At 38.3% G+C, this 57,671-nt stretch carries 60 protein-coding genes and 1 riboswitch (1 of these 61 running past the window's edge); of the genes, 17 read left to right on the top strand and 43 right to left on the bottom strand.

The genetic code is table 11. The features are described from left to right. The 16 genes from J2Y67_RS15015 to J2Y67_RS14940 all read right to left on the bottom strand — a co-directional run. Positions 1 to 45: the 5' end (the start) of a glycosyltransferase family 1 protein gene (locus J2Y67_RS15015; RefSeq protein WP_310175452.1), read on the bottom strand. 1,047 nt of this gene lie to the left of the window's left edge; the window shows 45 of its 1,092 coding nt (coding positions 1-45); it begins with the start codon at positions 43 to 45; the stop codon falls past the left edge of the window. A gap of 47 nt (positions 46 to 92) precedes the next feature. Next, a complete protein-coding gene (locus tag J2Y67_RS15010; protein ID WP_310175379.1) occupies positions 93 to 1,172 on the bottom strand; it encodes an EpsG family protein in 1,080 nt (359 codons plus the stop codon). 35 nt (positions 1,173 to 1,207) lie between these two features. Then, positions 1,208 to 2,101, bottom strand: a complete 894-nt coding sequence (locus J2Y67_RS15005) for a glycosyltransferase family 2 protein (RefSeq protein ID WP_310175378.1) — start codon at positions 2,099 to 2,101, stop codon at positions 1,208 to 1,210. Between the two features lie 6 nt (positions 2,102 to 2,107). After that, complete coding sequence (locus J2Y67_RS15000; protein WP_310175376.1) at positions 2,108 to 3,208, bottom strand: glycosyltransferase family 1 protein; 1,101 nt, start codon at positions 3,206 to 3,208, stop codon at positions 2,108 to 2,110. Beyond that, the gene (locus J2Y67_RS14995) at positions 3,193 to 4,344 is read right to left on the bottom strand and encodes a glycosyltransferase family 4 protein (protein ID WP_310175374.1); all 1,152 of its coding nucleotides are present in this window, start codon (positions 4,342 to 4,344) and stop codon (positions 3,193 to 3,195) included. Before J2Y67_RS14995 ends, J2Y67_RS15000 begins: the two co-directional genes overlap by 16 nt. A gap of 42 nt (positions 4,345 to 4,386) precedes the next feature. After that, positions 4,387 to 6,213 (bottom strand): polysaccharide biosynthesis protein, encoded by a 1,827-nt coding sequence (locus J2Y67_RS14990; protein ID WP_310175372.1) that lies wholly within the window; start codon positions 6,211 to 6,213, stop codon positions 4,387 to 4,389. A 35-nt stretch (positions 6,214 to 6,248) separates the two neighbouring features. Next, on the bottom strand, positions 6,249 to 6,389 hold the full coding sequence (locus J2Y67_RS14985; protein WP_310175370.1) for a hypothetical protein: 141 nt from the start codon (positions 6,387 to 6,389) through the stop codon (positions 6,249 to 6,251). A 265-nt stretch (positions 6,390 to 6,654) separates the two neighbouring features. After that, positions 6,655 to 7,308: a CpsD/CapB family tyrosine-protein kinase gene (locus J2Y67_RS14980; protein ID WP_310175368.1), complete on the bottom strand. Its 654-nt coding sequence runs from the start codon at positions 7,306 to 7,308 to the stop codon at positions 6,655 to 6,657. Then, positions 7,295 to 8,035, bottom strand: coding sequence for a YveK family protein (locus J2Y67_RS14975; RefSeq protein WP_310175366.1), 741 nt, complete (start codon positions 8,033 to 8,035; stop codon positions 7,295 to 7,297). The genes J2Y67_RS14980 and J2Y67_RS14975 overlap by 14 nt, the downstream gene beginning before the upstream one ends. 186 nt (positions 8,036 to 8,221) lie before the next feature. Further along, on the bottom strand, positions 8,222 to 10,021 hold the full coding sequence (locus J2Y67_RS14970) for an ABC transporter ATP-binding protein (RefSeq protein WP_310175363.1): 1,800 nt from the start codon (positions 10,019 to 10,021) through the stop codon (positions 8,222 to 8,224). A 2-nt stretch (positions 10,022 to 10,023) separates the two neighbouring features. Further along, on the bottom strand, positions 10,024 to 11,220 hold the full coding sequence (locus J2Y67_RS14965; RefSeq protein WP_310175361.1) for a nucleotidyltransferase domain-containing protein: 1,197 nt from the start codon (positions 11,218 to 11,220) through the stop codon (positions 10,024 to 10,026). A gap of 1 nt (position 11,221) precedes the next feature. Then, the gene (locus J2Y67_RS14960; protein WP_310175360.1) at positions 11,222 to 11,683 is read right to left on the bottom strand and encodes a lasso peptide biosynthesis B2 protein; all 462 of its coding nucleotides are present in this window, start codon (positions 11,681 to 11,683) and stop codon (positions 11,222 to 11,224) included. Positions 11,684 to 11,719: 36 nt separating this feature from the next. Beyond that, positions 11,720 to 12,013, bottom strand: coding sequence for a lasso peptide biosynthesis PqqD family chaperone (locus J2Y67_RS14955; protein WP_310175358.1), 294 nt, complete (start codon positions 12,011 to 12,013; stop codon positions 11,720 to 11,722). A gap of 12 nt (positions 12,014 to 12,025) precedes the next feature. Next, the gene (locus J2Y67_RS14950) at positions 12,026 to 12,922 is read right to left on the bottom strand and encodes a phosphoenolpyruvate carboxykinase (ATP) (RefSeq protein ID WP_310175450.1); all 897 of its coding nucleotides are present in this window, start codon (positions 12,920 to 12,922) and stop codon (positions 12,026 to 12,028) included. A 122-nt stretch (positions 12,923 to 13,044) separates the two neighbouring features. Next, positions 13,045 to 13,173, bottom strand: coding sequence for a paeninodin family lasso peptide (locus J2Y67_RS14945; RefSeq protein ID WP_396954080.1), 129 nt, complete (start codon positions 13,171 to 13,173; stop codon positions 13,045 to 13,047). Positions 13,174 to 13,184: 11 nt separating this feature from the next. After that, the gene (locus J2Y67_RS14940) at positions 13,185 to 15,122 is read right to left on the bottom strand and encodes a lasso peptide isopeptide bond-forming cyclase (protein WP_310175354.1); all 1,938 of its coding nucleotides are present in this window, start codon (positions 15,120 to 15,122) and stop codon (positions 13,185 to 13,187) included. Positions 15,123 to 15,514: 392 nt separating this feature from the next. Continuing rightward, positions 15,515 to 15,633: riboswitch (SAM riboswitch) on the top strand. Between the two features lie 84 nt (positions 15,634 to 15,717). On the opposite strand from J2Y67_RS14940, the gene J2Y67_RS14935 reads away from it, so the two are divergent. The 8 genes from J2Y67_RS14935 to J2Y67_RS14900 all read left to right on the top strand — a co-directional run bounded on the left by J2Y67_RS14935 (position 15,718) and on the right by J2Y67_RS14900 (position 27,232). Next, on the top strand, positions 15,718 to 16,839 hold the full coding sequence (locus J2Y67_RS14935; protein WP_310175352.1) for a methionine biosynthesis PLP-dependent protein: 1,122 nt from the start codon (positions 15,718 to 15,720) through the stop codon (positions 16,837 to 16,839). Beyond that, the gene (gene metC, locus J2Y67_RS14930) at positions 16,829 to 18,016 is read left to right on the top strand and encodes a cystathionine beta-lyase (RefSeq protein WP_310175350.1); all 1,188 of its coding nucleotides are present in this window, start codon (positions 16,829 to 16,831) and stop codon (positions 18,014 to 18,016) included. The genes J2Y67_RS14935 and metC overlap by 11 nt, the downstream gene beginning before the upstream one ends. Positions 18,017 to 18,018: 2 nt before the next feature. Beyond that, a complete protein-coding gene (locus J2Y67_RS14925; RefSeq protein ID WP_310175348.1) occupies positions 18,019 to 19,881 on the top strand; it encodes a bifunctional homocysteine S-methyltransferase/methylenetetrahydrofolate reductase in 1,863 nt (620 codons plus the stop codon). Beyond that, positions 19,859 to 23,311, top strand: coding sequence for a methionine synthase (metH, locus tag J2Y67_RS14920; RefSeq protein ID WP_310175346.1), 3,453 nt, complete (start codon positions 19,859 to 19,861; stop codon positions 23,309 to 23,311). Before J2Y67_RS14925 ends, metH begins: the two co-directional genes overlap by 23 nt. 1,333 nt (positions 23,312 to 24,644) lie before the next feature. Next, the gene (locus tag J2Y67_RS14915; protein ID WP_310175344.1) at positions 24,645 to 25,064 is read left to right on the top strand and encodes a MarR family winged helix-turn-helix transcriptional regulator; all 420 of its coding nucleotides are present in this window, start codon (positions 24,645 to 24,647) and stop codon (positions 25,062 to 25,064) included. Between the two features lie 7 nt (positions 25,065 to 25,071). Next, entirely contained in the window at positions 25,072 to 26,271 is a 1,200-nt protein-coding gene (locus tag J2Y67_RS14910; RefSeq protein ID WP_310175342.1) for an MFS transporter, read from the top strand. Between the two features lie 64 nt (positions 26,272 to 26,335). After that, the gene (locus J2Y67_RS14905) at positions 26,336 to 26,554 is read left to right on the top strand and encodes a hypothetical protein (protein WP_310175339.1); all 219 of its coding nucleotides are present in this window, start codon (positions 26,336 to 26,338) and stop codon (positions 26,552 to 26,554) included. A gap of 111 nt (positions 26,555 to 26,665) precedes the next feature. Further along, entirely contained in the window at positions 26,666 to 27,232 is a 567-nt protein-coding gene (locus J2Y67_RS14900; RefSeq protein WP_310175337.1) for an FAD-dependent oxidoreductase, read from the top strand. A 26-nt stretch (positions 27,233 to 27,258) separates the two neighbouring features. On the opposite strand, the gene J2Y67_RS14895 is transcribed toward J2Y67_RS14900, so the two are convergent. Then, positions 27,259 to 27,729: a MarR family winged helix-turn-helix transcriptional regulator gene (locus J2Y67_RS14895; RefSeq protein WP_310175448.1), complete on the bottom strand. Its 471-nt coding sequence runs from the start codon at positions 27,727 to 27,729 to the stop codon at positions 27,259 to 27,261. A gap of 142 nt (positions 27,730 to 27,871) precedes the next feature. On the opposite strand from J2Y67_RS14895, the gene J2Y67_RS14890 reads away from it, so the two are divergent. Further along, positions 27,872 to 29,389, top strand: coding sequence for an MDR family MFS transporter (locus tag J2Y67_RS14890; RefSeq protein WP_310175335.1), 1,518 nt, complete (start codon positions 27,872 to 27,874; stop codon positions 29,387 to 29,389). A 130-nt stretch (positions 29,390 to 29,519) separates the two neighbouring features. Continuing rightward, positions 29,520 to 29,762 (top strand): PLC family EF-hand domain-containing protein, encoded by a 243-nt coding sequence (locus J2Y67_RS14885; protein WP_310175333.1) that lies wholly within the window; start codon positions 29,520 to 29,522, stop codon positions 29,760 to 29,762. Positions 29,763 to 29,932: 170 nt separating this feature from the next. On the opposite strand, the gene J2Y67_RS14880 is transcribed toward J2Y67_RS14885, so the two are convergent. After that, positions 29,933 to 30,763 (bottom strand): pirin family protein, encoded by an 831-nt coding sequence (locus tag J2Y67_RS14880; RefSeq protein ID WP_310175331.1) that lies wholly within the window; start codon positions 30,761 to 30,763, stop codon positions 29,933 to 29,935. Positions 30,764 to 31,057: 294 nt separating this feature from the next. Between J2Y67_RS14880 and J2Y67_RS14875 the strand changes: the two genes are divergently transcribed. Then, on the top strand, positions 31,058 to 32,029 hold the full coding sequence (locus J2Y67_RS14875; RefSeq protein WP_310175329.1) for a nuclease-related domain-containing protein: 972 nt from the start codon (positions 31,058 to 31,060) through the stop codon (positions 32,027 to 32,029). Positions 32,030 to 32,311: 282 nt separating this feature from the next. Here the strand turns inward: J2Y67_RS14875 and J2Y67_RS14870 are convergent, their stop codons facing one another. From J2Y67_RS14870 to J2Y67_RS14835, 8 genes are all read right to left on the bottom strand, one after another. Beyond that, positions 32,312 to 32,707: a cytosolic protein gene (locus J2Y67_RS14870; RefSeq protein ID WP_310175327.1), complete on the bottom strand. Its 396-nt coding sequence runs from the start codon at positions 32,705 to 32,707 to the stop codon at positions 32,312 to 32,314. 66 nt (positions 32,708 to 32,773) lie between these two features. After that, positions 32,774 to 33,163: a hypothetical protein gene (locus J2Y67_RS14865; RefSeq protein WP_310175325.1), complete on the bottom strand. Its 390-nt coding sequence runs from the start codon at positions 33,161 to 33,163 to the stop codon at positions 32,774 to 32,776. Between the two features lie 123 nt (positions 33,164 to 33,286). Then, positions 33,287 to 34,771, bottom strand: coding sequence for an aldehyde dehydrogenase family protein (locus tag J2Y67_RS14860; protein ID WP_310175323.1), 1,485 nt, complete (start codon positions 34,769 to 34,771; stop codon positions 33,287 to 33,289). Between the two features lie 210 nt (positions 34,772 to 34,981). After that, the gene (locus J2Y67_RS14855; RefSeq protein ID WP_310175322.1) at positions 34,982 to 35,146 is read right to left on the bottom strand and encodes a hypothetical protein; all 165 of its coding nucleotides are present in this window, start codon (positions 35,144 to 35,146) and stop codon (positions 34,982 to 34,984) included. A gap of 52 nt (positions 35,147 to 35,198) precedes the next feature. Then, positions 35,199 to 36,467, bottom strand: coding sequence for a S8 family peptidase (locus J2Y67_RS14850; protein WP_310175320.1), 1,269 nt, complete (start codon positions 36,465 to 36,467; stop codon positions 35,199 to 35,201). 135 nt (positions 36,468 to 36,602) lie between these two features. Next, positions 36,603 to 37,541 carry a magnesium transporter CorA family protein gene (locus J2Y67_RS14845; RefSeq protein ID WP_310175318.1) on the bottom strand — a complete coding sequence of 313 codons (939 nt, stop codon included), beginning with the start codon at positions 37,539 to 37,541 and terminating at the stop codon, positions 36,603 to 36,605. Between the two features lie 225 nt (positions 37,542 to 37,766). Continuing rightward, entirely contained in the window at positions 37,767 to 38,663 is an 897-nt protein-coding gene (locus tag J2Y67_RS14840; protein ID WP_310175317.1) for a cation diffusion facilitator family transporter, read from the bottom strand. A gap of 107 nt (positions 38,664 to 38,770) precedes the next feature. Beyond that, positions 38,771 to 38,911: a hypothetical protein gene (locus J2Y67_RS14835; protein ID WP_310175315.1), complete on the bottom strand. Its 141-nt coding sequence runs from the start codon at positions 38,909 to 38,911 to the stop codon at positions 38,771 to 38,773. A gap of 90 nt (positions 38,912 to 39,001) precedes the next feature. On the opposite strand from J2Y67_RS14835, the gene J2Y67_RS14830 reads away from it, so the two are divergent. Further along, on the top strand, positions 39,002 to 39,175 hold the full coding sequence (locus J2Y67_RS14830; RefSeq protein ID WP_310175313.1) for a YozQ family protein: 174 nt from the start codon (positions 39,002 to 39,004) through the stop codon (positions 39,173 to 39,175). 156 nt (positions 39,176 to 39,331) lie between these two features. Here J2Y67_RS14830 and J2Y67_RS14825 read toward each other — a convergent pair whose 3' ends face one another. Beyond that, positions 39,332 to 40,105 carry a yteA family sporulation protein gene (locus J2Y67_RS14825; RefSeq protein WP_310175311.1) on the bottom strand — a complete coding sequence of 258 codons (774 nt, stop codon included), beginning with the start codon at positions 40,103 to 40,105 and terminating at the stop codon, positions 39,332 to 39,334. Positions 40,106 to 40,290: 185 nt separating this feature from the next. Between J2Y67_RS14825 and J2Y67_RS14820 the strand changes: the two genes are divergently transcribed. Then, positions 40,291 to 40,452, top strand: coding sequence for a hypothetical protein (locus tag J2Y67_RS14820; protein WP_310175309.1), 162 nt, complete (start codon positions 40,291 to 40,293; stop codon positions 40,450 to 40,452). Positions 40,453 to 40,516: 64 nt separating this feature from the next. Here J2Y67_RS14820 and J2Y67_RS14815 read toward each other — a convergent pair whose 3' ends face one another. The 4 genes from J2Y67_RS14815 to J2Y67_RS14800 form a co-directional block, all read right to left on the bottom strand. Beyond that, positions 40,517 to 41,140 (bottom strand): LysE family transporter, encoded by a 624-nt coding sequence (locus J2Y67_RS14815; RefSeq protein WP_310175308.1) that lies wholly within the window; start codon positions 41,138 to 41,140, stop codon positions 40,517 to 40,519. Positions 41,141 to 41,252: 112 nt separating this feature from the next. Continuing rightward, entirely contained in the window at positions 41,253 to 42,290 is a 1,038-nt protein-coding gene (locus tag J2Y67_RS14810; RefSeq protein WP_310175306.1) for a glycosyltransferase family 2 protein, read from the bottom strand. After that, entirely contained in the window at positions 42,287 to 44,026 is a 1,740-nt protein-coding gene (locus J2Y67_RS14805; RefSeq protein WP_310175304.1) for a DUF6044 family protein, read from the bottom strand. Before J2Y67_RS14805 ends, J2Y67_RS14810 begins: the two co-directional genes overlap by 4 nt. A 93-nt stretch (positions 44,027 to 44,119) precedes the next feature. Next, positions 44,120 to 44,284 carry an aspartyl-phosphate phosphatase Spo0E family protein gene (locus J2Y67_RS14800; RefSeq protein ID WP_310175303.1) on the bottom strand — a complete coding sequence of 55 codons (165 nt, stop codon included), beginning with the start codon at positions 44,282 to 44,284 and terminating at the stop codon, positions 44,120 to 44,122. Positions 44,285 to 44,488: 204 nt separating this feature from the next. On the opposite strand from J2Y67_RS14800, the gene J2Y67_RS14795 reads away from it, so the two are divergent. Then, on the top strand, positions 44,489 to 45,475 hold the full coding sequence (locus tag J2Y67_RS14795) for a potassium channel family protein (protein WP_310175301.1): 987 nt from the start codon (positions 44,489 to 44,491) through the stop codon (positions 45,473 to 45,475). 3 nt (positions 45,476 to 45,478) lie between these two features. Here the strand turns inward: J2Y67_RS14795 and J2Y67_RS14790 are convergent, their stop codons facing one another. The 3 genes from J2Y67_RS14790 to J2Y67_RS14780 form a co-directional block, all read right to left on the bottom strand. Continuing rightward, positions 45,479 to 45,877, bottom strand: a complete 399-nt coding sequence (locus J2Y67_RS14790; protein WP_310175299.1) for a YugN-like family protein — start codon at positions 45,875 to 45,877, stop codon at positions 45,479 to 45,481. Positions 45,878 to 45,975: 98 nt separating this feature from the next. Beyond that, a complete protein-coding gene (locus J2Y67_RS14785; RefSeq protein WP_310175297.1) occupies positions 45,976 to 47,325 on the bottom strand; it encodes a glucose-6-phosphate isomerase in 1,350 nt (449 codons plus the stop codon). 144 nt (positions 47,326 to 47,469) lie between these two features. Next, a complete protein-coding gene (locus tag J2Y67_RS14780; RefSeq protein WP_310175295.1) occupies positions 47,470 to 48,633 on the bottom strand; it encodes an iron-containing alcohol dehydrogenase in 1,164 nt (387 codons plus the stop codon). Positions 48,634 to 48,785: 152 nt separating this feature from the next. On the opposite strand from J2Y67_RS14780, the gene J2Y67_RS14775 reads away from it, so the two are divergent. Continuing rightward, positions 48,786 to 49,016 (top strand): DUF378 domain-containing protein, encoded by a 231-nt coding sequence (locus J2Y67_RS14775; RefSeq protein WP_310175294.1) that lies wholly within the window; start codon positions 48,786 to 48,788, stop codon positions 49,014 to 49,016. A gap of 99 nt (positions 49,017 to 49,115) precedes the next feature. On the opposite strand, the gene J2Y67_RS14770 is transcribed toward J2Y67_RS14775, so the two are convergent. Continuing rightward, positions 49,116 to 50,312 carry an ornithine--oxo-acid transaminase gene (locus tag J2Y67_RS14770; protein WP_310175292.1) on the bottom strand — a complete coding sequence of 399 codons (1,197 nt, stop codon included), beginning with the start codon at positions 50,310 to 50,312 and terminating at the stop codon, positions 49,116 to 49,118. A 150-nt stretch (positions 50,313 to 50,462) separates the two neighbouring features. Then, the gene (gene yugI / locus J2Y67_RS14765) at positions 50,463 to 50,867 is read right to left on the bottom strand and encodes a S1 domain-containing post-transcriptional regulator GSP13 (protein ID WP_310175290.1); all 405 of its coding nucleotides are present in this window, start codon (positions 50,865 to 50,867) and stop codon (positions 50,463 to 50,465) included. Between the two features lie 205 nt (positions 50,868 to 51,072). On the opposite strand from yugI, the gene J2Y67_RS14760 reads away from it, so the two are divergent. After that, a complete protein-coding gene (locus J2Y67_RS14760; protein ID WP_310175288.1) occupies positions 51,073 to 51,309 on the top strand; it encodes a helix-turn-helix domain-containing protein in 237 nt (78 codons plus the stop codon). Between the two features lie 172 nt (positions 51,310 to 51,481). On the opposite strand, the gene J2Y67_RS14755 is transcribed toward J2Y67_RS14760, so the two are convergent. From J2Y67_RS14755 to J2Y67_RS14725, 7 genes are all read right to left on the bottom strand, one after another. Then, a complete protein-coding gene (locus J2Y67_RS14755) occupies positions 51,482 to 51,748 on the bottom strand; it encodes a DUF1871 family protein (protein ID WP_310175287.1) in 267 nt (88 codons plus the stop codon). A 21-nt stretch (positions 51,749 to 51,769) separates the two neighbouring features. Beyond that, positions 51,770 to 52,147 carry a PH domain-containing protein gene (locus tag J2Y67_RS14750; protein WP_310175285.1) on the bottom strand — a complete coding sequence of 126 codons (378 nt, stop codon included), beginning with the start codon at positions 52,145 to 52,147 and terminating at the stop codon, positions 51,770 to 51,772. A gap of 99 nt (positions 52,148 to 52,246) precedes the next feature. Beyond that, complete coding sequence (gene gndA / locus J2Y67_RS14745) at positions 52,247 to 53,659, bottom strand: NADP-dependent phosphogluconate dehydrogenase (protein ID WP_310175283.1); 1,413 nt, start codon at positions 53,657 to 53,659, stop codon at positions 52,247 to 52,249. Positions 53,660 to 53,810: 151 nt separating this feature from the next. After that, entirely contained in the window at positions 53,811 to 54,992 is a 1,182-nt protein-coding gene (locus J2Y67_RS14740) for an alanyl-tRNA editing protein (RefSeq protein WP_310175281.1), read from the bottom strand. A 131-nt stretch (positions 54,993 to 55,123) separates the two neighbouring features. Beyond that, positions 55,124 to 55,672, bottom strand: a complete 549-nt coding sequence (locus J2Y67_RS14735; protein WP_310175279.1) for a superoxide dismutase family protein — start codon at positions 55,670 to 55,672, stop codon at positions 55,124 to 55,126. An 88-nt stretch (positions 55,673 to 55,760) separates the two neighbouring features. Beyond that, positions 55,761 to 55,967 carry a hypothetical protein gene (locus tag J2Y67_RS14730; protein ID WP_310175277.1) on the bottom strand — a complete coding sequence of 69 codons (207 nt, stop codon included), beginning with the start codon at positions 55,965 to 55,967 and terminating at the stop codon, positions 55,761 to 55,763. 83 nt (positions 55,968 to 56,050) lie between these two features. Further along, a complete protein-coding gene (locus J2Y67_RS14725; protein ID WP_310175275.1) occupies positions 56,051 to 56,791 on the bottom strand; it encodes a peptidylprolyl isomerase in 741 nt (246 codons plus the stop codon). A gap of 100 nt (positions 56,792 to 56,891) precedes the next feature. On the opposite strand from J2Y67_RS14725, the gene kapB reads away from it, so the two are divergent. Beyond that, a complete protein-coding gene (gene kapB, locus J2Y67_RS14720; RefSeq protein WP_396954083.1) occupies positions 56,892 to 57,275 on the top strand; it encodes a kinase-associated lipoprotein KapB in 384 nt (127 codons plus the stop codon). Positions 57,276 to 57,671 lie beyond the last annotated feature (396 nt).

Below are 57,671 nucleotides of genomic sequence, written 5' to 3'. Positions count from 1 at the left end.
GCGATAAATATTCATGATTAATGTTTCTGCACCGCCACGGTCCATTGCACTGACAATATGTAAAATCCTTTTGGGTGCTCGTTTCAACCTGTTCACCCCCCGAGTTGTATATAATCACTTAAATAATTAATATTTAAAGATATTACACTCTCGTAGTAATAATAAAGAAGATAACAAACTAATAGAGAATAATAGAAAAATCTTTGATCCTTTTCATGAATTAATTTAATAATCCAAGAAATAAGAATAAGCTGGTACAAATTAAAGTAAATCGAGAATCTTGCAAATATCCAGTTTTGAGTTGACACAATCATAAACACAAACCCTATAACGGCCATATTGACAATATAGTCACTTTCAGGAAAAATTCTCCTTAGCTTTTCTCTTCCAAAGTAAGCAATGACAAGCGGTGCTCCATATACAGCAACCCTCATCGTGCTGGCTCCACCTTCGTTAAAGCTTTTGTAATGCCCAAACTCCGTATCTTTAATGGCCGAAAATAAAACTTCAGAAAATTTATCAAATCCGATAACGATTAATACAGCTAACCCCAATAGAATAACGGTGGCTTTTGACCAAGCTTTAAATCTTACCATAAAGTAAATTGGGATCAGTACTAATGCACTTTCATGAAAGGCAGATGCAAAGAGTACAATTAAAATGTATTTGAACCAATTTCCATTAATAAGGTATTTCGTTCCGATAAAGATGATTGCTGCTGCCAGGCATTGCCTCATTCCATTCATGGAAACTAGATATAAACCACCTGTGATGTAGACATAGGTGCTAAGTTCAAAGATCCTTGAGTATTTGTATAATACACCTACAATTAAAATATTGGTGATTACAGCGGTTATAAAAATTAAAATTTGCGGATTATTTGAGTAGTTTTTTAGAATCATTTGAAGAATTCCAAAACCTATATCTTTTTGAGATTGAATAAACTCCCAAGTAAAGTTATTCGTTTCATAGGAGTGTTTGTAAAAAAAAGTATCGCCAATATTTGATCTAAGCCCTGAAATAAGTACTAAAGTTAGCATCACTCCAAGAACCAAAATTTTATTCGGTTTGATGGGAACAACTGATACGCTTTGATTTGCAGAAACTGCAAAATATCTTGAAAAAAAGGACAAAATAAAAACTATGGCTAAATTAATCCATAGAATGGTCATAGTCAAATTCCTTTCAAAATGTCATTTTCATTTGATTAATGGTATAAGGCAGCCCTTGTTTTCATTTTTATAAAAAAATATAATAATACCCCAAAGGGGATTGCCATAAATGTAAGTCCTTTGGCAGGAGTCTCATTTAAGAAATTCCAATTTTTTATCATTAAACTACTTGAGACAAAATGAATGGCCTGCCTAAATTTAAATGTTGAACTTGTAAACGGCAATTTCATTAATTCTTTGCGGTAGAAAGCAAAACCTCTGGGATTCTTTCGATACTGGTTAAACATATTAAGTGATGAACCATCGGGTAGATATTCAACATAACAAAGGACCTCATTCATTAATAGCATTTCAAACTTTCTATCCAACATATAATATTTATAGGCCAGACCTACATATTTCTCATTTTTAAAGATAGGGTAGGGATATTTCCTTGTTAACTCCGTTCGATAAACAAGCTTTTTGTCACCACTAACTCCATGCTTATAATAAAGGTCAAACAAGGTTGAAGTCTCTAAGTTACTTGGTAATTTTGTTCCTATGATTCTTTCATCAGGAGAAGCATCCAGGCCAATAATTCCGCTTACTTTATCATTTCTGTACTTTTCCCAAAACGATTTTATTTTTTCAATTGCTTCCCCAGGCATATAATCATCAGAGTCAATACAAACGTTTAACTCTGTATTAATTATTTCATAGGCTGTATTATGCGCACCATGCATGCCCTGATTTTCTTGCCAATGATATCTAATTTCAATTGTATTCTCTTTGATCCAACTGTTAACTAATTCTGCTGTATTATCGGTAGATCCATCATCAATAATTAACCAGATAAAATCCTTACTTGTTTGCCGAACAAGGCTTTGATAGCATTTATGCAGGCAATACGCCCTGTTAAATGTCGGAGTAAAAACCGTTATTAATTTCAAGTATGCTCACCCCGATATGTTTAAATAAAATTTTTCAATATTTACTGCGGTATCCTTTATCTCATAACCATGTTTGACTAAGGTATTTATTGAATTATTTCGATTTCCTTTTTTATTAGTGATTTTCTGTACCCATATGTTTTCATCATTTATCGGCAGGAATTCAACTAAATTATTTCCCATATCTACCTCATGGGAGATATTTTCAGAAATAAGACACTTCAATCCGGCTGCTTGCGCCTCAATTAAGGAAACAGGTAACCCCTCGTGTAAAGATGGAAAAATAAATAAATCAAACGATTGCAGTAGCCGGTGGATATCATTTCTGATTCCCAAAAACTTAACATGGTCTACAATTTTTAACTCTTCAACTTGCTTTTGAATATTCAAGTGCAGTGGTCCATCCCCAATTAATAATAAAACGGAGTCTGGATTTATTTTGTGATGCTTTTCAAATAAATGAATAAGAAATGCATGATTTTTCTGATGATTAAATCTGCCGACGTGTCCTAAAACTAATTGATTATTTTTGATATTTAATTCTCTTCTTACCTCTTCTCTAGTTACCTGTGAAAAGGAGAATTTTTCACATTCAATGCCATTTTTAATGATTTGAATGGGAATTGCATTATTTTTAAATAACCATTCTGCGGCAGTTTTCGAGCATGCAAATAAATTCGTAGCATTGGGCAGGATCCATTTGCCTGCATACCATTTATACATTTTTGCAACTATTCCACCTTCACTGCTTGTATTATGACTATGAGAAATACGGATGGGGATTCCAGCCCGATTTGCTTCTCGAAGAACTAAACCACTCATCTTATCCATATGGGAATGAACAATTTTATAATCGTTATTTTCAGTGAAAAAATTCTTTAATTCTTTTATATATCGGAAATGCCCTACCTCAGAAATGTATGGGATTCGATGTATTTTTCCACCCAATTTTTCTATTTCAGCATCAAATACACCTTTTTTACATGTTAAGAAGTCAAACTGAACTTTCTCTCTATCAATATTACGGTAAAGATTCATGAGGAGTGTCTCTGCACCGCCCCTGTTCATATTGACTACCACATGTAAGACCCTTAATGGACTGCCCACTTTACATCCTCCAATTCTCCCATTTCATGTCGGTATATATTACTTTTTTCTTCAAGTACCTTATAAACGCTGTACTTTGAATGAATTATATTACGCCCCTGAATCCCGAATTCATTCCTTAATTGATGATTATTTGCAAGTGTCTTGATCCTGTGTGAGAACTCTTCCGGATGATTATCGATAATCCAACCGTTATAGTTATTTTCAATTAACTCCCTGTGTCCCCTATTACTATTCGCAATTACTGGCAACCCGCATGCCATTGCTTCCATAATATTGACCGGAAGCCCTTCACGAAGGCTCGATGCTACGGCAACATCTGAGAGTTTTAACAGCTGTTCAATATCATTCCTATATCCAAGAAACTCAACTTGGTTCTTGATTCCCAGCTCTTGGGCAAGTTCCTGACATTCTTGTAATAGCACTCCCTCACCAGCCAGCAAAAGCTTTGCATTGGGAACTTGTTCTTTAATTAAAGCCAACGATTCAATTAATAATTTTTGATTTTTATTCTTATTAAATTCTGCTGCATAAAACATTAAAAAATCATGGACATCATAACCATGATTTTTTCTTAATTCTGCTTTTAATGAACTCTCTACTGGCCGAAATTTCTCCGTATTCACGCCAACACCATGTACATGTTTAATGGATTTTGCTTTAAATTTATGATAAGTGGCAAGATTAAAATCTTCCTGATTAATGGTAATCAGGCAATCCGTATACCTGGATAAAAATCTCTCAATCGGATAATAGAGTATCCAATTTAGCAACGGAGCACCTTTGCAAAAGTGGAAACCATGTGCCGTATAAATTACTTTTGTCCCCAATTTTCTTGAATGACGTGCAGCTATTCTTGCCAGAACTCCGCCCATCGGCGTGTGACAATGGATAATTTTATACTGATTCTTTTCAATAATTCCTTTAAGTTCCTTGTAAGCGGTTATATTCAATTGATGGAAAGGAGATCTTTGGATTGGTATATTAAATTTTTTATCTATATATGGAAGCTTCAAACCCCCGGATGCGGCAACATGTACCTCCCATCCTTGCTCTTTAAACCATTTTAAGTACGGCAAGTGGAAGGCTTTAAAGTGGTAATCCACTGTTGCACAAAAAAGCACTTTTTTATGCATATATCGTCCACCCATAATCAATTTTTTTCAATTTCATAACCTTTATACTGGGATTGATAATTTTTGCTTAGTCTCTACTTTATAATTAGCAAGTTTGATAAGCTTTTCTCGTATCTCCTCATGGCTTAAACTTGAATAAATTGAAATGATTTCTTCGATTTCTCGAATAAGCAACTCTGAAGTTTTACCAATATATATTTTCGGATAGATTTGTTCATCATGAACTTCATCTTTCTTTAATAATTCTTCAAATAATTTTTCTCCAGGTCGTATTCCTGTAAACTCGATTCCAATTTCTTCGATAGAATTACCGGAAAGCTTAATTAAATTTTTCGCTAAATCCACAATCTTTACTGGTTCCCCCATATCTAAAACAAAGATTTCCCCACCATTCGCAAGTGCTCCTGCTTGAAGAACCAATCTTGATGCTTCAGGAATCGTCATAAAGTAACGAATCATATCCGGGTGCGTCACAGTGACAGGTCCACCTTGTTCAATTTGCCTTTTAAACAATGGGATTACACTGCCTCTGCTGCCAAGGACATTACCAAACCGAACCGTAACAAACTTAGTAGGACTTTCCTTGTCCATATGTTGAATCATCATTTCTGTCAGCCTTTTTGTTGACCCCATTACACTGGTCGGATTTACAGCTTTATCAGTCGAAACCATTACAAATGTTTTTACTCCATTCCAACTCGCTGTCTTTGCTGTATTCATCGTACCGATTATATTATTTTTAATCGCCTCTTCCGGATTGGCCTCCATAAGTGGGACATGTTTATGAGCAGCAGCATGATAAACACTATCTGGTTGATATGTACTCATAACCGACATCATTTTCTTCGCATCTTGAATATCTGCTATTACAGGTATAAATTCAATTTGAGTATGTTTAAACGTCTCCTTTAATTCCATTTCAATCAAATAGATACTGTTTTCGCCATGCCCCAGGAGAATAAGTTTTGCTGGATGAAAATTGGCGATTTGCCGGCAAATTTCTGAACCAATTGATCCACCAGCACCTGTGACTAAAACTACCTTATCTTTGATATTCTCCGAAATACTATTAATATCTAACTCAACAGGCTCCCTGCCCAGCAAATCCTCCACCTGAACATCGCGAAATTGTTTAACAGATACCTTTCCTGTCATTAAATCCTCAAGCATTGGCAAAATTTGCGTTTTTGCTCTTGTTTTGGCACATTCTTGAAAAATAGAGTTTAGTTCCTTTTTACTTAGTGATGGAATCGCAATGACAATATTATCAATCTCTAACTCTTTCACAATCTCTTCTATTTCAGTAACTCCTCCCAGTACCGGTATTCCTAAAATATCTAAATGATGTTTTTTCTCATCATCATCAATAAATCCAACTGGAAGAAGGTCTGCCTCCTGATTGTGATGAAGTTGTCTCGCTACCATCGCTCCTGCGGATCCGGCCCCAACAATAAGAGTTCTTTTTTTGTTCTCCACCGGAGCAAGATAGGAATCCCGGTACATTCTCCAGCAAAAACGAGAACCACCAATTAAGGATAAATTAAGAAGCCAAGTTACAAATAGCAGTCTATATAATGTTTCTTGGAGGATTAGTTGTTGCGAAAGGGCTGCAACTATAATCGAAATACTAACAACCTTTAAGATGATTAATAATTCTCCCACACTTGCATATTCCAAAGCTTTTTTATAAAGGTGTAATTTAAATGAAAGGAAATAATGACTCAATAAAATGACAATTGAGCTTAAAACAATCGGGAAGGTTACAACATAAAAGGTTCCATTTACTAAAAAACGGCTAAAGAAAATTGCTGTTAAAACTATACAAGAATCAATTACAATAAATAACGACAATCTCTGGTGATAAGTCATACTTTCCCCCCTTTGGAACAAAACTCTTAATCTACTTAATTTACCTTTTGGTTTCTTAACCTAATCGCATACTCAATTAATTTTTTAATTTCTTCCAGCTGTGCCTTTGGTGCATCCTGTTTAATGTAGCGAATGGCTTTTTTAATCGCTTTTGGATATTGGTCAAAACTGTTCATTTTTACAACTCCTCTTTAAAAAATGTTAATTATACGATCTTCATTAGAAGGACACATAATTAACATTTTTTAATAAATGGGCATCTAACCCGTCCTCACGTCACACTCTTGACGACTTGCGTCTAAGGTCCAAGGACCCACAGCATGACCGAGTGCCTCCATTTATATTGGAAAGGAGACATCTCCATTTTACACTAAAAAGTTCATTTTTGTTCCTAATAACGAACAACAACGAAAAAAAAGGCTAAAATTCTTAACGTTATGGTCACTGATTTAATATAACCCCTACTAGTTTCGCTTTGGCAAATTCTAATACCTTTTTAGCCTCAGCGGCTTTTTCCAACTTTGTTTTTCCATTTTTGACAACCAATATAACTCCATCACATTGGGTAGATAAAAGCTTTGTATCTGTTACTTCAAGAATTGAATTGGAATCAATAATTACAGTATCATAGAACTGTGTGACCTTTTTAAGCAATTCCTGCATCATTTGGGATCCTAATAGTTCAACTGGATTAAACGGAACTAACCCGCTTGATAAAACATCAAGCCGCCAAATTTCAGTATGATGAACTACCTCGTTAAAAGACAATCTCCCCGTTAAAACATCAGTTAATCCATTTGAATTGGAAAGCTTAAAGAACGTATGTAAAGAAGGTTTTCTCAAATTGGCATCAATCAAAAGAACCTTTTTCTTCTGCTGTGCCATTGATACAGCTAAATTAACTGCAGTTGTCGACTTTCCTTCCCCATCACGAGGTGATGTAATTAAAAGAGTCCGACTCTTTTGATCGACCAACATAAATTTAATATTGGTTTGAATCATTCTAAATTGTTCAGAAATAATCGAATCAGGATGAGTGTGGGCAACAATTGTCCTCTTTTTTGTTGCTGATACATTTCGTTTACTTATAATCAACCGTCTCGCCCCTTATATTTATTTCCAAGTTTGTATGATTTACTTTTCTTTTCATATTCCTACTGCTTGTTTTTGGGACTCTACCTAATACAGGAAGACCAAGAAATGTTTCAATTTCTTGTACTGATCGGATTCGATCATCTAAAGATTCAATGAAAAAAGCGAGCCCAATTCCAATAACTAATCCACCTGCAATAGCAATGATTAATTTATTTAAATTGTTACCTTGATTAATCGGGGTTGGTTTGACCTTTGCTTTTGATAATATTCGTACATAATCTTTATCGACGATGTTGGGAACTTCTCCCCTAAATACTTGAGCTGTCGTATCTGCTATTTTTGCCGCAAGTATTGGATTTTTATCGGTTACACTAATATTAACTACTTGAGAACTCTCAACACTGGATACCGTTATTTGGCCCGCTAATGCTTCAGCTGTTGTTTTAAGATCCATTTCTTTAATTACTTTGTCTAAAATGGCTGAGTCCCTAACAATAACCTGAAGTGTCTTTCTCGATTCTTCGTCAGCCCCTATAATAATGTTTGTTGAGGAACTATATAGTGGTACCGACTTGGAATTGCTTTGTATAAAACCTACTATGCCAGTGAGAGCGGTAATCACAACGATAATCCAAAATCTGCTTTTAATAACTAGGAATATCTCTCTTAAATTAATTTCCTTTGCTTTTCTTTGGCCACTATTGTTAAATTGATTATAATTATTCATTAGACCACCTTTTTTTAATTTATATTGTTCTAAATAAAGAACATCCTTTCGAAAAAAATATGCCTTTCAACAATAAGTAATGTTTTTCAAATCTTTAGTACTTTATACATACTATAATAGTTCTTTATAAAGAACGTGTCAATGAAATTCATATTAACATTTCATTAAAAAGGGTGATTTATTTAATTAAACACTGACTCCCATTTGTTTTCTTAGTAAATTCCTAAACATTCCTCTTTTTTCATTTGCAAGTTGATTAAATTGACCTTGTTGAATGATTTCACCATGATCCAAGACGATTACCTGATCAGCGTTACGTATAGTGGACAAACGATGTGCAATAACAACAATTGTCATTTTCCCCTTTAATCTTTCAAGTGCATTTTGTATCTTTGATTCGTTTTCAGTGTCTAAGGCACTAGTTGCTTCATCTAATACAAGAATAGATGGCTTTCGTAATATTGCACGCGCTAACACAAGTCTTTGCCGTTCTCCGCCTGATAGCCTTACACCTCTATCTCCAACAAATGTATCAAGCCCCATTGGTAACTTTCTAATGAATTCAGCGGCTGCTGAAAACTCCAATGCCTCCCAAATCTGTTGTTCAGTTGCATCCGGTACAACCATAAGTAAATTTTCTCTAATACTGACATTAAATAAAAATGGATCTTGTGGCACATAACTAACAGAACGTCTTAAAGACAATAATTTTTCATCAGAAAGCTCAGCCCCATCTATCAAAATACTTCCTTGTTCAGGTTTATTTAACCCCATTAAAATATCAATTAATGTACTTTTTCCGGCACCAGACGGACCTACAATAGCTGTCATACAATTTATTGGAATCTTTAAATTAATTTCTTGAAGTACAAAGGAAGGTTCATTTTGATTATAACGAAAATATACACTACGACATTCTATTCCCTTTTCAATCTTTAAAGGTTTAATGTTCTTGTAGATGGTGTCATCTTCAATCTCTATAGCTATCTTACAATTTGATTGCATTTCTATAAATGACCTAAAAGCAGGGATTGAAGTGGCAATTTGCTCCATACTAGATTGAATTTCTGTAATTCTGGGCCATAACCGAGAAAAAATAATAAAAATTAATATAAATTGATCTGGTTTAGCATCAAATATCATCACAAAAATATAAATAAAAATGGCAATTAAGCTCGCTGATGCAATTTTGTAAAATGTTTGGGAATCCATTTTTAAGGTAATATATTCAATTTGTTCTTCTATCATTCCCTTAGTCAATGAATTAAGCCAATGATTATGTGATTCTTCTAGAGTATTCGTTTTAATATCCTTTATACCATTAAGTTGGTCAGTTATCCCCGCAAGATATTCTTGTGCCAATACAGACGTTTTTGTCCCTAATAATTTTGATTGCTTTATAAACTTTCTTGAAAAAAGTACTAAAATAAGGCCAGATATTAATAAAAAAATGGTTAAACTGGCAGATAAACAATAAGCTATTACAATTTGTATCAAAGTAAAAATAAGAGAAGTTAAAAACTGTAGGATCTGATTTATCCCTCCTGAAACACGTGCAAGGTCCGTCGTCATGGCATTAATAAGGTCTGATTTCCTTTCTTTCATATAAAAACCCCAATTTGCCTTTAATAAGGAATTATATGTCTCCAACCTTATTTGTCGAATAAAACCTTGTGTTATTTTTACATTTTTAATTATTAAGCTTCTTTGTAAAAGATTTTGGCCTACTACTAATGAAAGAAAAATCCCCAAGATAAATATAAGAACAAGTGTATTTGGATACGCCTGTAGAAGACTAAATATCTTTAGGTATTTTGATCCCCCTATACTTAAATTCACTAAGCCGCTATAGCTTATCATTGGCAGTAATAATAAAATTCCGATCCCATCGAGAAAACTGGCAACTCCCATCCCAATGAGATTACCATATAATATACTGCCGGAGTATGAATTTAATCGTTTAATAAAATAAAAAACGTGAATCAATTTTATACCCTCCTAGTTACCGCTCGACTCCTTGTTCTTCTCCAAAGCATTAAAATAGGTCGTAAGGGAAAATAAAGAATATGAAGGACTTTTGGTAAAGGTAAAGTCTCGGTATCAGTAGCAAAGGGATACAAAAAACTCATTAAAAACAAAAGTTTTTGCCGATTGGACCTTAGTAAAAATAAGTGCCTTTTATGATATTCTGCCACTTTTTGAGGCAGAGGCTCCGTATGTAAATTAACTATGTTGCTAATATAGAATAACGCTTCCTGCGCTAATCGCGTTGCTAGCTTGTCATTAATTAGTGGTAATAGTTCCTCATTCACTTTAGAATTAAATATTTGGGAAGTTAAAATTAATGATTGTCCCCCTATGTGTGGATATTGATATTTCCTTAAAAGCTTGATGATTTCTTTGTAATTTAGGCTTTGCTGAATCAATTTATCTATATCTACTAACCAACGAAGTCTTGACCAACCATGTCGTGCTCCATGTGTAACTAAAAATAAAAATAGATCTTCGCATCCCAAATAATAGATTGGATAACTATTCTGTAAACTTTTCCTCTTTTTCTTCCATAACTCATCAAATTGTGGTTCTTTCGCTGGACCAGGATTCATTCTCCAATGTATTTCAAGTTTAATTTTCTTGCCTGGATGAAAGAAAGTTATATGGTGATGTCTCCATTTCCAATCATTTAAAACAGATTCGATGTAATCATCTTTAATATAACCCTGCTCAACTATCAACTTTTCCACTTTTTTTAACATTTTTATTGGAATTAGTAAATCTATATCGGAAGAAGTTCGTAATGATACATCACCGTATAGGGCTGTTGCAAGCACTGGCCCTTTTAGAAAAAGGGTACGGACTTTATTTTCTGCAAATAATTTACTTATTTGTTCCATCTCACCGCTTAAGTGCAGCATCCTAATTGTGTTATTTCGGTATAATTGAGAAAATTCTTGAAGAACATTTAAAGGCACACAATTATTTGCTACTTTTTTTAGATTCAGATAAATGATTGGGTAAACTCGGTGATGCTTGGCTAATTCGATAAACTGTTCCCAATTAATTTCTGAAAAGACTTCTTTGTCAATTATTTCAGGACCAACATGATCATCTAACTTTATGAGTTTAATTAAAAGATTTAATTCTTTGGAAAAGCTGGATAAATCAAGTTTAAAATTAGTCCACATACTATTCCCCTTCATTTTTCAGACGAATTTGCTTTGCGAATTTTCCAATAACAGTAAATCGATTCATTCCTTCGAAACCTGTAATATAGTATGGTCCGCTGCGAAGCCAGGCATGTGCGATCATTTTTCCTGTTTCATCTTTCCCAGTTCCTAAATAAAGCGTACATTCAATCTTTCGTCTTTCCAACATTTTCATTCCAGCAATTGCCTTTACAAGACATTGGCTTTCCCAAAAAGTATAATCACTCATTATATTTATTGCTTGCGAAATACCCCTAACTAACTTTCTATCAATATCTGATTCTGAATAAGATGTTTCACACATCTGCTCACCTAAAAAGGGTACCACCTTGTGAAAGGGCAGTTTTTTCAAAATACGCGCCCTTGCAAGTTCAAGATAAGCTTCAATGAATAATAATTTTGTTGTATTTTCTAAACAAATAAAAGCCTTGATCTTATTCACAATACTCGTTATCCTTCCTTATAAAGATAGGAAATCTCATTCTTTAATTTGAATTAGTCCTTCTGCATATAAAGATTCTAAAAATAGTGATACCTGTTTTTCACAATCGGCCCGCTCAATACTATATTCATTCATCAAACAATCAATCAATTGATGAACATAAACCGGTTCTTTTATTAAATCCCAAATGATCCCTCCTATTTCCCCTAAATTATAATATTTCCCATTTTTAATACTCATCATTACTTTTTCTCCATCCATGTCACTAACGATATTTCCTAGGCTCTGAACAACATGACAATTTAATGCAACCTTCTGTGTATTTATCATCTTATTTTCCTCCTAGCTTATACTAATTAATATTTTTGAAACTAAATCATGTGCTGTAAATCTTGAAATTGGTCGCTTTAATTGGAATATCTCAATGTTTTTTATTATGTTTGATGAGGAGGTAAAATGCCACTCATCTAATCCCAAACGGCTTATTAATGAATTCCGAAAGGTCTGTCTTAACAAAATTGGGAACCGTTCTAAACCTTCAATTCGCTTAATTTCAACCTCATTATTCTCTGTCTTTTCTAATTCAAAGACACCAGCAAGCGGTAAAGGGGCAGATAGGAAGTTAGATTTAACAGGTATTGAATATTTTGTTTCCCTTTCAAATAAAGGAAGATAGTTCTTTATTTCTATACCAAATTCATCTAAACTCTCTTGCCATAATTTTTGCTGAGGGTAGGAGGGAATAACTAAGGGAATTTTGCCTTGCTGAATGTCCACAGCTATCACATCATCACTAAGAAGTTTAAACCCTCTTTTAATGAAAGCTGATGCAAGCGTTGATTTTCCAACCCCAGAATGACCAATAAAGCCGTATGCTTTTCCATTAATCTCTACTGCACTTCCATGTAAAGGAAGAATCCTTCTTTGTAACAATAAGATGCCCATACAAGTTCCCAAAATATAGAGTCGTATTTTGTCAAAATTCGCTCCCTCTACCGGTGATATAATAATGTTCTCCCCATCTTGCACGCAAAACGTAGCCGTATCTTGGATGTGGAACATAATCATATCTCTATTAACTACAAACCTTCCTTTTTCAGCCTCCAATATGGCGGAATAGCTGGATAAATCATCAATCTTAACAAATATATCTACTCTTTTATCCTCTTCTCTTATCTTTATTAGTTCTGGGAGGGGAATTTCACTTAATATTCCTAATCCGAATGCACTATAAACCATTCCTTTTAAAACTTCTATTGACACCTTCTTCACTCCAGATCCGTCCCTAAAATTATTTAAAAAGCCCTCATACTTTTTGAATTGTATAAGGGCGGTGTCTACATTAGCCTTAATTATTAAAATCAGCTATAATGCACCACTTCATCGACGTCAGGTTGTACCGCATCAGGGGTTTTAATCCCAGGTCCTGCCATTGTCATACTAATACTAAGTACTTCCAGTTTAAGATCTGTCCATTCCTTTTTCACCATATCACCCCCTTTCAGGTAAAATTTTTAATAAAACGAGACACGATCAAACATCTCATTAAAATTCGAAAATCAAAATCAAAAGCATATTCAGGTCTTGCTTCTTTTTCTATCTTTTTAATTGCATCTTTAATCACTTTTAAGTTCAAAATCTCACCAATTATTGGATCCGAGCATATTTCATGAAGTTCTTTAATAAATTGGCCCCACATTGGAGCCATCCGATGAACACCATCAGCCCCTTGGACCCCTCTAGTTTTTAGATTTAACCTTATATCATCTGGTAAGTATCCTTGGGTAGACCTTCTCACAAGTGATCTATCTAAGCCTTTTCGAACATACTGTTGCTCAGGAACTGATAAACAAAACCTAATTACACGTAAATCATTTGTAGGATCACGGTCCCAAAGAGAATATCGTAAAGATAACTTTGAACTATAGGTACCAGTCGTATTCCAATAATATAATTGTTCAAATTGCCTTTTCCTAACCTCATAAGCACTTGTAATTTGCGACGCAGATATATCAATCCCCTGTTCATGGAGATTTTCTAAAACATTTGTTTTTCTTGCAAATTCATTATTAATGATCATTGGAAAGTGAAATGAATCTTTTGGTTTAAGTAATTGATAGAGAGATGGAAATGCCTTTTTTCTAACTTCAGTCATGATTCTTGATTTTTTTACTGCAATATTTTTGCTATAAAGGTTTAATTCATGGTAAAGTTGGAACCATTTCAACTTCTTTAAAAGAATGGCGTAATAATCTAGAACTGGCCCCCATGATATAGTCCAATTGCCCCTTTGCCCATTTAGCAATACACCTATTCCCTGTTTTTGAGCTTGTTCATAAATTCCTTTTAACCAAAAGGTATTTTCAAAAAATTTGTATGGCATTTCATGTATATCTAGAGTTTCATCGATTTCGGTGAATGGGCTTTTTTCCTCAAAACTCAAATATTGGTCGCTAATATTCCCTACAAATTGGACAGTCGACTGAATGTTCGACTTTTCATTAGCAATTCTACTTTTATGTGTAAAGTCAATAAAGCCGTCAACTGGTACATAACTAAAAGTATGTAATCTCTTATTCTCTTTACGAAGTTCTTTTGCAGCAAAGCTAGAAACTGAACCCGAATCTAGGCCACCACTTAATTGCGCCCCCACTTTATGATGTGTTCTCAATCTTGATTTCACGGCACTACCAAAAATATAACGGAATGCTTCTTCATATTCTTGATCCGAATTCAACTTAATCTTTTTATCTTCTGTAAAAGTACAGTATCTTGAAAGTGATACCTCACCATTAATTAAAGAAATATAATGTGAAGGTGGTAACTGGTTTATATTTTTATAGATGGTCGCGGAAGGATTAGTCGATTCAAAATTAACAGGTATTGCCAAAAATTCAGCTAGCCATTGCTCATTTAGTTTTTTATCAATGTATGGCAAAGAGAGCAATGGTTTTATTGCCGTGCAAAAGGAAATTTGTTTCCCATTTGTAAAATAATATAGCGTCCTACTTCCTGAAAAATCTCTCGCCCCAAAAAGTTTACGCTTTCTCTCATCCCAAATCATAAAAGCAAAATCGCCAACCAAATACTTCGGTGAATCCTCTCCCCATTTATCATAGGAAAGCAGAATGAGTTCACTGTCGGTTATCGATTCTTGTTTGGATTTTTTGATTTGCAGTTTTTCAAATAATTCTTCTCGATTATCAATAATCGCATCCGCCGTAATCGCTAACTTTCTTTCCTGATCATAATAAGGAAGCTTTTCGCCAATCGATTCGGGTGTAATCCACTGGGCATGGCAGCCAAGAAAGACTTTGTCACTATGCCAGGTTTGAACATCATCAGCAGGATATTTTTCTAGTTCCTTCATCATTATCTTGCCGTGTTCAAGATTTATAGGTTCATCGTTTAAGTGAAAAATACCAGCAATAGCACTCATCATTTCCTCCTGCGAAACCTTAAGTTAAAAATTTTGCTATATTTGCCTCAATATCGAAAACTCTGGCATAATATATTCTCTAAATCGAACACTTAGAACATAGTTAATCAACTGGGATAAATATAAAGAACAATCCCAGATTTATTATAGTAAAAAACCAACCACATAGCGGATTAGACTATTTACTAATCTTTATATGTATCACTTCACAAGTTCTTTATTAAGAACAAATTTGTATCTTAAAATTACCACCTCTTTAATTAAGTGTCAACAACTTTTAAAAAATATTTTTTAGATAATTTAGTAGTTTTTCCCTATAAATCTTTTTTAAAAACAAATTGACATCCCTCCATGTTTGTAGTAAATTTTATAAATAATCTAAATAATTTAATTTCTTATCAAGAGAGGTTGAGGGAATGGCCCGAAGACACCTCAGCAACCTTCAATGGCTTTGTCCGTTGAAAAGGTGCTAAGTCCTGCAAATTACCATTAATAATTTGCGAGATAAGAAGAATGACATATGTGCACGTCTGACAAAGGTCTTCTTCTTAAAGAAGACCTTTTTTATTTACTAAAAAATATTGGAGTGGTCATCATGTACAAAATTGAAACGAAACTTGCTCAAATTGGAAACCGCAGTGAAACCGTAACAGGAACCGTTAATCCGCCGGTTTATTTTTCCACCGCTTTCCGCCATGCGGGAATCGGCCAATCAACAGGATTTGATTACACCCGTACAGGAAACCCAACACGCCAGCTGCTTGAAAAAACCATTGCTGATTTAGAAGGCGGCGACCAAGGATATGCCTGCAGCTCGGGAATGGCTGCCATCATGACGATACTTTCTTTATTCCAATCCGGTGACGAATGGTTAGTTAGCGAAGACCTTTATGGCGGTACGTATCGCATATTGGAACAAGGCTATAAAAAATGGGGCTTAACCGCTCAATATGTGGATACCTGTTGTCCGAGTGAGATTGAAAGTAAGATTACCCCTAAAACAAAGGCCATCTTTCTTGAAACTCCGACAAATCCTCTTATGCAGCAGTCAGATATCGCCGCTGTTTCAGAAATTGCTAAGAAACACGGGATCCTGCTGATTGTTGATAATACATTCTATACTCCTCTCCTGCAGCAGCCAATCCTGCTTGGGGCAGATATTGTGATTCACAGTGCGACCAAATACTTAGGCGGACATAACGATGTACTCGCAGGTCTCATTGTTGCAAAGGGACAAGAATTATGTGAAGCCCTTGCCTTTCATCACAATGGGGCCGGTGCCGTGTTGAGTCCATTCGATTCTTGGCTATTAATGCGCGGAATGAAAACATTATCGCTCAGAATGAAGCAACACGAGAAAAATGCGAAGCAACTGGTTGAATATCTTTCAAACCATGAAGATGTTAAGGATGTCCTTTACCCTGGGAAAGGTGGAATGCTTTCCTTCCGTGTAAAAGAAGAATCATGGGTAAACCCATTTTTACAAGGATTATCCTTAATTACTTTTGCAGAAAGCCTTGGCGGTACAGAAAGCTTTATTACTTATCCGGCAACACAAACGCATGCGGATATTCCTGAGGAAGTTCGTTTTGCCGCAGGTGTCGATAATTGTTTACTGCGTTTTTCCGTTGGAACGGAAGATGCGGAAGATTTGATTATAGATTTAGAAAAGGCCTTTGCCAATATTCATGAGGGAGTGACCATCAATGGAAAATAATGATATTTGTTTTGAAACCCGGCTCTTGCATAATCGCCATAAAATCGATCCAGCTACCGGTGCGGTAAGTGTACCCATTCAGCATGCATCTACCTTTCATCAATTTGAAATTGATCAATTCGGTAAATATGATTACAGCCGGAGTTTAAACCCGACAAGGGAAGCACTCGAGGAGGTCATTGCAGAATTAGAAGGCGGTGTTAGGGGATTTGCTTTTTCCTCAGGAATGGCGGCCATTTCTACAGCTTTTCTTCTCCTTTCTGCAGGGGACCATATTGTCATCACAGAGGATGTGTACGGCGGGACTTTTCGGATGGTTACACAGGTTCTTTCCCGCTACGGTATTGAACATACCTTTGTTGATATGACGAATCTGGATGAGGTTAAAGCTGCAATCCAGCCGAATACAAAAGCTTTTTATGTAGAAACTCCTTCCAATCCTACTTTAAAGGTTACGGATATCAAGGCAGTTAGTAAATTAGCAAAAGAAATCAGAGCGTTAACCTTTGTTGATAATACATTTTTAACCCCAGCATTACAAAAACCTTTGGAACTTGGTGCAGATGTTGTACTGCATAGTGCTACCAAGTTTTTATCAGGACACAGTGACGTTGTCGCAGGTCTTGCTGTTGTAAAGGATGCAGACCTTGCTCAAAAACTTGGATTTTTACAAAATTCCTTTGGAGCGGTCCTTGGCGTCCAGGATGCATGGCTTGTTTTAAGAGGGATTAAAACCTTGCATGTACGTCTTCAGCAATCACAAAACTCGGCTATTAAACTAGCGGAATATCTAAATTCGCATCCGCTCGTTAAATCAGTGTATTATCCGGGTCTCAAGGAACATCCTGAGCATGAATTGCAAGCATCTCAAGCCGATGGTCCTGGTGCTGTATTATCCTTTGAACTAGAGGATGAAGCAACGCTAAGAACTTTCGTTTCAAACGTTAAATTACCTGTTTTTGCCGTAAGCCTTGGAGCTGTTGAATCGATTTTATCCTATCCGGCGAAAATGTCGCATGCGGCAATGCCACAGCCTGAAAGGGAAAAGCGCGGAATTACAAACAGCCTGCTTCGTCTCTCAGTTGGACTCGAAAATCCGGATGATCTAATAAAAGATTTTTCACAGGCATTTGCACAAATTCGCCACGAACAATTCGTACTGCAGCAAGGAGAATGACCATGAGCTTTTTAGAAAAATTAAAAAATCAAATCTTAATTGCCGATGGAGCAATGGGAACGCTTCTATATTCATATGGAACGGATTGTTGTTTTGAGGAACTCAATCTCTCCCACCCTGAGCAAATCCAACATATTCATAAGGCGTATATTGAAGCAGGTGCTGATGTCATCCAAACAAACACATATGCGGCAAACTATTTAAAGCTTGGGCGGTACGGGCTTGAAGATTCGGTAAAAGAAATTAACAGCGCCGCTGTCCGGAACGCAAAATTGGCTGCCGGACAGGATGCCTACGTTCTGGGGACGCTCGGCGGCAACCGGGGGATTAAATCGAATTCGATTACAATAGAAGAGTTAAAACGCAGCTTCCGCGAACAGTTGTATTGTCTGTTATTAGAAGGGGTAGATGGTTTGCTGCTCGAAACCTTTTATGATTTGGAGGAATTAGAAACGATTTTGACCATCGCCCGAAAAGAAACAAAACTACCCATCATTGCACAAGTTTCACTTCAAGAACCTGGTAATCTTCAGGACCGGACCCCTGTCAATGATGCGTTAAAAAAATTGGAAGGACTCGGTGCCGATGTCATTGGGCTGAACTGCCGGCTTGGTCCTCACCATATGCTTCTCGCTTTGGAGCAGGTTGAACTCCCGGTCCATTCCTTTTTATCTGCTTATCCGAATGCAAGCCTTCCAGCTTATATGGACGGAAAGTTTCATTATGAAGGGGATGCAGATTATTTTCGGAAGTCAGCCCAGGCCTTCCGTAATGAAGGAGTGCGGCTGCTTGGTGGATGCTGCGGCACCACACCGGAACATATCAGAGCATTTGCTTCCGAACTAAAGAATGCTGTTCCAATTGTCGAAAAAGTTGTAAAATTAAAACCAAAGAAAATATCAATTGATCACCGTACCCCAGAAAGAGAGTACCCTCCCCTTCAGGATATTGTGAAGGAGAGACCATCGGTCATCGTAGAATTAGATCCTCCCAGGAAACTGGATACGACCAAGTTTTTTGAAGGGGCAAAAGCGTTAAAGAAAGCGGGAATTGATGCCATTACACTTGCGGATAATTCTCTTGCAACCGTACGAATTGCAAATGAAGCATTAGGTTACCGGGTGAAAACGGAATTGGATATGAGACCGTTGATTCATATTTCATGCAGGGATCGAAATATCATTGGTTTGCAATCACATCTAATGGGTCTCCATACGCTTGGGATGAATGATGTTTTGGCGATAACCGGTGATCCCGCAAGAGTGGGCGATTTCCCGGGTGCTTCTTCCGTTTACGATGTGTCTTCCTTTGAACTGATTCAAATGATCAAGCAGTTGAATGAAGGCTTATCCTTTTCGGGAAAAGACCTTGGGCAGAAAACCAATTTCAGTATTGCTGCAGCCTTTAACCCAAATGTTAGAACCCTTGAAAAAGCGGTAAAACGTTTGGAGAAAAAAATCGAATATGGGGCAGATTACTTTATCACCCAGCCTGTTTTTTCAGAGGAAAAATTAATAGAAGTCTATGAAAATACAAAACATCTAAGTGCACCAATCTATATCGGCTTAATGCCGCTCACAAGCAGTAAAAATGCTGAGTTCCTGCATAACGAAGTTCCTGGTATCAAAATTGCTGATTCCATTCGTGACAGAATGGCTAAGTTGAATGATCAACCGGAGCAGGCGGTTCGAGAAGGAATTGAAATAACAAAATCATTAATCGATACAGCATTAGATTTATTCAATGGGATTTATTTAATCACGCCATTCTTACGTTATGAGATAACGGCGGAGCTGGCAGCCTATACCAACCAGCGTGCGAATGAAATTAGGGGGAACTTCTATGTCGAAAGCACCTTTCAGTGAACAATTACAAAAACGAATTCTTGTCATGGACGGCGCAATGGGAACAATGCTTCAACGCGCAGACCTAAGTGCCGAAGACTTTGGCGGGGAAGAATATGAGGGTTGTAACGAAAACCTCACTTTAACTGCACCAGCAGTAATTGAAAAAATTCACCGCGAATATCTCGAGGCCGGAGCAGACATTATCGAAACCAATACATTCGGTGCAACCAGCATTGTCCTCGACGAATATGATTTGGGCTATAAAGCCTACGAATTAAATAAAGTAGGCGCACAAATTGCCAAGAAGGCTGTAGATGAAATTTCCACCCCTGACTGGCCGCGCTATGTTGCCGGTTCGATGGGACCCACAACGAAAACATTAAGTGTGACGGGCGGAACCACCTTTGATGAACTTGCTGCCTCTTACGAAGAGCAGGCAGTCGGCTTAATTGACGGTGGAGTCGACCTTTTGCTCCTTGAAACAAGCCAGGACATGTTAAATGTAAAAGCAGGCTTCATTGGAATCTCCCGGGCTTTTGAAAAAACAGGGAAAACGTTGCCGCTTATGCTGTCTGGAACAATTGAACCGATGGGAACAACACTTGCCGGTCAAACGATTGAATCGTTCTATATTTCGGTCGAACATATGAAACCAGTTGCCGTTGGCTTAAACTGTGCAACCGGTCCAGAATTTATGCAGGACCATATCCGTTCTCTTTCGGGTCTAGCAACCACTGCGATCAGCTGTTATCCAAATGCGGGGCTGCCTGATGAGGAGGGGCATTATCATGAAACACCGGAAACCTTGGCGAAAAAACTTTCTGACTTTGCAGCACATGGCTGGCTGAATATTGTCGGTGGCTGCTGTGGTACGACACCTGAGCATATTCAGGCAATTGCTGAAGCAATGAAAAATTATCAACCGCGGGAACTGAAGTCCTCCTCTGTCCATATGGTATCAGGTATCGATCCATTTATTTATGATGATCCGACATTAAGACCGATCATGGTGGGAGAACGGACAAATGTAATTGGATCTCGTAAGTTCAAACGTTTAATTACGGAAGGTAAATTTGAAGAAGCATCGGAAGTTGCCCGTGCACAGGTAAAAGGCGGCGCACATGTTATCGATATTTGTCTTGCCGATCCTGACCGTGATGAAATTGTCGACATGGAACATTTCATTAAAGAAGTCGTTAAAAAAGTAAAAGTTCCGCTTGTCATTGATTCAACTGATGAAAAGGTAATTGAAAGAGCGCTTAAATATTCCCAAGGTAAAGCAATTATTAATTCGATTAACCTTGAAGATGGAGAAGAGCGCTTTGAAGCAGTCATACCATTGATTCACAAGTATGGTGCTGCCGCTGTTGTTGGAACAATTGATGAAAAAGGCATGGGGGTTACTGCAGAACGCAAACTGGAAATTGCTAAACGTTCCCATGACGTACTCGTTCATAAATATGGGTTAAAGCCGGAGGACATTATTTTTGATCCGCTTGTCTTCCCTGTTGGAACAGGTGATGAACAATATATTGGGTCCGCAAAAGCGACAGTAGAAGGAATTCGGTTGATTAAAGAAAACCTTCCTGGAGTTCAAACCATTTTAGGAATTAGTAATGTTTCCTTTGGACTTCCTCCAGTCGGAAGAGAAGTTTTAAACTCCGTATTCCTTTATCATTGCACACAAGCAGGATTAGATTATGCAATTGTCAATACGGAGAAGCTTGAGCGCTTTGCTTCCATTCCTAAGGAAGAAGTCGAAGCGGCTGAAAAGCTGTTATTTAAAACGACAGATGAATCATTAGCCACCTTTACTGAAATGTACCGTGGGAAAAAGAAAGAAGCGAAATCGACCCTTCCTGATATGACATTAGAAGAACGACTCGCCTATTATGTTGTTGAAGGAACAAAAGAAGGCTTGCTTGCGGATTTAGACCTTGCACTTGCTTCATATCCAGCACCGCTCGATATTATTAACGGGCCGCTAATGGAAGGAATGAAAGAGGTCGGCCGTCTTTTCAATGACAACCAATTAATTGTCGCTGAAGTATTGCAGAGTGCTGAAGTCATGAAAGCATCTGTAACTCATTTAGAGCCGCATATGGAAAAAGGCGACACTTCTGCTTCTAAAGGAAAAGTTATTTTAGCAACGGTCAAAGGGGATGTCCATGATATAGGGAAAAACCTTGTGGACATTATTCTTAGCAATAATGGCTATCAAGTGGTTGACCTGGGAATCAAGGTTAATCCTGCGGACTTAATCCAAGCGGTTCGAAATGAAAAACCGGACATTGTTGGCTTATCCGGCTTACTGGTTAAATCCGCCCAGCAAATGGTCTTAACGGCACAGGATTTAAAAGAAGCGGGAATTTCTTTACCAATTTTGGTTGGCGGTGCTGCACTTTCAAGGAAATTTACCGATACAAAAATTGCAAAAGAATACGATGGACTTGTACTATACGCGAAAGATGCCATGACGGGACTATCACTTGCTAACCAAGTGCAATCTCCTGGGGAGCAAGAAAAGCTATTTGAAGAGAAACAAGAAAAGCTGGCTGCGGCAGAGATTCCTCGGGATTTCAGTCATCTTCGTACAGGAAGTGCTGTGGCGGTTAAAGTAAAACCTTCTGTTTCGAAAGAGGTTCCGGTCTTTGTTCCGAAAGATACAAAACGCCATCTTTTACGGTCCTATTTAATTTCTCATATTGAACCCTATATCAATATGCAAATGCTGCTTGGACACCATCTTGGGGTGAAAGGTAAAATTTCGAAATTAATTGCGGAAAAAGATGAAAAGGCGCTGAAGATAAAAGAGATTGTCGATCAATTGCTTCAGGACGCAAGTACCGAAGGCTGGATTACACCTGCAGCGGTTTATCAATTCTTCCCTGCACAATCAGAGGGAAATAAAATTTATATCTACAATCCGGAAAATCCGGATCAAGTGATTGAGACATTCGACTTCCCGCGTCAGGAATCTGAGCCGCATCTATGTTTAGCTGATTTCGTGAAATCGGTGGAAAGCGGCGAGAAGGATTATGTAGGATTCTTTACGGTTACCGCAGGAAGAGGCATCCGTGAAAAAGCAGATCAATTTAAAGCGGAAGGCCGCTTTTTAGAAAGCCATGCCCTTCAGGCGCTTGCTTTGGAATCAGCTGAGGGCTTTGCGGAATTAATCCACAGACAAATGCGCGATCGCTGGGGATTCCCTGATCCACTTGATTTTACAATGCAGGACCGTTTTGCGGCAAAATATCCAGGACAGCGTTATTCCTTTGGCTATCCTGCCTGTCCGGATTTAGAGGATCAAAAGAAATTATTCAAATTAATCCAGCCGGAGGAAATTGGTATTGAGCTTACCGATGGCTGTATGATGGAGCCGGAGGCCTCTGTCTCGGCCATGGTGTTTGCCCATCCGGAAGCAAGGTATTTTAATGTATTAAAATAGAGTTGTTTTAGACGTCCCGCGGAGTTCATGATGATTCCGTGGGATTTTTGTTTCCCAGCTTAGAATATCGTATACAATTACCGATACTTTGGGCCTCTGATAGTTCCCGTTTCTTGGTTTTTCCTAACCACGGGCACTATAGACACCTGATAGTTCCCGCACTTTGATTTTCTTCCTCTCCACGGGCACTATAGACACCTGATAGTTCCCACATTTTGATTTTTTTCCTCTCCATGGGCACTATAGACACCTGATAGTTCCCGCACTTTGATTTTTTTCCTCTTCACGGGCACTATAGACACCTGATAGTTCCCGCACTTTGATTTTCTTCCTCTTCATGGGCACTATAGACACCTGATAGTTCCCGCACTTTGATTTTCTTCCTCTCCGCGGGCACTATAGACACCTGATAGTTCCCACATTTTGATCTTTTTCCTCTCCACGGGCACTATATACCCCTGATAGTTCCCACATTTTGATTTTTTTCCTCTCCACGGGCACTATAGACACCTGATAGTTCCCGCACTTTGATTTTTTTCCTCTCCACGGGCACTATAGACACCTGATAGTTCCCACATTTTGATTTTTTTCCTCTCCGCGGGCACTATAGACACCTAATAGTTCCCGCACTTTGATTTTTTTCCTCTCCACGGGCTCTATAGACACCTGATAGTTCCCGCACTTTGATTTTCTTCCTCTCCACGGGCACTATGGACACCTGATAGTTCCCGCACTTTGATTTTTTTCCTCTCCACGGGCACTATAGACACCTGATAGTTCCCGCACTTTGATTTTTTTCCTCTTCTTGGGCACTATAGACACCTGATAGTTCCCACACTTTGATTTTCTTCCTCTTCATGGGCACTATAGACACCTGATAGTTCCCGCACTTTGATTTTTTTCCTCTTCATGGGCACTATAGACACCTGATAGTTCCCACACTTTGATTTTTTTCCTCTCCGCGGGCACTATAGACACCTAAAAGTTCCCGCACTTTGATTTTTTTCCTCTCCACGGGCACTATAGACACCTGATAGTTCCCGCACTTTGATTTTCTTCCTCTTCATGGGCACTATAGACACCTGATAGTTCCTGCACTTTGATTTTTTTCCTCTTCATGGGCACTATAGACACCTGATAGTTCCCACACTTTGATTTTTTTCCTCTTCATGGGCACTATAGACACCTGATAGTTCCCGCACTTTGATTTTCTTCCTCTCCACGGGCACTACTTAAACAAAACTAATCTGTGAACATTCCTTGACATTTCCTTTAAACAGGCATATAGTTACCTAGGTAACTAATTTACGAATGGATCTGGAGTGACTTTCTAATGTATAACCACGAACTTTTTCACACCCTTCACCAGCTTTCCAGACATCTTACCAATAAATTGAATGAAGTCTTAAAACCAATGGATTTATACGGTTCACAGTGGGCCGTTATTTTTGTTTTAAAAACGAAGGGCTCCTTAACCCAAAAAGAACTATGTGATTATTTATTTGTTGAAGCCCCTCCAATGACTCGTACCATCCAAAGACTGGTCAAACAAGGATATGTGAGACAGGTTCCGGGCAAAGACAAACGGGAAAAACATATTCAATTAACCGATGCCGCTTTAAAGGAATATCCGAACTGGGAAAATGCGGTAACGAAACAAAATCAATTGTTATTAAAACATCTTCCTGAAGCATCACAGCAAGATCTTTGCCAGATTCAAATGGACTGGTTACATAAACTTTTAAAGGAGTGATTACCACATGTCGAAATCGAAATTGTGGACAAAGGATTTTATTAGTATTTCCTTAAGTAATTTTTTTGTCTTTTTAACCTTTTATATTTTACTTGTAACTCTTCCTATTTTGGCTTTACAAGAATATCACAGCAGTGCTTCTGAGGCAGGATTAATGACGACTGTATTTTTACTATCTGCCATCATCTCACGCCCACTTGCGGGTAAATGGCTGGAACGCGGGGAACATAAAAAAACCCTGTTAACAGCATTAATTATTTTCGCTGGAGCCTCTATTTTATACTTTTTTCCTCAAACAATCATGGGGGTTCTTTTTATTCGTTTGTTACAAGGGGTAGGTTTCGGCATTGCAACAACAGCAGCTGGAACCATTGTTGCCGATATTATCCCTCCTTCACGTAGAGGGGAAGGGATGGGATATTTTGCGATGTCCATTAATTTAGCAATGGTTCTAGGACCCTTTATCGGTTTAACCGTAATTCAACATTTAGGCGATAAAATTCTATTTACCCTTAGCATGATTGTCGCATTCGGTTCATTGGTGACGGGTCTTATTGTCAAAATGGAGAAAACGGAAAAAACATCTCAAGCAGCTGTCAGTTCATCTTTTTCCATTCGCAACTTAATTGAGCCCTCAGCTGTTCCCATTTCAGTAGTTGGAAGCTTCTTGGCAATCGTCTACTCAGCCCTTCTTTCATTTGTATCTGTATATGCAACTGAAATTCACTTGGCAAATTTAGCGAGTCTTTTCTTCGTCGTTTATGCTGTCGTGTTATTAATTTCTAGACCTTTTACAGGAAAATGGTTAGATCAATATGGACCAAATTTTATTTTCTACCCATGCGTTATCCTTTTTGCATTTGGGATGCTACTCTTAAGTAAAAGTGGCGGAGCCGTTACCTTTCTCATTTCAGCGGGAGTAATTGGTGTAGGCTGGGGAACTCTCTTTCCAACCTTTCAAACCATTGCCATTCAAGATTCAGAACCTAGAAGGAGAGGGTTAGCTACTGCTACCTTTCTTTCAATCTATGATACTGGTATGGCACTGGGATCCTTTATAGTAGGTTTAATTGCTGCCAAAATGGATTACAGCTCGTTATATTTCTTATGTACCTTCTATGTATTAATTGGTGGAGCACTCTACTACTTCTTACATCATTCTAAAAAGCGAGAGTCTTCACCTAAATTAAAAAGCCAAGAACAGTAATTCATTCACCTCTATATAAAGATAGTATATAATGGAATTAATCTTTATAAAGAGGTGAATTAGAATGGCAAAATCAAAAGCCAAAAGGCTGCGCGAAAAACTGGAACGTGAAGGAAAAATGAACCCGGATGTAAAACGGAGTCCCTTTGTATTTGCAGATATGCGAACAAGAACAACGAAGACGAAAAAAGATTATTTATATAAAAACAAGTATAAGAACCATTATTCCAAAGAAGGAAATGATGGTTCTTTTTATTTTACCGATAAATGGACATACTTCTAGAGGATGTCGTTCTATTTTATATATCCCATTAAGAGCAGTTTATTTTACATATACGTTTAAATTAACTAAACTATTAATTAGTAATAATTCTAAATAATGGAGGTAATGGAAATGTTTGATGTAGTAATTATCGGAGCCGGTCCTGCCGGAGCAAGTGCTGCTTTATTTACCGCTAAAGCTGGGAAGAAAACATTGGTATTAGATAATGATAAAAGTGTGACTAAAAGAGCTTGGATAGAGAATCATTACGGTGTAAAAGAAATTACCGGCCCAGACCTTGTCGAAATCGGTAAGGAACAAGCACGTAAGTTTGGTGCAGAACTGACGCAAGCTACCGTAACGAATATTAGTAAAACGGATGGCGGTTTAAAAGTAGAAACGGATAAAGGTCAATTTGAAGCGAAGCACGTTATTGTTGCAACCGGTATGATGGCTGACCTCGCTGAAAAAGCTGGCATTACTACAAAACCTGGTACAGAACCAAGAATCAAAACGATTTTTGATGTAGATGCTGCTGGAAAAACCAATATTGATGGTGTTTGGGCAGCTGGAACAATTGCCGGTGTCAGCATGCATACCATTATCACTGCTGGTGACGGTGCCAAGGTTGCGATCAACGTAATTAGTGAATTAAACGGCGAACGCTACGTGGATCACGACATTTTAAAATCTGTATGAGGAGCTCTCGATTAGAGCTCCTCATTTTAGGTTTCCGATCGACTTGTCCGTTGGATCTCTTTTTCATGAAGGGCAATTGTTTTTTCTAAAAAATCACTGATTAGCTCTAGCTCCTCTTCATTATAATGAGAACACAATTCAGTCATTGAGTGATTTAATGGTAAAAAATGTTCTTTTATCGAGCTCTGGTTCTCTTTAACCGGTACAATAATAACACGTCGCCGGTCATTCGGATCTTTCTCCCTCGTAACATAGCCTGCCTGCTCGAGTCGATCAATAAGAGCTGTAACGGACCCAGTACTAAGGCCGGTCACTTTACTTAATTCCCCCGCCGTGAGTGGCCCCGCTTCATTCAAAATGTCCGCCGTTTTAAAATCAGTATGAACCAAGCCAATTGAATGAGCAGCGGTTTGTTGAAAAAGAACCATTCTCGTGCTTAATTTCCGCAAATTTTTTATAAGAGTTTTTATCGTATCAGGATGATCAAATAAATCCATTGACATGTTTCATCCTTCCTTTTAAAATTGCTTTATCTTGATTATCAAGATAATAGGTTTCCTTAGATTATTTCATCTTATCAAACTTTTTTATCCTATGAAAGGAGATCTAGATAGACCAATAAAGAGAAGGAGATAATTCATGATTAAAAAAGATAATAATCTTAAATTTGTGGTGGCTGGACTTTTATTAGCTATTTTAATGGCTGCCATGGATAATACCATTGTTGCAACAGCGATGGCGACCATTGTTTCAGATCTGGGAGACTTCGACAAATTTATTTGGGTGACCTCTGCCTATATGGTAGCAGTTATGGCCGGAATGCCGATTTTCGGCAAACTATCTGATATGTACGGGCGCAAACGCTTCTTTATTTTTGGATCAGTGGTTTTCTTAATTGGATCCTCCCTTTGCGGAATTGCCCAAAGTATTGTTCAGTTAAGCATCTATCGTGCGATTCAGGGAATTGGCGGCGGAGCACTAATGCCAATTGCATTTACCATCGTGTTTGATATTTTCCCGCCTGAAAATCGCGGAAAAATGACTGGATTACTTGGTGCCGTATTTGGTGCTTCCAGTGTTTTGGGACCATTATTAGGAGCCTATATTACCGACTATATTAGTTGGCATTGGGTTTTTTATGTCAATGTTCCCATTGGAATTGTTTCGATTTTCTTAATTGTTCGTTTCTACCATGAATCCCTTCAGCATTCCAAGCAAAAAATTGACTGGGCCGGTGCTATCACACTTGTTATTTCTGTCATTAGTTTAATGTTTGCCCTTGAGCTTGGCGGCAAAGAATATGACTGGGATTCCGTTCAAATTATTGGCTTGTTTGCAAGCTTCTTCGTCTTCTTCATTGTCTTTTTCATTGCTGAATTTAAAGCAGCTGAACCGATTCTGCCCCTTTGGCTCTTTAAAAGAAGATTATTTGCCACCTCACAAATTCTTGCGTTTTTGTATGGCGGCACATTTATTATTTTAACCGTGTTTATTCCGATCTTTGTGCAAGCCGTTTATGGCGGGTCAGCCAAGAATGCAGGGTTAATTTTGACTCCGATGATGTTAGGGTCTGTTGCAGGAAGTTCTGTAGGGGGGATTTTCTTAACGAAAACCTCTTATCGTAATTTAATGATTATCTCCATCATTTCCTATTTGGCCGGTATGATTCTGCTTGGGAATATGACAACGGATACTGCCCGCTGGTTGCTTACTATTTATATGATTCTTGTCGGTTTTGGCGTTGGATTTTCCTTTTCCCTATTACCAACTGCATCGATTCACAACTTGGAGCCGCAATTTCGCGGAACGGCCAATTCCACCAATTCATTCCTTCGTTCATTTGGAATGACACTTGGGGTAACCATTTTTGGATCGATTCAAACGAATGTATTTACCGATAACCTGAAGGAAGCATTTAAGGGGATGCAGGGAGCCGGCGGTCAAGGCGGAGCTCCTAAATTTAATATGGATCCACGGCAAATTTTTGAAGCAAGTGAACGTTCAAAAATTCCTAGTTTTATTTTGGATAAAATTGTTCACGCCATGTCTGATTCGATTACACAAATGTTTTTACTTACACTGATTCCGATTGCAATCGCGGCTGTAACCATCTTTTTCATGGGAAAAGCAAGGGTTGTTGTGGCGAAAAAAGGATAAAGGGATTCGCACTGGTCTTTTTAGAAAACCAGTGCTTTTTTTAAACTTCATTAATTCGTCATTCATTCTCCATCATTTCTGCAAAGTCTTGATCTATGATTAAGGTAAGAAAAGAAAGGAGTTGTTTAGAATGAAAAAAATTGCCATCGGCTTTTTTAGTGCAGCACTAATCCTTGGTGCCGGAACTGCTGTTTTTGCAGCAGGAAACAGCAACTCTGAAAATGGTCTTAACTTCAAAAAAATGTTACCTTTTATGCAAAAAATGCATCCGAATTCCTCTAAAGAAGAACTAAAAGACATCTTCAAGGCTTGCCATGGTAATGGAGGTATGATGGGTAAAACAAATTCCAAAGAAATGATGAATCGGTTTTAACGTTTAGTAAAAGGTTTGGTGAACTGCCAGACCTTTTTTTCTAATATTTACTACTCATTAGAGGAGAAAGATTAATATGAAGTCTTTGCAAAAACAGTCATGAGTAAAGCATCGGACTTGAAAAATCCGATGCTTTATTGTCCTCTTGTGGTTTAATGGATGATTGGGCATTACTCCTCAAACTTTCCATCCATATAATCCCTGTAGGCCTGGCGGATTTCTTCTTCCGTATTCATGACAAAAGGGCCGCGGGCAACGATAGGTTCATTTAGAGGTTTGCCTGCATAGAGCAAGACACGCAGCCTTTCTTTTGCCTGAATAGTTACTTCGCTCTCTTCCCCTTCTACACCCTTGCCTAATTGCAGTGCCTGACCTTTTTTGGCTTCTACTTTATTTTTCCCGAAAAAGCCGTTTCCTTCCAGTACATACATAAAACCGGTATAATTCCCCGGTAAATCTTGGACGGTGCTTGCTCCTGCCTTTAAATTGATTTCAACAAATGTCACTGGTACATAATTTTGGGTAGCAGATTGTACTCCGCCTGATGAGCCGGAAAAAATACGAATCAGCGCACCTTCTTCTTCGCGGACCGGCATGTCCTGACCTCGAAGGTTTTGATAACGCGGCTCAGTCATCTTGTGTTCACGGGGAAGGTTTACCCATAGCTGCAAGGAATGAACGGTTTCACCTTCTGCCGGGTCTTCTATATGAATGACGCCTCTACCTGCCGTCATCCATTGAACATCACCAGGTCCAAGCTCCCCTTTCCCTGCTTTATTGTCATTATGTTCAAGCTTTCCTTCGATCACATAGGTTACGGTCTCAATCCCGCGATGAGGATGAAAATCAAAGGTACCTTTTTTGAAAAAATCCTCCGCCAGAAAAAGGAATGGATCAAATTCTTGCATGTTGGTTGGATTCAGTACCATTCCCGCCGCATGGATGGGACTGTGCTGATGATGCTGTACGGTCCAGGTTCGTGTTATTTCTCTTTGAATCATATGCTTTCCTCCATTCTTGGGGAGTTTATTTTGAATTCAAGATAATTATAACGTTGTCTGGTGTATTTTTCAAAAATAATGCTGGTGGATTATTTTAGGAATTAGTGATTCGCGGATAAAGTGGGGCGATTTGCGGATAAAGGGTTCTGATTCGCGGATAAATCCCTTCAATTCGCGGATAAACCTCCCAAATTCGCGGATAAAATATTTGTTCAAAAAGTTTTTACAAGTCATTTCGTTTTTTCGAAGACTTATATGCTAATTTTAAGAGGAAAAAATAAAGGAGTGATCATTTTGCTAGTAAAAGACAGAACAATACCATTAAAAATTCTCATTTTAGCCGCTATTTTGCGGCGCCTGCCTCTAAGTCACGCAAAATATCAGCAAATTTTAGATGAACTAGGCAGAAGACAAGCTGGGTACGAGGGCGAACAATCTCTAGATTTTTATTATCGTGAACTCCCTAAGCAGAAATATCTGATATTCCACGATTTAAACCTTCCAGATGGTGACTACAACTGCCAAATTGATACCCTTCTCTTAACAGGTGAATTTATCCTAATCATTGACGTGAAAAATATGGCCGGTAAATTAGTATTTGATACGGATAACGAGCAATTTATCCAGATTAAAAATGAGGAAGAAAAAGGGTATTCCTATCCAATTGCTCAGGCAGAAAGGCACCAAAAATACATAAAGAAACTATTAGCAGCAAATCATTTTCCTCCCGTTCCAGTCGTTTATTTGGTTGTTATAAGTAATAGTTATGCTTCGTATGTCCTCACAGGAAAAAACTCTTACAAAATAAAATCAAAAGTATGTAAAGGCGATGTGATGTTAAAAAGAATTCATGATCTTGAGTGTATGTACGCTACCCCATCTTTGGCTGCAAAAGACCTCCGCAAACTTTCCCGACTTTTTTTAAAAATGAATACTCCACCGACAGGCTATCTCCTTCAAAAATTCGGTATTCAAAGGTCAGATTTATTAACTGGCGTTCAATGCCCCTACTGTAAATATCTCCCGCTTATTCGCAAGAAACAGAAATGGTGCTGTCCTAAATGTCAGCATTATTCTTTGGATGCGCATATAGATGCGCTGAGGGACTATTTTTTATTGGTTGATACGAAAATTACGAATCGGGAGTTTCGGAGGTTTGTTCATATAGACTCGATTGATTTAGCTGGAAGATTGTTGCGCTCTTCAAATTTGCATTTTTCCGGAACAAAAAGGAATCGATTTTATTATCCCGATAATTTCAAATAGTGAATAGGTCGTAAGTTTTTAGATTCGCAAATAAAATAGGTTAATTCGCAAATAAAAGGGTGCGATTCGCAAATAAAATAAGTCAATACACAAATAAAGGGTAATAATTCGCAAATAAAAATTAGATATGCAAATCCTTGAACCATTTTTATTTATTAAGAACTAAAATTAGTCCCATTTCCAAAGAAAGGACGCCTAAATTGGCGTCCTCTCATCTTTTTATCGTGACAAAGTATGCTTTTTTCAAAGAAAACGCCTAAATTGATTGCAGCCGTATCCGATCTACACCTCAATATCCTTCCCCTCATCAACAATATGGAACAAAAGATGTGCTAAATGGTGAATCGGGCCGTACTCTTCTTCTTCTTCCTCCGTTTCTTCGTTAAATTCGAGGTCATTTAAGTAAAGGGCCATGAATTCATAAAAATCCTCCAGTCGGAAAGAGTAACAGCCAACAGGTTCTTCACTGTCTTCCTCATATTGAAGCATTAAATAAGAGACAACCCCGTCGACATCTTCTGCATCAAAAAAGACAAAAAAGCCGATGTTTGTATCTAACTCAAATAAATGTCTTGTTCCGCCTTCCGTCGCTTTGTCAAAGTCTGCTTGGTTTAATTTTTGTATTTGCATGCTATCTACATTGTCTTCTTGATGGAAACTAACGATAAATGATTGCATAATACCCTCCTAAAATTTAATCAACACATACAGTTAGCATGCCCATTTTTCCCATTAAATCCTTCCTTATGGAACAAATAAACTTGGTTTTTCTTGTTCCTGGACAAATTCCCCTGTTCCACCGGCTGCCTCTAATGCCGCACCGATTGATTGAAGCCAGTCACCAGTAATCGCTAATTTTTGGGCATCTAATTTAATCCTATTGTCACTTTCAGTGATTTGTCCGGATACACCAATCGCTTCAAAAAATGTGCCGATTGCTTGAATGGCGGCACCAGAAAGGACTTCTTTTTCAGGAATGGAATCCGGATTTTCGCTTATCCCCCTTAACTTGGCAATCCCTAAGAATTCGATTGTTGCCCCAATCACCTGAATCCATATACCAATAGCGATTTGTTTTTCAATACTCAGTCTTTTTTGTTCTAATTCTGATAAATTTTCATTTTTATTAGTCATGAAGACACCCCCTCAAAAGAAGTCTGCTTCCAATACTTTATTCATAATTAGAAAAAACGGTGTCCAATAAAAATATGCTAGCAAAAACGAATAAACGCTTTTACTAGCATAATAGTCAGCCCATTATTTTAACGAAACCCAAACGCTCTTAACTTCCGTATAGTTGTTCAATGCATAGGAACCCATTTCACGGCCAATTCCGGATTGTTTGTAGCCTCCGAACGGTGATGCAGCATCAAAGGCATTGTAGCAGTTTACCCAAACAGTACCTGCGCGAAGACGACCGGCAATATAGTGGGCTTTGGCTACATCCTTCGTCCAGACACCAGCCGCTAGGCCGTATTCGCTATTATTAGCGCGATTAATCAATTCATCCAGATCCTCATATGGCATAGCGGAAATGACTGGTCCAAAAATTTCCTCTTTGGCAATGGTCATTTCATCGCGGACATCCGCAAAAATCGTTGGAGAAACAAAGTAGCCCTGTTCAAACGGCTTATCACCGCCAACCAATAATTCTGCGCCTTCATTTACGCCTTTTTCAATATACCCGAGAACGCGTTTCTGCTGTTCATCCGAAACGAGCGGTCCGATTTCCGTGTCAGCATGCATACCGGCGCCCTGTTTAATTTTTTGGGCGTGGCTGACCATATCAGCAACAACATTGTCAAATTGTTTCTTTTGAATAAATACGCGGGATCCAGCACAGCAAACTTGGCCTTGGTTGAACATGACTCCATTTAAGGCACCAGGAATAGCTTTGGTTAAGTCCGCATCCGGTAAAATAATGTTTGGTGATTTGCCGCCAAGCTCAAGGGTTACCCGCTTAAGAGATTTAGCTGCACGCTCCATGATCGACTTTCCGATTTCAGTCGAACCTGTAAAAGCAATTTTATCCACAAGAGGATGATCAACAAGCGGCTGGCCGGCTGTTTCACCAAAGCCAGGAACAATATTGATGACCCCTGCCGGGAATCCAGCTTCTTGAATCAATTCAGCTAAGTATAAAACAGACAGTGGAGTCTGTTCAGCCGGCTTTAATACAACTGTACATCCAGTCGCAAGCGCTGCACCGAGCTTCCACATCGCCATTAATAGCGGGAAGTTCCAAGGAATAATCTGTCCGACGACGCCAACAGCTTCATGGCGTGTATAGTTTAAAAATGGTCCGTTTACCGGAATAGTTTGTCCAACGATTTTCGTTGACCAGCCGGCATAATAGCGCATATGCTCAACCGCAAGCGGGATATCGGCATTTGAGGTCTCACGAATTGGTTTTCCGTTATCAAGTGTTTCTAATTGGGCAAGCTCTTCTTTATTTTGCTCCATTAAATCTGCTAATTTATACATGAGGCGGCTGCGTTCGGCTGCACTCATTTTTGACCATGGACCTTCATCAAATGCCTTGCGGGCTGCCTTAACTGCACGATCAATATCCTCCGGACCGGCTTCAAAAACCGCTGCGAGGACTTCACCAGTAGCAGGATTATACGTATCGAATGTTTTTTGAGAGAGACTTTCAATAAATTGACCATCAATATACAGTTTCTTTTTCCCTAATAGAAATTTTTCTACCTTTTCTTTAAGACTGACTGTTACTTGACTCAAATGTATTTCCTCCCTATGTAAAAGATTCTAAGATTGCAAGCATTTTGTATACGCTTTCAATCTCGAGTTTAATAGTATCATTGTTAAAAACTAGTAATCAACCAAAAACATCTAGAAAATTCAAAATATTATCGACAATATTTTTGGACATTTTTCTCTACTTCCGACAAAATCCGGGTGGTGACAGTGCACCGCCCGGATTTTGTCGAATTAATCTTCTTTTGGATCCTCTTGATAATGTTCGTTCAATAGAGGATTTTCTGTTGTTGCAAAGTTGACGGATAGCAGGGTCATTTCTGGGTCTAGTCCGTATAGGCCTTTTGCTAGCTGGTTTATTTCTTCGCTGCTTTGAAATTGGGGTTCTTTTTCTTTCATTTTAGTCGTCCTCCTCTTGTATTTTTATTTTTCCTATTATATACAAGAAGATTTATTTTACTCGTGGAAAACCAAATCCTGCTGCATAGTCATCGCCTGTTGCGGCGCCAGAGCCGCCTAAAATATCATTAGATTTTGCTCTATTTTGAAGTTCTTGCCGAAGCTGAGTATTGGACCATGAAGGATTTGCACTCCAAATTTTTGCGGCAAGACCGGATACATGCGGTGTCGCCATTGATGTGCCGCTAATCGTGTTATAGGTGCCATCATTCCAAGTAGACTCAATCGCTCTTCCCGGTGCAGAGACTTCAACATCACGTTCTTGAATGACATAATCACCATCTGTTTCCGGATTCCCGCGGGATGAAAAGTCAGCAACACGGTAGGTTCCATTAGCTTGAACATTTTCTAGAGCAGCGACCGCCACCACGTTGACTAATGCACCCGGGTAACCAATTGTGTTGGTACCAGGCCCACTATTTCCTGCTGCAGCAACGATAAGAACATCCTTACCATATGCATAATCAACGGCACTTGAAATAAGTGAGTCCTTTGTGCTGGAGCCTAGTGACATTGAAATAATCACATGGGAACCGGTTCGAACAGATTCATCTGCAACCTTCCTAATCGCGGCTGCAATATCATCCGAGTACCCTGAGCCGCGATCGTTCAATACCTTATAGGACCAAAGCATCGCTTCCGGGGCGACTCCGTAAATTCCCGTACCATCACTTCCGCCATTAGCCAAAACGGTTCCCGATACATGAGTACCATGCCCATTACCGTCCGCACAGCTTCCCTCAACTAATGAGGTTTTCCTTTGGGAAAAATCTTTACATTGTTCGACATTAGCAGCTAAATCCTTATGCGTTTTCAAAACCCCCGTATCCAAAACAGCCACTTTAATTCCACCGCCGCCAGACGTTTTTAAAATAGCAGGGTCATTATAGATTGCCTGAATTCCCCATGGTGTCGCATCACTTGGAACACTGCTGGCTGTTCCACCCCGTCTAGCCTTTTGGTCCACTATTTTCTCCACCTGAATTTCCGGAACTTTTTCAATCGTTAAGTTTTTATTTTTCAATAACGCCTGATACTGATGCTCATTAACCGTAGTAGTAAATCCTTTGCTGCCAAAATCCCAACGCTTTCCGTAGCTGTCTTTTGCCTTTGCTTTTTCAGAAGCCGATCCTTTAATTAAAACCCGGTAGGAATCCAGGCTTTGGCTGTTCGTTTGCTGCCCAAAAGCGGCTGTGGCAAACATGGAAACTCCCATTACCAAGCTAAGGACTGCTGAACCAATTAATCTTCTCTTTTTCACCCGCAACACCTCACCCCTTCTATTTACAGCACACCGCTGCTTCTTTAAACTATTCAGAATATTAATTCAATATAATCAGCCTATTCTCCCAAAAAAAGGCTCAAAAAAACCAGCCTTCCTAAAAAGACTGGTAATCTAGAAATATTTCTTTTTCCAAAAAATGAATGCCGTACAACTCGTTAAAAAGGCCGAAATAATCAATGGAATGGCATACGAGTGGGTGGCGTGCTGGAACGGAATATCGACGTTCATCCCATAAAAGCTCGCGACCATCGTCGGGAATGAAAGAATAATCGTAATCGATGTTAAAAACTTCATGACAATGTTTAGGTTATTCGAAATGATCGAAGCAAAAGCATTCATCATCCCACTCAAGATGGAACGATACGTTTCGGCCATTTCAATCGCCTGTGTTTTTTCAATGATGACATCTTCAAGTAAATCCTTATCTTCATCATACATTTTTAGATAATTAAAACGAAGAATTTTATCAAGGACAACCTTATTTGATTTTAATGAAGTGGTAAAGTAAACCAAACTTTTCTCTAACGCCAGAAACGCATATAATTCTTTATTTTTCAATGATTGATGTACTTCACGTTCAATTTCATTTGTTTTCTTATTGATTTGTTTTAAATAACGTAGGTAATAAGATGAAATGATAAATAAAATTTGCAGGGCAAAACGGGTCTTTTTAAACGTAAAGAACTCTTTTACTCTATTTTTTCTAAATTCTTCTAAAATCGGTGTATCCTTTAAGGACACGGTGATGACACAATCGTCTGTTAAAATAATCCCAATTGGAATCGTTTCATAAACAGCCAGGCCGGTATCATCATGAACAATATAGGGAAAGTCTACGATAATATACACTTGACCATTATCCCGCTCAATCCTCGGACGTTCTTCATCATCCAGGGCATCCTTAATGATATCGACATCGACTTGAGCATCATTTGCAATCCGGTTTATTTCTTCAGCTGTTGGGGCGTACATATTAATCCAGCAGCCTTTTGATACAACATCTACTTTTTCTAAAACCTTTGTTTCTGTACTTTTGAAAATCTCCAACATGTCAAAACCTCCTCACTGCTCGTTTTTGAGGAAGCCAACAACCTTTTCCCGAGCTGATATTCTTGTAGAAACCAATTCAATCAATTCAAAGATCACATTGACTTCCCCTCGCCTACTTGGGTCCGGGTCTATGGAATAACTCAAAAATATCAACTCCTTTAACTTTTTAATTTCCTATCTTATCATAACCCCTAAACTGGAAAAGTACAAAGCAGTTTTTTGGTTTTATTTTTCTTTAGGAAAATAGGGGTTTAAATGAATCAGCACTTCCTTAATATTATCAAAATGGTCCATCAATTTTTGCTTAATCGAATGAGAAAGATCGTGACCCTCTTTAATCGTTTTAAAATGGTCAATCGAAATCCGCAAATCAACCAATATATAGTGTCCATGTTCTCTCGCACGAATACGGTCAATCCGTCTTACATCGGGAAATTCGGAAATAATCGAGATATATTCCTGAAGAATTTCACTGTCAATATTCCTCTCGAGTAAAATGTCAAATGCCTCTGTTATCATTTCTTTAGCAATTTTAAAAATTAAATAAGCAACAAAAATACTGGCCACCTTATCGCCGTAAAGTAAAAAATGAATATCAAATTTCACACCGATAATGGAAACAAGAACCCCGATGGCTGCTGCAATGGAAGCAACAATATCAGCCTTATGATCAAATGCAATCGCTTCAATTGCCTTACTCCTATGCTTCTCTGCTACCTTTAAGGATGAACGGTATAGAATTATTTTTGCAAAAAAAGAAAAGACCGCTACCCACATCGCTAAATAACTAGGTGTTTGAACCTCGTGGAAGAAGCCGCTGATTCCTTCATAAACCACATATAAGGCTACAACGAACAACAAAATTCCAATAATCTCGGAAACAATAACCTCTGCTTTACCATGTCCATACGGATGTTCTTTATCGGCCGGCTTATTGGCAATTTTTATGACCAATAAAACAATGATGGAAGCAAATACATCAGCAGCAGAGTGAATCCCATCGGCAAACACGGCATCACTATGCCCGAGCCATCCGATGAAAATTTTCCCCACTGTCAGGACAATATTACTAATGACACTAATCCAGGCTATTTTTTTAGCAAGAGCTTCTCTCATATCCATCGTCAACCACCTCAAAAAATTCTCCTGAAATCATACCAAACTTTTCCTGGATGGGTCTAGAGAAAAAGTCTTGCCCCCTTGAACCATAGTTGGACAAATTCAACAATTTATTGTTCAACCTGCCCTTTATTTTTCTGTTTCGCCATTTCAACTTCTTCGGCTACCGAAATTCTGGTGATTTCATCCTGAAGAAAATGAAAAGCTTGATCCAATTCTTCTCTTGAAGGAAATGAGCTTTTTTCATGCATGATTTTCAACTCCTTAAATAAATAAGAGTAAATCTGAGCTAATAAGTAGAAAATACCTCTGTATTAAATCTTCATAAAGGAGTGTTTCTAATGACTAAAAAAAATCAAAACGAGAGCACTGAAATTGCAGGACGCAACTTTGATGCAAGTGATTATCAAAAAAATGATGCCTTGTCCTCTGGTCTCGCAACCACCCATGAGCAGGTAAGTGATACCTATATGGAGGGTGTCATTGAAACAAACGATGTAAACGAACAAGAGTAAACTTAGAGAAAAACAGCTCTCATATGTGAAAGCTGTTTTCTTTTTATTGGCCGATAGGAAAGTATAACTTTCCTATCAGGCATAAGTGCAACTACGCCTCTTTCTTCGCCCTTAGGGGCTCGCCAGTCGGCGAGTTTTCTTTATCTGGCATCCGAATTAAATATTTCTTTCGTTTTTGTTATTGTTATCTACATACGCATCATGTTCAAATGCCGGAAGGTCACCGAAGCTGGTCATGATTCCTTCCTCATCAAGTGCAGCCTCGTAATGTTCATGCTGCGGATTAGGGTAAACCGTAATGTTTTTACCATACATATCGTTACCGATAAAATTCTCATAATCCTCCACATAGCCAATATTTTCATCAGCTTCAATATAAATATCATTGTAACTATCTTGTGGATACACTAAATCCGACGGTGTTTCTGAGGTCCCCCAAGAGGCAACTTCCTGCCAAGAGTCTTCCGCATCAAAAGCAACATCTTCATTCTTATCGTCCATATCAAATTTCCCCCATGGCGGCATTAGCACTCCTTCTTCGATTGGCCGTTCATGGGAAACAAATTGATCCGGACTATGTTCCTTACAATAGGTGGTGTTTGGTAATGCTTCTAATCGTTCAATCGGTATTTCCTTGCCGCAGACCTCACATTTCCCGTATGTCCCATTTTCCATTGCTTCTAATGCATGGTTAATATTGCTTAATTGCAATTCATAGTGCTCTTTTAAGGCAATATCCTTTTCACGCTCATATAAATCTGTTCCCTCGTCAGCAGGATGGTTATCGTAGCTAGATAATTCCCCCATGGATTCGTGATAAAACCCTCGTTCCAAACCAAAATGGTCATTTTGCTTCAAATTATTTTCCACTTCGTTTTTTTCCTTTAACAATTGCAATCGTAAATCCGCTAACTTTTCAGTCGACAGCACGGCTCAAACCCCTTTCAAAAAGGCTTCCACTTTTCTTATTTATTTTCGATGATTTCGCCATTGTTTATGTAATGAAATTTTAATTCCAACAAAAACCTAAAGGCGTTTCCATGGAATAGTTGAATAAGATTCCTTAGTGCGAGTATCTTAAAAAATATAACGGAGCCAAGAAAAGAGGGAATCAAATGGTAAATGAAAACTGGAACGAATTTAATAAAATTCAGCAAAAACATCGGGCAAGTTATTTGGGGAGCGAGAAAAGACAAAGGCCTGGGGTTAATGACCCGGAATATAATAGCCAGGAAGATACCGATAAATCGGTCGGTGCAACAGGCAGAGAGATTTAATACAATTTTTGAATACAGGCAGCTCATAAAAATAGCCAGAACCAAAGGTCTGGCTATTTCCGGATCAAAATAAAAGTTGATACGCCTGTATCCCAAAGTAAAAGCCGAAACCAATCAAGGAAAGTCCGGAGAAAAAAGAAATCATTACTAAAAGCCGGGAAGTTAAAAAATTACGAAAGCTGCTGGAAACCCCCGCCATTGTAATATCCCACAATAAAAGTCCAATAAATATCGCAGCACTATAAATAATTAATTCCGCGCTATTAGATGTGGTCGCTGTTTTTGCCAGGACAGAACCATAAATCCCCAACCAAAATAAAATCGTTAACGGATTGGAAATAGACATGAAAAAACCTGAGAAAAAAGATTTAATTAAGGGTTCTTTTTTCCTTGTATACGCCAAATTTACCGTACCAGCTTTTATCATACTTTCAATGCCAGTATAAATCAGGACAAAACAGCCAAAGAGCCACAGAAAAGCTTTTACGATTGGTGTTTCAAGAAACTGAACCACTCCTATGTAAACAATAAGCATATAAACCCCATCTGCTACAACGGCCCCCACCCCGATTAACCAGGCATGCATAAAACCGCTCCGAATGCCCCTGTCCATTTGTGCTGCATTAATAGGACCAATTGGTGCAGCAAGTGACAGTCCCAACAAAATGTAGCTTAGAAATATATTCATTCCTCTCTCTCCCCGCCTAAAAATAAGCCTGTCTACTCATTTTTATTCAGGAAGGATGGTTTGTACCACCAAAAAACGAGTTTTCCCGTTTCCAGAAAAACTCGTTTTTTACTTAGTTATTTTCAGTAACTTTTTTTAGCTCTCTTTTAAAAATGTCATCTTCAATGGTTCGATTCAGTAAATGGTATCTCGAAATCGGCAGGTTAAACGAATCAATATCAATAATATATTTTGGGCGCTGCTTTGATTCTTTATAAATTTTCCCCACATACTCTCCAATCAGGCCAATCGCAATAAGTTGCAAACCGCCAATCAGCCAAATAGAAGTAATCAGAGAGGTCCATCCTGTTTGCGTATTCCCTGAAAACTTAAGGATTAAAAAATAACCCCCAAATAACAGACTCATAAAAAAAGAAATAAATCCTATAAACAAGACAAATCGAATCGGGGACACAGAGAAAGAAGTAATTCCGTCAAGGGCAAAGGCAATCATCTTTTTCAATGGATACTTTGTTTCACCAGCAAGACGTTCCTTCCGGTCATAATAAACAACATCGGAACGGAAACCCAGCAGTGGAACAATTCCCCTTAAAAATAAATTCACCTCTTTAAAGCGTTCCAGTTCCTCTACTGCCCTCTTACTCATTAAACGGAAATCGGCATGATTATAGATTAAATCAACACCCATTTTTTTCATTACCTTGTAAAATCCCTGGGCCGTACTTCTTTTAAAAATCGTATCAGTATCCCTTCCCTTCCGAACCCCGTAAACAATCTCACAGCCTTCATGATATTTTTTGACGAAATCCCGGATCACTTGAATATCATCCTGGAGATCAGCATCAATTGTAATCAGGCAATCGGACGTTTCCTTCGCCGTAAAAAGGCCCGCTAATAAAGCATTTTGATGGCCGGCGTTTCTAGATAGCTTAACGCCGCGGACATCTTCATTTTTCAATCCCTCTTTATAAATGATTTCCCAGGTGCGATCCTTACTGCCATCATCGACAAAGAGGATTTTGCTGAAAGATGAAACAAGCTTTTCCGCTTTCAAGCTTTCTAAAAGCTGCTTCAATGCGAAAATCGTTTCAGGCAGGATTTCTTCCTCGTTATAGCAAGGAACCACAATCGTAAGGTTTGGTTCAATCATCTAGTCATTACCTCCGATGTCTCTATTGTCTTATACAAATAAATTTTCCATGCTGAGGTTTTTGACTTAAAAACCTTTTCAAGGTTCAGTTGATTTTCCTCTGCATTATCAATTGGTAAGGCTGAAAAAATATATTGGCCACCCATTTGGTTAAATACGGCGGTATTTAGCTGTAAATTCTTTAAATGCCTTTTTGAATCTTTTTTGATCATGTACCTTTTTCCAAGCTGGGCTGTGAATAGATAACAGCGTCCGCCCCATTTATCAAAATAATTACCAACTGTTTTATTTTTTGCTAATTCTTTTTCAATTATTTTCCGAAACTGATGTTTATAAGCTAACGGATAAAAATTATTATACGTATCTAGTGTGTAAAAACCATTGTATTGTGACACAGCCGGGTGAATTCCAATACTGGCAACCCTGTATTCCTCCTGTGGTAAGCCAATGTAGTTTTTTACTTCCTTGAACAGGTCCTCAGCATAAAATTCTTTCATTGTCGGTTTTTGATGGTAAATAATTTCATCGTTAAATAACCCCAAAAATAACAGCTGCAGAACGATAAACCCTTTTGCGGTTTTAGCCCAGCTTTTCCCCTGAAGCGAAATAATTTTTAAGGCAAGAGCAAAACTTGCATAAATGACCAGCGGCCGGAGGAAATGGTAGCGGGCAAAGTTAAACGTATCCATGAAATGAAACCTCTTTGTAAAGGGGAGCCAACCCTCATAAAACCAAAAGGCATACCAAAGTGACAATAAAAAATTTAAAACAAATAAAAATACATAGATCTTTTCTTGTTTCCATATTTTTTTCTTATAAACAAAATACATCGCAATAAACGTCGCCGGGAGGATAAAGAGAGTATGTACGGTCATGACATGGGTATGCCCCAACACATAGTTTTTGAATGTTAGTCGAATCGCCCGCCATAAAGGCAAATGGGCATGGAAGTATTCGTCCCGGCTATTTGCTTCAGATCCGAATAAAAAGGAATAAACTAAGCGGTATTCCACTATCATGTAAATGAATGTCATATACAGGATCGAAAATAAAAATCTTAGATTCCAGCCTTTCCCTCTTGTCACATCAACAAGCCAAAAAATTCCCATTGCACTTAAAAAAAAGAAAAACCCTAGAACGATGCTTGAATATAAGGGAAGTAATGTCAGGGTTACATAATCTTTTCCTGTTCCGCTGCCCTTACGGATATTGAGAAACGCCCAAAGGGCAAGAGGCATTCCTAACGTACTTAACATTCCCGATGGCCAAAACGGGGTTAGGGCGAAAGCTAGGGCAGCACTTACCTGATAAAACCTCCAGTGATCCCCCGGCAGAAGATGTTTCTTTAGAAGCAAATACATTCCAAAAAAAGCAACGACTCTAGTAATGGCTTGGCTGATTCCATAGGCAATCATCGTTGGAAAAAGTGCATATAGCCAGACAATCAAACTAAACTCTGTCCCGAATGTATTTCTTGGTACTCCATTAATAATTTGAGGAATCATTCCATTTACCGGACCAAACATTTCTCCGCTTTTAGCCAGCACCTTATACCATGCTAAATTTGAATCTAAATTATCGTGAACACGGATATGGGCATTTTCCTGTAGAATAAAGAGCGGTGATAAATAAAGGGCCAGAACCAACAAAGCAAAAAAAATCAGCTTTTGCTCTTTCTTCGTTTCACTAAACACCTGATACACCTCAAAATTTTTGATTATAGTTAAATTTTGCATTCTAGTAGAAAATTATCCCTATCTTATCGTTGGAAAACTTTTCATTTTGCAAGAAAGATAAAAAACACCTTCCGGTGAGCCGGAAGGTGTTTTTTAATTTATATTTACCTTTTTACTATAATCATTAAGCAAAAGGTCGAGTTTTTGACTGCATTGGACAACATGGGGATTCGAATATCCAAACTGATGAGCTAATAGAATCATTTCTAGTCTTGTTTTTTCAATATTGGACAATAGTGCGTTTACGGTAATATTCATTCCCTCTGACCCCATTTCATGCTGATTCTTTTTGCATACTATTATTCATAATTTATTCGATTTTAGAAACGTTTACAAGTGGAATCAACAAAAAAAAAGCTAAATCTTTTGTGACATAACAGCAAGAGAAAATTGTCTATCCATGATTAGACTAACCTTCTTTACGTCAATAATGAGAGAAGAATCGAGTATCGGGGTGAGAACATGCCAAACCGTGTTTATATCAGTTTTTTAAGATTACCTCTCTTAATTCGAATCCTACTCATTGCCTTACTAGTGTTTCTACTATTTGGAATTTTTATACATTTTATCGAACCCAGAACCTTCCCAACTATATTTGATGGTATTTGGTGGGCGATTATTACTGGTACAACGGTGGGGTATGGAGATTATGTTCCACATTCCCTTTTGGGCAGGTTTATCGCATTAATTCTCATTTTGCTTGGAGCCGGTATCATTTCCTCTTATTTTGGAACCTTAGCAGCAGCTGCTGTGACAAAACAGGATGCCTTGTTGGAAGGAAAAATTGAATTTAAAGGGGAAGACCATGTTATCATTATTGGCTGGAATGAAAGGTCAAGAGAGCTGATTAATAAAATTACCCGTTCAAACTCTCCACAAATGATCGTTTTGATTGACGAAACCCTTGAAGCAAATCCCGTCCATTCAAAATTTGTCCACTTTATTCAAGGCAAAGGGCATGTTGACGAAACGATTACAAAAAGTAATATAACGGTAGCGGAGAAGGTTTTGATAACAGCCGATCGGGGAAATGATGAACTTCAAGCTGATATGAACAGTATTTTAACCTTACTAACCATTAAAGGATTATGTTCAAAGGTAAAATGTATTGTGGAAATCTTAACTGCAGAACAAGTGGTAAATGCACTTAGAGCAGGAGCGGATGAAGTCATTCAATCGAATAAATTAACCAGTGTTTTTATGATAAACAGTCTCCATTCTAACGGGGATGGCCTTTTGTCAGATTTCGTTCACCAATTACAAGAGAGCAGATTAACCGCCAACACGGTAAATGAAAATGAAATAGGGATAACCTTCTTAGAGATATGTCATAATCATTTAAAAGAAGGAAATATCTTAATTGGGATAAAAAGAGGGGAAGATGCTATTTTAAATCCTTCCCACTCCATTAAAATAGAAAAAGATGATTTGTTGTTAACCATTAAATAAAGTCTACTCTGATATTAAAACCGATTCTAATTCTTGGACAAGCGCTTTGCCATTATCGATAAATTGAGTAGGGAAACTTGCATCTTCATCCACAGGTTCCTGAAACTGATTAAAAGCACCAGCCGCATCCACTCGTTGATCAATGTCTGATTGATATTCATGGGATAAAAGGAACGGTCTTCCCAGTTCAACCATACAATTATTCGCATCCAGCTGACCGTCGATGGCGTGAAACGGTAATCTTAAAAATTCATATCCGTCTTCACCATCAATTTTATAATCAAATGCTCCGTGATCATAATCCCAGTTACCGCCAATCGTATAGCCGATTGGCTTCAATTTTTGTTCCAGCTTATACAAATCAAACTTTTTACCTTCAATCTTTGATGGTAACTCAATCATCATAAAACCTCCTTGTCTTCAATGATGATAGTTTCTCCAACCGAAAGAAATTCAAAACAAAAAGAGAGTGCCGGATTATTTTCAGCACTCTCTTTTTGTTATTTTAAACGCTTTTCCAGCTCCGTTTTTTTCTCTTCAAAGCCTGGCTTACCTAGTAAGGCAAACATGTTTACTTTATATGCTTCAACCCCCGGCTGGTCAAATGGATTTACGCCGAGTAAATAGCCACTCATCGCACAAGCTTTTTCAAAGAAATAAACGAGATAACCAAATGTATATTCATCAAGAGCTGGGATGGTAACGATTAAGTTTGGCACGCCGCCGTCTGTATGCGCAAGCATAGTTCCTTCAAAAGCTTTGTTATTCACAAAATCAACCGTTTGACCAGCAAGATAGTTTAGACCATCCAAATCGTTATCTGCTTTTTCAATCGTCAATTCGTGACGCGGTTGTTCCACCTTAATAACCGTTTCAAATAAATCGCGGCGCCCTTCCTGAACATATTGTCCAAGAGAATGCAAATCAGTTGAAAAATTCGCAGAAGATGGGAAAATTCCTTTTTGGTCTTTGCCTTCACTCTCACCGAATAACTGCTTCCACCATTCAGAAAAATATTGAAGTCCCGGCTCATAGTTGATGAGCATTTCTATCGTTTTGCCTTTGTTATAAAGAGCATTTCTTACGGCAGCATACTGATAGGCTGCATTATCTTCAATTTCAGAATGGCTAAAGTCTTCCTGCGCCTGCCGAGCACCCTCCATCATTTTTTCAATGTTTGCACCGCTAACCGCAATCGGTAAAAGACCAACCGCTGTTAATACAGAATAACGCCCGCCGACATCATCCGGAATCACAAACGTTTCATAGCCTTCTTCATTGGATAATGTTTTCAACGCACCTCTTGCCTTGTCAGTGGTTGCAAAAATTCTATTGCGTGCCGCTTCATTGCCGTATTTTTCCTCAAGAAGCTTACGGAAAATCCGGAAAGCAATCGCCGGTTCTGTCGTTGTACCAGATTTAGAGATCACATTGATTGAAAAGTCTTTGCCCTCTAGCAAGTCCATAAGATCTTTTATATAAGTAGAACTGATATTATTTCCGACAAAAATAATTTGAGGAGTGGTTCGTTTTTCTTTTGGAAGTGCATTGTAAAAGCTATGATTTAACATCTCAATCGCTGCACGTGCTCCAAGGTAAGAACCGCCAATCCCAATCACAAGTAAAACATCTGAATCCGATTTAATTTTTTCTGCTGCTTTCTGGATTCGGGAAAATTCATCTTTATCGTAATCTGTTGGAAGGTCAATCCACCCTAAAAAATCACTGCCTGCACCTGTTTTTTCATGAAGAGAATGGTGAGCCACTTTCACTGCATCACGTAAATATGTAAGTTCATGTTCCCCAAAGAAGGTTAATGCTTTTGAATAATCAAAGCGGACGTGTGTCATATGTAGGATCCTCCAGTAATTTTATTTTCAATAACCACTTTAACGAATGCCGGCATGATAATCAAGACAAGGCACAGTATGTAAGCGCGTCCAATTTCGACAAGTTTTTAAACCCAGACAATCGGATGTCTGGGCTATTGTTACTTATAAAGAGGCACGATAAATCACTAAGGTATCTTCCCTATTTAACTTTTTAAAGTTACCAAAATCACCAAATACCATCGCTTTGTCCGCCATCAGGTCGATTTTGCTGTCATCAATTTGGTAATCTGCCAGACGTGACGGTGCCCCGATGCTGTTCCAGAAATCACGCAGTTTTTCGATTCCTTCCAACCCTGCCTCTTCAGCACTCTTTCCTTCAGGGTTCACACCAAAAACCCTAACTGCAAGCTGTTTAAAACGTTCAGGCTTAACATTAAGGTTATGTTTCATCCAATTAGGGAAAAGAATAGCAAGTCCGCCGCCATGAGGAATATCATATACAGCTGAAACAGCATGTTCCAGATTATGGGTGGCCCAATCCCCACGGTAGCCCATATTAAGGATACCGTTTAATGCCATTGTTCCACAGTAGAGAACTGTTGCTCTGTATTCATAGTTTTCAAGGTCGGCCAGTAATTTAGGCGCTGTTTCCATGACCGTGATTAATAATGACTCGCACATGCGGTCCTGAAAATCTGTATTTTCTTCCAAATGGAAATAATGCTCTAGAGTATGTGACATTATATCAACAATTCCATAAACGGTTTGATTTTTTGGGACTGTAAATGTATGAACTGGATCCAAAATTGAAAATTTCGGGAATGTTGCAGGACTTCCCCAACCATATTTCTCCTTTGTTTCCCAGTTCGTGATAACGGAACCAGAGTTCATTTCAGAACCAGTTGCTGCAAGTGTTAAAACTGTCCCGAATGGAAGAGCATCCGCTGCAAGGGCTTTTTTAGTCACTAAATCCCAGACATCCCCTTCATATTTTGCTCCGGCAGCTATCAGCTTTGTGCAATCAATCACACTCCCACCGCCAACGGCTAATAGAAATTCAATTCCTTCCTGCTTACAAATTTCTACTCCTTTTCGAGCCGTTGATAAACGAGGGTTCGGTTCCACACCCGGAAGCTCGAAAACCTCACAATTTAGTTCTTTTAATAGGTCTATTACTTGATTATAAAGACCGCTCCGTTTAATACTTCCGCCTCCATATACAAGTAAAACCTTATGACCATAGTTCGGAACTTTGTTTTTTAATTGATCAAGCTGCCCTTTTCCAAAAATCAGTTTGGTTGGATTCCAAAAAGCAAAATTCTCCAAAAATCTCCACTCCTTTTCCTTCTCCAATATTTATTATTATGATATTAATTGCAAAAAAACTAGTTTTTTGTTTTATGACAAAAAGTGCATATTAATATGGAAATGGTTTCACTCTATTAGTAGTTCCTAAAATAAATAAGGAGGAGTCTATTATGAGTTCTCTACAGCGGATTGCATTAGTACTTACAATCATTGGTGCGATAAACTGGGGATTAATTGGTTTTTTTCAATTTGATCTTGTGGCTACCATATTTGGCGGTCAAAATACGGCACTCGCTCGGATCATCTATGGGTTAGTTGGTGTAGCCGGACTCTTAAATCTCGGTCTGCTGTTTAAAACAAATGAACAATTTGAAAAGTCTCCTGAGACAGAAACACCGTAAAAAGATAAGCGGAAGTGCTTGGAGCTGAACTAAAACAAGAAAAGTAAAATCCGTGCATATTCAGCAAGGATTTTACTTTTTTTAGAATTTGATACACGTCTATCCCAGCACCTTTTGAATTCTCTCAATTGCCCAATCTAATTCTTCTTTCGTAATCACAAGCGGTGGTGCAAATCGAATGACTGTGTCATGAGTTTCTTTACAAAGAAGACCTTGCTCCTTTAACTCTTCACAATATTTACGTGCTGGTTCGGTTAATTCCACCCCAATAAACAAACCGCGTCCGCGAACATCTTTCATTTTTGGATTGTTTATTTCCTTTAGTTTACTGATAAAATACTCACCAAGCTCCTGGGATTTATCAGCAAGCTTTTCATCTACCAATACATCAAGTGAGGCAATCGAAACGGCACAGGCAAGCGGATTTCCTCCAAAGGTAGAACCGTGTGAACCAGGATTAAACACACCCAATATGTCTTTATTGGCACAAATACACGAAATGGGCATTACCCCTCCGCCTAATGCTTTACCTAATATATATACGTCCGGTTCAATGTTTTCCCATTCACATGCACACATTTTCCCCGTACGTGCCAAACCTGCCTGAATCTCATCGGCAATAAAAAGAACATTGTTTTCTTTACAAAGGTCAAATGCCGCTTTTATAAAGCCTTCCGGAGGGATAACAATTCCAGCCTCTCCCTGAATCGGTTCAATTAAAAAGGCCGCAGTATTAGGGGTAATCGCTGCTTTTAATGCCTCTAAATCACCATATGGGACTAGCTTTATCCCCGGAAGCATGGGTCCGAAACCTCTTTGGTACTCTGGATCTGATGACAAAGAAACAGCTGTCATCGTTCTGCCGTGAAAATTCCCATTACAGCCGATAATCTCCGCCTGGTTTTCCGGAATTCCTTTTACATCATACCCCCAGCGGCGTGCTGCTTTAAAAGCTGTTTCAACTGCTTCTGCTCCAGTATTCATTGGAAGAGCCATTTCTTTTTTCGTTAAGTTACAAATTTTTTCATACCAAGGCCCTAACTGGTCATTATGGAAGGCCCGTGATGTTAAGGTCACCCGATCTGCTTGATCCTTTAAAGCCTGAATAATCTTGGGATGACGATGTCCTTGGTTAACGGCCGAGTAGGCACTAAGCATATCCATATATTTATTGCCTTCAGGATCTTCCACCCATACCCCTTCTGCTCGCGAAATGACAATTGGTAACGGATGATAATTATGGGCACCATATCTCTCTGTTTGCTCTATTAACTTATTTGTATTTTCTACTGCCATAAAGCTTTCCTCCATTTCAATGATGAAATATGTACTAATATTATTGTAGCCGTGCAGCGAAAAAGAATGACCCAATATCCAAAAAGATTTTTTCTAGATTTTGTTAAATAAAAAAAGACCTAAATCCTGAAATCTAGGTCTTACTGGAAATTATTTTTTTATTACATCTTCCCGTTGTGATTGATCGATCCACTCTTGAAGCTTATCTTTTAAAGTATTAAATCCTTGCATTCCTTCAGTATCCGGAACAATTGCAGCCGCTTGGCGCTTACGCGGTTTTTTAACCGGCTTTACTGCCTGCTGAGCAGGAGCTTCTTCCGTAGCACGAATCGATAAACCAATTTTACCTGCTTCTTCGTCTATAGATAAAACTTTAACCTTTACTTCATCTCCAACCTTAAGATGGTCATTAATATCTTTTACATAACCATGCGTGATTTCAGAAATGTGCACAAGACCTTGTGTATTTTCCTCCAGTGCCACGAATGCACCATAAGGCTGAATCCCTGTTACCTTACCTGTTAATATACTGCCTGTTTCGATTCTTTCCGACATGAAAACACTCCTAAATCAAATTTATTTTATACCCCAATATATGCAATAAATAATTATATCACAATGAGGGGATTAAATCAAAAAGGCAATAAAGTTCACTAGAAATATTTTAAAAATTAACACAATGTTCAAATTCATTATCGGTATTATTAATATTTTATGATAAAATATATAAAAGAAATTTTTTTTAGGAGAGGTGAACAGTATGACATCAATCGGCCAAACCATTAAAAACTGCCGTGAAATGCAAAATATGACACAGCAAGAATTGGCGCAAAAGGTTAGAGTAGGATTATCTACGATTGAAAAATACGAATCCGGAGAGCAAGTTCCAAGCAGACAGACGATTTTAAAGCTATCAACCGTATTAGATATTCCTGCATCAGAGCTATTAGACCAAGCGTTTCATACGCACTCCTCAACTATTGATCAAGGATTGTAGAAACATTTGAGTACATGTTAGCTAATAAAAAGCGGTTTATTACCGCTTTTTTTATTTTTTGCCATTTTGTGTTTAAAAAAGAGGAAACTGGAAATCCTTATTTTATAAGGCTTTCTAGTATTCCCCCTTTTTGAAGTGGACAATCTTTTTAAGAATGTCCTCTTTTTTTGCTTTAAATTGTGCATGAGTTACTGTTTTTAATGACTAACAGTTTCGTAGCCATTTCAAGACAGCGGTCGATGGGAATGATTTTTTCAAAAGAAAACTCGTAAATGCTTTGAATTTTTTCCGCAAGTGCTGACGGATGATCCAATTCATGAATTGCCTGGATCGTATCGGCAATCTCTGTATCATAATTCCCCTCTTTTAATTGAAAAGGGTCCCATACATTTAATAAATCGACAAATTTTAAATTCGTTTGAAGCTGGCTATTCTCCATATTTTTATCACCTATACTCCCCTATTTAAGTACATATTCTGCCAGAACATTTTGAAGTTCATAGATATTTAAGTTCTTATTAAATTGTTTTTGCAGCGGAAGCGCATTTCCAGAAACCCATATTTTTAATTCAGCATCTAAATCAAAATTACCTGCTGTTTCAATACTAAAATGGGTAATGCTTTTATATGGAATGGAATGGTATTCAGTTTTTTTCCCGGTTAACCCTTGTTTATCCACTAAAATCAGACGTTTATTTGTAAAAATAAATAAATCCCTTATTAATTTATACGCTTTTTCAATTTTTTCATTTGGTGCAAGGACTCTCGCATATTCCCTTTGTAATTCTGCCGGGTTCACTTCCGATGCATTCCCCATGATTCCATCAAAAATCCCCATTGAACTCACCCCTCCATTTGTTACCTTTAGTATACGTTTTTTTCTCCACAATAAAAAGCCAGGCAAATTTAGAAATAAATCTGCCTGGCTTTTTTCTTTCTATTTTGCTAGCCATTCTGTATGGAAAGTACCTTCTTTATCAACTCTCTGGTAGGTATGAGCGCCAAAATAATCGCGCTGTGCTTGAAGCAGGTTCGCTGGAAGAACTTCTGAGCGATAGCTGTCATAATAGGCAAGTGCGCCTGAGAGCCCTGGAACCGGTATACCCGCCTTAATAGCAATGGAAACAACTTCTCTCGCAGCATCCTGATAATCAGCGACGATTGATTCGAAGTATGAATCCAATAACAAGTTTTCCAAATTTGGATTACGGTCATATGCTTCTTTGATATTTTGCAGGAATGCCGCGCGAATGATGCAGCCACCGCGGAAAATCATGGCAATTTCTCCCGGTTTTAAATCCCAGCCATACTCATCGGAAGCCACCCTATATTGTGCAAATCCTTGGGCATAAGAAACAATTTTACTTAAATACAGGGATTTTCGAATCAATTCAATAAATTGCTTTTTATCTCCAGAAAATTCAACTTTTGCAGGACCTCTTAGAATCTTGCTTGCCTTAACACGTTCCTGTTTCAAAGCAGAAAGGAACCTAGAAAAAACAGATTCTGTGATAATCGAAAGCGGCACTCCCAAATCAAGCGCACTTTGACTTGTCCACTTTCCAGTTCCCTTTTGACCAGCTGTGTCCAAAATGACATCGACAAGAGGCTTTCCAGTTTCTGAATCCCTTTTCGAAAAAATATCTGCCGTAATTTCAATTAAATAGCTGTCCAGTTCTCCTTCGTTCCACTCCTTAAATACCTCATGGAGTTCGTCTGCAGATAAACCAAGCAGCTCCTTCATGATATGATAGGACTCACAAATAAGCTGCATGTCGCTATATTCGATACCATTATGAACCATCTTTACGTAATGCCCGGCCCCGTTTGGACCAATATATGTACAACATGGTTCCCCGTTTACCTTTGCAGAAATAGCCGTTAAAAGCGGCCCTACTGCATCATATGCTTCTTTTTGACCGCTAGGCATAATGGCCGGGCCTTTAAGTGCTCCTTCTTCCCCACCGGAAACGCCTGCGCCAATAAACAGAATCCCTTTTTCGGCGAGATCGGAATTTCTACGGATTGTATCTTTGAAAAAGCTATTTCCTCCATCAATGAGGATATCGCCTTTATCCAGATACGGTAAGAGAGACTCAATCGCTTTATCTGTAATAGGTCCGGCATTTACCATTAATAGGATTTTGCGCGGTATCTCAAGAGATTGAACGAATTCTTTAATATCCGTGGTACCAAACAGGTTTTTGCCTGAATTTTGATCAAGTATTTCATTTACTTTCTCGGCCGATAAATCGTAAATGGAGACAGAAAAACCTTTACTTTCAAAATTTAGCGCCAGGCTTCTTCCCATTACACCAACGCCAACTACACCTACTTGCTGTGTCCTCAAATTAAACTCATCCCTTCAGTAGTTGAAAAAAATTTCATTTACCCCTAATTATAATAGAAAATTTATTTCAAACAACTTTTATGCAAAAAATTCTAACGAAATTTCTTCTTTTCTTCCTGTTTACTATCATTTGCCTTTTATATCAATTTAATTAGGAATTAGCTAGGTATTGCAGCATTTGTTCCCCTGAAATTTTCATTTCCCCGCCACCCTGGGCAAAGGAGTCACTGCCGCCGCCTTTTCCGTTAATAAGGGAAATTCCTTTTCCAATAATGGTTTTCATATTTTCCGTCCTGGCAGTACCTCTAGCACATACCATTTGCAAGCGGTTTTCATTTTCGGACAACAGGTAGACAAGTGAATCTCCATTTTCGGTTGTAATCAAACGTGCCAGCTTTTGAAGCTCTTGAATTGTACGATTTTGATAGACTTCACCGATGGTTTGATTTTTATATTTGGCAAGCAACTCCCTTGCCTCATAATGCAACAGCTGATCATGAGCCTGTTCAAGTGACTTCTCAAGACCTTTTCCAGTTTCAAGAAGCCGTATTACGGCCTGTCCCATTTCTTTTTCAGGAGCATTTAAGAGTCTGGTTAAGTCCATCAGGATTTTATTCTTTTCGTGCAGCTGCTGAAGAACACGATTCCCACAGACAAATTGAACGCGGATTTTCTTCTTTTGCCTTTCCCAATCTAGTATTTTGATGGCTTGTACTTCCCCCGTTGCTTTTGGGTGGGTTCCGCCGCATGCATTGTAATCGAACTCGGGAATAATGACAAGGCGAATATCCTCTTTCACCTTCGTTGCTTTACGCAGCCGGTAAGAGGACAATTCATCTTCCGTCACCCATTTTACTTCGATTGACCGATTCTCTAAAATAATTTGATTGGCAAGTTTCTCTGTTTTTTCAACCTCATCACCTGTTAACGTTTCCGTTTCTATATCAATCGTTAACGTTTCCTTCCCTAAATGGAAACCCACGGTTTGATAATGAAACAACTGGTCAAATGCAGCTGATAAAATATGCTGCCCCGCATGCTGCTGCATATGATCAAATCTTCTTGACCAATCGATTACTCCTTGGAATTTTCCATCCGATTCCTTTAAAGGTTCTTCAAGATAATGGCGGACTTCCCCTTCAATTTCTTCCACATTTATTACAGCTTTACCTCCAACTGTGCCAATATCATGCGGCTGACCGCCACCGGTTGGATAAAAAGCCGTTTCTTCTAGAACAACATACCAGTTTCCTGCCACATCCCTTTCTTGCTTCAAAATCGCAGATGAAAAAGCCTGTATGTACGGGTCTTGATAATATAATTTATTCCGCATGGCTGTGCACTCCTATAATTCTTTATATTCTCCACTTTTATTTTCAGCAAAGAGGGAACAGAAATCAAGTTTAAGCAATCTTCAAGCATGAAAAAAGGCCTCTCCAAGGCAGGAGAAAGCCGCTTCACTTATTATTTTTCATCTTGAGATCCTTGACCCTTTTTCTTCTTAACCTTTGTAATTTCACCGCAGGCAACCCGTTTTCCTGAGTCCCCTGCCGGTTGGGTCATACCGTCATCTTTTCCTGCATGAACGACAATGGAAGTACCTTTTTTAGTGAATAACGATTTTTTTCCATCCTTTAGTGAGACATTTGGTGCCATAAGCGAAGCTTTTACCGACCCGTCATCACCGACAATTAAATTGGGAATATCACCGGCATGGGCTCCATTTGGATTAAGAAGTCCATGTTTTTTATTATCCGGGTTAAAATGACCTCCCGCCGATTTGAAGTCAGGAGCCTCACATTTGCCTGTATCGTGAATATGTATCGCATGTACCCCTGGTGTCAATCCAGTTAAATTTACATCCATCTTTACTCCGCTTGCCTGTTCAGATAAGGTAATTTTCCCAAGGGAATCACCGACCGGATTATACATTTGAACATCAATCTTTTTAGGATTTTCATCGGTACATCCTGCAAGAAAAAGCAAAGGAAGGATCAGCCAATATTTCTTCATCTAATACCTCCACAAAAGACAATTTGTAGATAGTATTTCCATTGTGTTTAAGAGGTATTCATTTATTGAAAAAAGGAACAGCGCGAATTTACTGTTCCTTCTGATTATGTTGATTCATGATTCGGTCTTCTAATTCTTTTGCTTTTTTAGCTTCACGTTTGGAAATAGCAATAATAAATTTCATTGCAAAAATAGCTCCGATAAAGAAGATAAGAAACGTGATGGCAGCTGGAATATATTCTGATTTATCTTTGGGAAAATATAAAAACAACGACAAAACATGTGGTTGAAACATTTTCTTTCTCCTTTTCATCAAGGAAATCCATTCATATTATTATAGCAATAAAAATACTTTCAACCAAGTTTTATAATCAAGTGTTATTTTAGGATGTTAATTTTTTTAATGACAACATCTTTCTTTGGTTTATCCTTGCCATCCACAGTGGTATTGGCAATTTTATCAACAATATCCATCCCCTGGATGACCTGTCCAAAAACCGTATGGTGATGATCAAGCCAAGGAGTTCCGCCATTTTTTTCATAGGCAGCTAAAATTTCCTTTGGATACCCTATCTTCTCCATTTGTTCTTTCATGGATGGATCTAGATTAGGATTTTGAACAATAAAAAATTGGCTTCCATTTGTATTCGAACCTGAGTTAGCCATTGACAATGCACCGCGCAGATTAAAGAGATTATTCGAGAATTCATCTTCAAATGGTGCACCATAGATGCTTTCTCCTCCCGTTCCATTTCCGTTCGGATCTCCGCCTTGTATCATAAAATCCTTAATCACACGGTGAAAAATCAGACCATCATAATAGCCCTTCTCACTGTGTTTCACAAAATTTTCAACCGCTTTAGGAGCATACTCCGGAAATAATTTTATTTTTATATTTCCCATCGAAGTCTCCATTTCGACTAATCTTTCATTTTCAGAGACCTCTGATGTTAGCTGAGGATAGACGGCGTTTGACACTTTTTTGTCCCCTTCCTTTTGTTTCGTGCTGGATGTGCTGCTTTTGGATGTAGATTCATTTTTGTTATTACTTGTCCCGCACCCGGCCAATACAAGCATCATGATAAGCAATGCGGTCCATATTTTTAAACTCTTTTTCATTATCATCCCTCCACTTTTTTAATTTAACCGAAATCTACAGATTTTGCACTTTGTTTTTAATTCTTTTAAAATGATAGATAGGAAAGAGCGGGGAGGGTTTATTTTGGAAAATTTCAGAATAGGGGATCGTGTTACCGCGATTTATAAAACAGGAAAATATATCGGCGAGATCACAGAGGAACGGCCGCAGCATTTTTTAGTAAGAGTCCTTGCGGTTAAGAAGCATCCGATGCAAGGGGATTTGCACAATCCGAAGAGTGCGGATGTTCTCGTTTTTCATGAAAGGCGTGCACTTGCCTTCAGGGAGCAGGCAAATATTCCGAAACAGATGGTTAAACATTTTGAGGAAGATGTTCCGGAGTATCAAACATCCTTAAAAGAAGCAATTGAAGTAATGAAAAAAGAGCTAAACGAAACTCCTTCAGAATGGGCAGATATGAGCTTAAAAATGATTGAGACTTTGGAAAAGGATTATTTTAAATAGAAGTTGTGTACATTGGAGACACTTTTAATGATTTTATAGCCTAAACTGTTACCAATCGGGGCGGGGCTATTGACTCAGTTTCATTGCCCGTGCGAGCTGGTTTTACTGGAAAAAGGGGAAAGAAAGTCTGTTTCATTGCCCATGTGAGCTGGTTTTACTGGAAAAAGGGAAAAGAAAGTCTGTTTCATTGCCCGTGCGAGCTGGTTTTACTGAAAAAAGGGAAAAGAAAGTCTGTTTCATTGCCCATGTGAGCTGGTTTTACTGGAAAAAGGGAAAAGAAAGTCTGTTTCATTGCCCATGTGAGCTGGTTTTACTGGAAAAAGGGAAAAGAAAGTCTGTTTCATTGCCCGTCCGAGCTGGTTTTACTGGAAAAAGGGAAAAGAAAGTCTGTTTCAT

It is taken from the genome of Neobacillus niacini, from assembly GCF_031456445.1.
Lineage (GTDB): Bacteria > Bacillota > Bacilli > Bacillales > Cytobacillaceae > Neobacillus > Neobacillus niacini_I.
Note: the sequence above shows the minus strand (reverse complement) of the source record. Positions and strands in the feature narration are given on the sequence as shown.

Coding starts and splice junctions, on each gene's coding strand:
- J2Y67_RS14820 (WP_310175309.1), top strand. CDS start 40,291: ATGGTAAATGAAAACTGGAACGAATTTAATAAAATTCAGCAAAAACAT.
- J2Y67_RS14830 (WP_310175313.1), top strand. CDS start 39,002: ATGACTAAAAAAAATCAAAACGAGAGCACTGAAATTGCAGGACGCAAC.
- J2Y67_RS14975 (WP_310175366.1), bottom strand. CDS start 8,035: ATGAATAATTATAATCAATTTAACAATAGTGGCCAAAGAAAAGCAAAG.
- J2Y67_RS14990 (WP_310175372.1), bottom strand. CDS start 6,213: ATGACTTATCACCAGAGATTGTCGTTATTTATTGTAATTGATTCTTGT.
- metH (WP_310175346.1), top strand. CDS start 19,859: ATGTCGAAAGCACCTTTCAGTGAACAATTACAAAAACGAATTCTTGTC.
- J2Y67_RS14945 (WP_396954080.1), bottom strand. CDS start 13,173: ATGGTGAAAAAGGAATGGACAGATCTTAAACTGGAAGTACTTAGTATT.
- J2Y67_RS14750 (WP_310175285.1), bottom strand. CDS start 52,147: ATGGGGATTTTTGATGGAATCATGGGGAATGCATCGGAAGTGAACCCG.
- J2Y67_RS14955 (WP_310175358.1), bottom strand. CDS start 12,013: ATGATAAATACACAGAAGGTTGCATTAAATTGTCATGTTGTTCAGAGC.
- J2Y67_RS14950 (WP_310175450.1), bottom strand. CDS start 12,922: ATGGTTTATAGTGCATTCGGATTAGGAATATTAAGTGAAATTCCCCTC.
- J2Y67_RS14890 (WP_310175335.1), top strand. CDS start 27,872: ATGATTAAAAAAGATAATAATCTTAAATTTGTGGTGGCTGGACTTTTA.
- J2Y67_RS14900 (WP_310175337.1), top strand. CDS start 26,666: ATGTTTGATGTAGTAATTATCGGAGCCGGTCCTGCCGGAGCAAGTGCT.
- J2Y67_RS15010 (WP_310175379.1), bottom strand. CDS start 1,172: ATGACCATTCTATGGATTAATTTAGCCATAGTTTTTATTTTGTCCTTT.
- J2Y67_RS14915 (WP_310175344.1), top strand. CDS start 24,645: ATGTATAACCACGAACTTTTTCACACCCTTCACCAGCTTTCCAGACAT.
- J2Y67_RS14730 (WP_310175277.1), bottom strand. CDS start 55,967: ATGTTTCAACCACATGTTTTGTCGTTGTTTTTATATTTTCCCAAAGAT.
- J2Y67_RS14770 (WP_310175292.1), bottom strand. CDS start 50,312: ATGGCAGTAGAAAATACAAATAAGTTAATAGAGCAAACAGAGAGATAT.
- J2Y67_RS14740 (WP_310175281.1), bottom strand. CDS start 54,992: ATGCGGAATAAATTATATTATCAAGACCCGTACATACAGGCTTTTTCA.
- J2Y67_RS14840 (WP_310175317.1), bottom strand. CDS start 38,663: ATGGATATGAGAGAAGCTCTTGCTAAAAAAATAGCCTGGATTAGTGTC.
- J2Y67_RS14880 (WP_310175331.1), bottom strand. CDS start 30,763: ATGATTCAAAGAGAAATAACACGAACCTGGACCGTACAGCATCATCAG.
- J2Y67_RS14790 (WP_310175299.1), bottom strand. CDS start 45,877: ATGATTGAGTTACCATCAAAGATTGAAGGTAAAAAGTTTGATTTGTAT.
- J2Y67_RS14835 (WP_310175315.1), bottom strand. CDS start 38,911: ATGCATGAAAAAAGCTCATTTCCTTCAAGAGAAGAATTGGATCAAGCT.
- J2Y67_RS14985 (WP_310175370.1), bottom strand. CDS start 6,389: ATGAACAGTTTTGACCAATATCCAAAAGCGATTAAAAAAGCCATTCGC.
- J2Y67_RS14965 (WP_310175361.1), bottom strand. CDS start 11,220: ATGTGGACTAATTTTAAACTTGATTTATCCAGCTTTTCCAAAGAATTA.
- J2Y67_RS14935 (WP_310175352.1), top strand. CDS start 15,718: ATGTACAAAATTGAAACGAAACTTGCTCAAATTGGAAACCGCAGTGAA.
- J2Y67_RS14995 (WP_310175374.1), bottom strand. CDS start 4,344: ATGCATAAAAAAGTGCTTTTTTGTGCAACAGTGGATTACCACTTTAAA.
- J2Y67_RS14905 (WP_310175339.1), top strand. CDS start 26,336: ATGGCAAAATCAAAAGCCAAAAGGCTGCGCGAAAAACTGGAACGTGAA.
- J2Y67_RS14785 (WP_310175297.1), bottom strand. CDS start 47,325: ATGACACACGTCCGCTTTGATTATTCAAAAGCATTAACCTTCTTTGGG.
- J2Y67_RS14735 (WP_310175279.1), bottom strand. CDS start 55,672: ATGAAGAAATATTGGCTGATCCTTCCTTTGCTTTTTCTTGCAGGATGT.
- J2Y67_RS14870 (WP_310175327.1), bottom strand. CDS start 32,707: ATGCAATCATTTATCGTTAGTTTCCATCAAGAAGACAATGTAGATAGC.
- J2Y67_RS14725 (WP_310175275.1), bottom strand. CDS start 56,791: ATGAAAAAGAGTTTAAAAATATGGACCGCATTGCTTATCATGATGCTT.
- J2Y67_RS14800 (WP_310175303.1), bottom strand. CDS start 44,284: ATGAATATTACCGTAAACGCACTATTGTCCAATATTGAAAAAACAAGA.
- J2Y67_RS14925 (WP_310175348.1), top strand. CDS start 18,019: ATGAGCTTTTTAGAAAAATTAAAAAATCAAATCTTAATTGCCGATGGA.
- J2Y67_RS14815 (WP_310175308.1), bottom strand. CDS start 41,140: ATGAATATATTTCTAAGCTACATTTTGTTGGGACTGTCACTTGCTGCA.
- J2Y67_RS14855 (WP_310175322.1), bottom strand. CDS start 35,146: ATGAAAGAAAAAGAACCCCAATTTCAAAGCAGCGAAGAAATAAACCAG.
- J2Y67_RS14810 (WP_310175306.1), bottom strand. CDS start 42,290: ATGATTGAACCAAACCTTACGATTGTGGTTCCTTGCTATAACGAGGAA.
- J2Y67_RS14865 (WP_310175325.1), bottom strand. CDS start 33,163: ATGACTAATAAAAATGAAAATTTATCAGAATTAGAACAAAAAAGACTG.
- J2Y67_RS14760 (WP_310175288.1), top strand. CDS start 51,073: ATGACATCAATCGGCCAAACCATTAAAAACTGCCGTGAAATGCAAAAT.
- J2Y67_RS14795 (WP_310175301.1), top strand. CDS start 44,489: ATGCCAAACCGTGTTTATATCAGTTTTTTAAGATTACCTCTCTTAATT.
- J2Y67_RS14885 (WP_310175333.1), top strand. CDS start 29,520: ATGAAAAAAATTGCCATCGGCTTTTTTAGTGCAGCACTAATCCTTGGT.
- J2Y67_RS14775 (WP_310175294.1), top strand. CDS start 48,786: ATGAGTTCTCTACAGCGGATTGCATTAGTACTTACAATCATTGGTGCG.
- J2Y67_RS14910 (WP_310175342.1), top strand. CDS start 25,072: ATGTCGAAATCGAAATTGTGGACAAAGGATTTTATTAGTATTTCCTTA.
- J2Y67_RS14895 (WP_310175448.1), bottom strand. CDS start 27,729: ATGGATTTATTTGATCATCCTGATACGATAAAAACTCTTATAAAAAAT.
- J2Y67_RS14845 (WP_310175318.1), bottom strand. CDS start 37,541: ATGTTGGAGATTTTCAAAAGTACAGAAACAAAGGTTTTAGAAAAAGTA.
- J2Y67_RS14940 (WP_310175354.1), bottom strand. CDS start 15,122: ATGAGTGCTATTGCTGGTATTTTTCACTTAAACGATGAACCTATAAAT.
- J2Y67_RS14755 (WP_310175287.1), bottom strand. CDS start 51,748: ATGGAGAATAGCCAGCTTCAAACGAATTTAAAATTTGTCGATTTATTA.
- J2Y67_RS14805 (WP_310175304.1), bottom strand. CDS start 44,026: ATGCAAAATTTAACTATAATCAAAAATTTTGAGGTGTATCAGGTGTTT.
- metC (WP_310175350.1), top strand. CDS start 16,829: ATGGAAAATAATGATATTTGTTTTGAAACCCGGCTCTTGCATAATCGC.
- yugI (WP_310175290.1), bottom strand. CDS start 50,867: ATGTCGGAAAGAATCGAAACAGGCAGTATATTAACAGGTAAGGTAACA.